The organism is Citrobacter sp. Cy070, from assembly GCF_030332245.1.
GTDB lineage: Bacteria > Pseudomonadota > Gammaproteobacteria > Enterobacterales > Enterobacteriaceae > Citrobacter > Citrobacter youngae.
In genome coordinates this window covers 57672-114226 of the sequence record NZ_JAOWIG010000073.1, presented here as the reverse complement: position 1 = coordinate 114226, position 56555 = coordinate 57672, and the positions used below count along the sequence as shown (strand labels likewise).

The following is a 56555-nucleotide window of genomic DNA, read 5'->3' as shown; positions in this document are numbered from 1 at the left end:
GGTCTTTTTAGGTTCCGGAACGGTGGCGAAATCGCCAATCCCGCCGAATATGATGGGCTTCAATAAAGACCTGAAAGATTACGCTTACGACCCGCAGAAAGCGAAAGAGCTGCTGAAGAAAGCGGGGCTGGAAAACGGTTTTGAAGCGACACTGTGGTCTATACCGGTGCAGCGCCCCTATAACCCGAACTCTCGTCGTATTGCTGAGATGATTCAAAGCGACTGGGCAAAAGTTGGTGTGAAGGCGAAAATCGTCTCCTGGGAATGGGGGGAATATCTCTCCGGGATGCGTAAAGGCGAGCACGATACTGCGTTGTTTGGCTGGATGTCAGATAACGGTGACCCGGATAACTTTGCCGATGTTCTGCTGGGTTGTGACAGCATTAAAACCGGATCAAACGCCGCGCGCTGGTGTGATAAAGAGTATAATTCGCTGGTTCAAAAGGCGAAACTGGTGAGCAAACCGCAAGAGCGCGCCGCACTTTACCAGCAGTCGCAGGAAATTTTCTATCAGCAGGCCCCGTGGATTGCGCTGGCGAATGGCAAAACCTTCTATGCCACACGCAGCAACGTCAGCGGATACAGCGTTAGCCTGATGGGCAGTGATTTTTCAAAGGCGAAATTAAATTAATGAGTTAAGGAGGGAGTATGTCGCATCTGGATGAGGTCAGCGCACGTGTTGATGCCGCCATTGAAGAGAGCGTCATTACGCATATGAATGAATTGCTGATTGAGTTGAGCGATGATGTTGCGTTGAGCCGGGAAGATCGTTATACCCAGCAACAACGTTTGCGTACGGCAATTGCACATCATGGGCGCCAGCATAAAGAAGATATGGAAGCGCGTCGTGAGCAGTTGACCAAAGGCGGCTCTATTCTTTGATATTTCCTTGCCGGATAGCGGTGTTCACACCTTATCCGGCGTTCTGTAGGCCTGATAAGCGAAGCGCCATCAGGCAATTAAAACGAACGTCTTGCCACCAGCCAGGCACCCACAACCAGCAATATCGCACCGCATACCGGACCCACCAGCGCGCGAAGCGGTACACCCTGGCTACGCAGAATATCCAGCACCAGACCGCCAATAAGCTGGCTGGCGACCAGCACCGCGATGGTGGTGGCAGCGCCTACGTTTTGGTATCCGCTGATACTGGCAAAAACAAAGAACGATCCCAGTAAACCCGGGATTAATGTCCACCAGCGCACGCTGGAAACCAGTTCGCCAAATCCCGCCGCACCTTGTTTAAACCACAGTATGCTGACAAACAAGACGATCCCGACCAGTGAGTTAAGCAACATAGCAATAAGGATTGTCGAGGACGTCTGGGTAATGCGTACCATCAAAGTGTTTTGCACCACCAGACCAATACCTGCGGCAATCAGAAAGGAGAGGGTCAGCGTCTGGTTCATCCACGCGCATCCGGTTCGCAGCGGTCGTCTAACTGTAGCTGCATAAAAGTCAGATCCAGCCAACGACCAAATTTAGTCCCGACCTGGGGCATCTGCGCGGTAATATTGAAACCCAGCGTGCTATGCAGGTGGAGCGATGCCTGATTGTGCGACTCAATTCCTGCCACCATGACATGCTTGCCACACGCGCGCGCTTCTTCAATGAGTCTGCTGAGCAGCCTGCGCCCCAGTCCTTTTCCCTGATGTTCCGGGTGCACGTACACTGAATGTTCGACGGTATGACGGAAACCGTCAAAGTTGCGCCAGTCGCCAAAAGAGGCGTACCCCGTGACGACGCCATTCTCTTCACTTACCAGTACCGGATACCCCATCAGTTGGCGAGCCTCATACCAGGAGATGCGGTTTTCGGCATCGACCGTTTGATCGTTCCAGATAGCGGCCGTATGCAGTACGGCGTGATTGTAGATTTCTGCGATGGCGGCGCAGTCGTCTTTGCTGGCAAATCGAATTGACATGTTGAACCTCAGGGGTTGTTCACTATAGTATTACAATATGAATACTATTGAAGACAGCATAAATCAAAGGATCAGTGCAAGAATTCGCATTGAGCGGGAATCTCGCGGCTGGTCGCTGACGGAACTTGCCGAACGAGCAGGGGTCTCGCGGGCGATGATCCATAAAATAGAACGTGGAGAGAGCAGTCCAACGGCGACGCTACTGGGACGGCTTTCCGGTGCGTTTGGTATCAGCATGTCGACGCTGATTGCCCGAGCCGAAATGCAGGAGGGTAAACTGCTGCGTTTCGCCGACCAGCCGGTCTGGCACGATCCGCAAAGCCATTATTTGCGCCGCCACGTATCTCCGCGCAGCGATCTGCCTATCGATCTGGTGCAAATCGAATTACCGGCCGGCAGTGATATCCCGATGCCCGCCTCTTCCTACGTGCAGGCCCGACAGCTTCTCTGGTTGCAGCAGGGCGAATTGGTGTTTGTTGAAGGTGATACACGCCATGAAATGAAGGCAGGGGACTGCCTGGAGCTGGGGCCGCCAAATGACTGTCGGTTTATCAATGAAACCGCGCAGTCCTGCGTTTATCTGGTTGTGCGGTTAAACCACGCTGGCAATTAATGTGAAAGCATCACAGAGATAGCGCGTCTACTATTGATGGATTCATGCCAAAAGCTGAGGAGAACATCAATGGGTCAACAAATGCAACGCAATCGTCGCTGGGTTCTGGCGTCACGCCCGCATGGCGCACCGGTGCCCGGTAACTTCCGTCTGGAAGAAGAGGCCATCACCCCCCCCGGTGACGGAGAGGTGTTACTGCGTAACGTCTACCTCTCACTCGATCCCTATATGCGTGGGCGTATGAGTGACGAACCGTCTTATTCGCCCCCGGTTGAGATTGGCGCAGTGATGGTGGGCGGCACGGTCAGTCGGGTCGAGGCATCGAATCATTCGGATTTTAAACCCGGTGAATGGGTGTTGAGCTATAGCGGCTGGCAGGACTTCGCCATCTCAAAGGGTTCTGATTTGGTAAAGTTAGGCGATCATCCTGAGCATCCTTCCTGGGCGCTTGGTCTGCTGGGTATGCCGGGCTTTACGGCATATATGGGGCTGCTGGATATTGGCCAGCCCAAAGCCGGTGAGACACTGGTTGTTGCTGCGGCAACCGGACCTGTTGGCGCAACCGTGGGCCAGATCGGTAAACTGAAGGGCTGTCGGGTCGTTGGGGTAGCTGGTGGGGCAGAGAAATGTCGCCATGCTACTGACGTGTTGGGCTTTGATATTTGCCTCGATCATCATGCCCCCGATTTCGCACTCCAACTGGCACAAGCCTGTCCGCAGGGTATCGATATCTATTATGAAAACGTCGGCGGTAAAGTTTTTGATGCCGTTTTGCCGTTACTCAACACCTCCGCGCGTATTCCGCTGTGTGGTCTGGTGAGTGGTTATAACGCCACATCACTGCCGACGGGCCCAGACCGTTTACCGTTGCTTATGGCCACGTTACTGAAAAAACGTATTCGCTTGCAGGGCTTTATCATTGGTCAGGATTATGGTCACCGCATTCATGAATTTCAGCGAGAAATGGGGCGCTGGGTCCAGGAAGGCAAGATCCACTATCGCGAGCAGGTCACTGAGGGGCTGGAAAATGCACCGGAGACCTTTATCGGTCTGCTGACCGGTAAAAACTTTGGCAAGGTCGTAATTCGGCTTGCTGAAGAGTGATACGGAGGGGTTAAAGACGGTAACAGCCGGATGGCGTCAACGCCGCCATCCGGCAAGCGTTGTAGAGCCAATCTGTCTGAATATTGATTTCGCCGCAAGCGAGTATTCATGGAGAAAATAAGCAGGTTTTCACCGAATGTGAATAAACACTCCACTTTGCGATAAATAATGATTACTATTCTCATTCTTAAAAAGGCAAAACCATGATTTTGCTCATTGAAGCTATGTGAAGCAGTAACAACTGAATTTATCAAAGGGAGTCGTCATGTCTTTACGTCATCTGTTTTCACCGCGCCTGCGTGGTTCTTTACTGTTAGGTTCACTGCTGGTTGCATCATCATTTAGCACGCAGGCTGCGGAAGAACTGCTGCGCAAAGGCGTAGGTAAAGGCGCCTACGAAATGGCGTACAGCCAGCAGGAAAACGCACTGTGGCTGGCCACCTCGCAGAGTCGTAAGCTGGATAAAGGTGGGATAGTTTACCGTCTTGATCCGGTGACGCTTGAAGTGACTCAGGTTATTCATAACGATCTCAAACCGTTTGGCGCGACCATCAATAACGCGACGCAAACGCTGTGGTTTGGTAATACCGTGAATAGCGCGGTGACGGCGATTGATGCGAAAACCGGTGAGGTGAAAGGACGTCTGGTACTGGATGCGCGTAAACGTTCTGAAGATGTCCGTCCGCTGCAGCCTCGTGAACTGGTCGCCGATGACGCCACCAACAAGGTATACATCAGCGGAATAGGTAAGGAGAGCGTGATTTGGGTCGTGGACGGTGAGACTGTCAAACTTCAGGACACGATTCAAAATACCGGTAAAATGAGCACTGCACTGGCCGTCGACAGCAAGGCTAAACGCCTGTATACCGCCAATGCCGATGGCGAATTCATTACCATCGATACCGCCTCCAACAAAATTCTCAGCCGCAAAAAACTGCTGGACGATGGCAAAGAGCACTTCTTCATTAACCTGAGCCTGGATACGGCAGGTCATCGTGCGTTTGTCACTGACTCTAAAGCAGCGGAAGTGCTGGTTATCGATACCCGTAACGGCAACGTGCTGGCAAAAGTTGCCGCGCCGGAATCCCTGGCCGTACTGTTCAACCCGGTGCGTAACGAAGCTTACGTGACCCACCGTCAGGCCGGTAAAGTCAGCGTGATCGACGCGAAAAGCTATAAAGTGGTTAAAACCTTCGATACCCCGACGTTCCCAAACAGCCTGGCGCTCTCCGCCGATGGTAAAACCCTGTACGTTAGCGTGAAACAGAAATCCACACGCGAGCAGGAAGCGACTCAACCGGACGATGTTATTCGTATCGCCCTGTAATTATTCGGAGGGGGCAACCCCTCCTGTCATTTCTCTATACTCCACGATACGCCTCGTTACACCCCATCGGTAGCCTGACAAACTTCAGAGACTTACACTACGCCCTCAACGGCTAACTGAATAACACGGGAATACCATGAAAAAGCCATTAATCTGTCTTTGTGCGGGCGTAATGCTGTTTACGCTGGCAGGGTGCACCACCGATTACGTCATGACGACGAAAAGCGGACAAACGATTACCACCCGGGGCAAACCAAAACTGGATAAAGATACGGGAATGACCAGCTATACCGATCAGGACGGGAATGCGCGGGAAATTAACAGCAATGATGTTGCTCAGCTAATTGAAGCAAACTAAGTCGCTCAAACGGGTAGGCCAGAAATCTGACCTACCTTAAAGCGTTATGGCGCGGTACGGTGGATTTCCGCGACGCGTTTACGTACACCAAACCAGCCAACGACCAGCAGAATGGCAATCAGCGGTAATGAGGCGATAGTGTAAGTCCCGTTCGGATAGTCAAATGCCATCAGCACCAGCACAGCCAGTAAAAACAACAGTGTTAACCAGGACGTAAACGGCGCACCTGGCAGTTTGAAGTGAACGTCTGCCGCTTTACCATCTTTAATGGCCCGACGCAGACGCATCTGGCACACCATAATGAATGCCCACGATGCAATGATGCCCAGCGAGGCAAAGTTAAGCACGATCTCGAATACCTGCGAAGGCACCAGATAGTTGAGGAAAACCCCGACGACGTACACGACAAGCGTGGCAAGTATGCCAGCATAAGGTACGTGTTGACGGCTCATTTTGGCCATAAATTTGGGCGCGGAACCGCCCATCGACATTGAGCGCAAAATACGACCAGTGCAATACAAACCCGAGTTGAGGCTGGAAAGCGCAGCGGTAAGCACCACGATATTCATAATACTGCCAATATAGGGAACGCCGAGTTTGGAAAAGAAGGTAACAAACGGGCTTTGACCTGCCTGATAGGCATTCCACGGCAGCAGCATGACCAGTAACACCACTGAACCCACATAGAACAGGCCAATTCGCCAGATAACGCTGTTAATCGCTTTTGGCACCATCGTTTGCGGATCTTTGCACTCACCCGCCGCAGTGCCTACCAGTTCAATGGAAGCAAATGCAAAGACGACGCCCTGTACCAGTACCAGCGCTGGCAGCAGGCCATGCGGGAAAAAACCACCGTTGTCGGTGATCAGATGAAAACCCGTGGCGTTACCATCGAGCGGTTTTCCCGTGCCTAAAAAGACAGTCCCGACGACCAGGAAGATAACGATAGCCAGCACTTTGACCAGTGCAAACCAGAACTCCATCTCCGCAAACCACTTTACGCCGATCATGTTCATGGTGCCGACAATGGCCAATGCGCCGAGGGCAAACACCCATTGCGGTACGTCACCAAATGCGCCCCAGTAGTGCATATACAAGGCCACGGCCGTGATATCCACGATTCCGGTCATCGCCCAGTTGATGAAGTACATCCAGCCAGCCACATAGGCCGCTTTCTCACCTAAAAATTCGCGGGCATAAGAGACAAAGCTGCCGCTGGAAGGGCGGTGTAAAACCAGTTCACCGAGTGCACGCAGAATGAAGAATGAAAAAATACCGCAGACCAGATAGACCAGTGCTAAAGCGGGGCCGGCCATTTGCAAACGTGCGCCAGCCCCTAAAAATAACCCGGTACCAATAGCACCGCCAATGGCGATCATTTGTACCTGCCGGTTACCCATCGCTTTGTGATACCCCTCTTCGTGAGCATTCAACCAGCGTCGTTTCGCCGCGTGTTGTTCCGCGGCTTGCGTGTTGTGTGTGTTCATTACGTTTCCTGTTAACCTGACTAATTTACAAAATCCTTTTTGCCGCAGCAGTTGCGGCGAAAACAGCGTTACCCTTCATTGTGTTACCGCGGGAAACTGTCGGCCGAGCATCCTACATTCAATTGAGAAGTGACGCAAAGCCTGGACACGGGGAAGTGGGGTTTTTCTGTGGCCTGAATCGACGGGATGTGGACTCGATTCAGTAAAAACAGAGGCGGTGGGAAAATGCGAAGGAATGCGCTCATCCTGATCGTCAGCAGAATGAGCGCTGTTTGCCTTATACCGACACGCCAAAGACCTGCACGGCCTGCTGCAATCGCGATGAGCGCTGCGTTAAATCGGTAGTTGCGTCAGTGACACGCTCCACCATCTCGGCATTATTGTGCGTCATGGTACCAACACGCGAAATGGAATCATTAATCAGATCCAACGCCTGGGTTTGCTCCCGCGTTGCCAGACTAATGTCTTTAATCATCATCGACATCTGTAACACATCGCTGATCATTCCGGTGAGATGCGTTTCTGTTTGTTCAACCATTTTTACGCCGGTATTGACGTTAGCGACGTTCTTCTCGATAAGCTGTTTAATCTCTTTTGCCGCTGATGCAGAGTGTTGCGCAAGATTGCGCACCTCCGCGGCCACGACGGCAAAACCGCGCCCGGATTCTCCGGCACGCGCCGCCTCAACGGCCGCGTTGAGCGCCAGAATATTAGTCTGGAAGGCAATGCTATCAATTACGCCAATGATATCGACAATCTGACCATTATCACGAGAGATCGCCTGCATCATGGCGATAGTTTGTTTCATAATATCGCCGCCTTCAGCGGCATTGGTGCTGGTTTGGTCGGCCATCGTCATGGTATGTGCCGCCGTTTCTGCAGTTTGCTGCACTGCACTACCAATTTCTTCAATGGCGGCAGCGGTTTGCTGAAGGTCTGCGGATGTTTCTTCAGAACGCGTATGCAGCGCGATACCTTCTTTAGAAACGCGTTGGCTGATGGCCTGAATTCCGGATATTTGCGTACTAACGTCATCAACCAGTGAATTTAGATTAAGTCCGGATTGATTAACCAGTCGCATTAACATGCCGATTTCATCTACGCGATTTAAATGGCAGTTATCGGGTTTTCGTCCGGATACGACTTTCTTCATTTGAGTCAATAGTGTATTAACTGGCTGACAAATTTGGCACTTAAGGTAAATGGCAAATAACAGAAATAACGCCAGTAAACCGCCGGATTGAATAAAGTGATTTACGGGAGCGAAGATTAATAACAAAGAGAGCAGGGCAACGACTCCCAAAGCATAATTGACGCGTTGACTAATGCTCAACCATTTAAACATTGAAGTCCATGCCAATATGCCACGGCGAATGATAATACCCTTAAAAAGACGGAACCCGCTAAGTTGTTGATTATTTATTTTTTCATACAACTGCTCACTCTGAGATATTTCGTTTCGCGAAGGAACAGTACGCACTGAGATGTAACCCGTTAACTTTTCATTGTGCCAAACGGGCGTGACGTTGGCACGTACCCAGTAGTGGTCACCGTTTTGACGCCGGTTTTTCACCATTCCCGTCCAGCTGTCACCTTGCTGCAACGTGTACCACATGTCAGCAAACGCGGCTGGCGGCATATCCGGATGGCGAATAATATTATGTGGTTCACCCATTAATTGACTTTCGTTAAAACCACTGGCATCGATAAACGCGGAGTTTGCATAGGTAATATGACTCTCTTTATCTGTCGTCGATAGCAGCGTCGCTTTACCGTTAAGTGTGTGCTCAATTTGTGTAACGGGCATGTTACTTTTCATAAAGGCCCCATGATGGTATGTATAATTCATACAAAGATCCCCGTAATAATGCCAGGGGATATTAAAAAGCTGTTTTAAACCATTTTAATAAGAAACGCTGCATTCTCTACTAATCATCAGTTCTGTGAAAGTATTTAAAATAAAAAAATTAATGCGTGGAACCTATGTCTCTTTCATAAAAATGAAACAATCAATACAAGCGCATAACACAGACAGGTGTTTAGTCTGACTTAAATTAAATTCATTACTGAACGCATGCGTAAAAATAAATCAAACGAAAAAGGATGTTGTCGTCTTTCCAGTATCAATAAAAAACCTATTATATTTTGTAGTATGCAAATACAAGCCATTTTTTCTGCAGAGTGCCGCGTCCAAAACCGGAAGTTTGGTTCCTGTTGGTATGAACGTTATCCCTGATCGCTGCGGGGTTGGTTATCTGTTTTTTAGCTGAGCAAATGTGAATTAAATGTTTCTATATGGTTATTTTATAATTTAATAATACTGACATGTTAACAAATATAGGTCTGCAACATGTCATACCGCCTGAGTATTCTGGATAAAAGCCCCATCGGAGAAGGTGAAACTGCCTCAACCGCACTGACCCGTACGCTGCGCCTGGCACAACGCGCAGAAGAGTGGGGGTACCATCGTTTCTGGATCGCGGAACACCATAATACGCCACAGCTTGCCAGCCCATCACCGGAGCTGGTGATCGCCTGGATACTGGGACAAACCCAGCGCATTCGCGTGGGTTCCGGTGGCGTCATGCTACAACACTATAGCCCCTACAAAGTTGCGGAAAACTTTAATCTTCTGGCCTCACTGGCGCCGGGACGTGTCGATCTTGGGATTGGAAAAGCGCCAGGCGGCTTACCGCTGTCAACGCAGGCACTGCAGTTGGGTCTTCATCAGGAAGAAAAAGGCAGTTTTGCCGACCAGCTTGCTCAACTGAACGCCTGGCTGGCGCTGACCGGGACAGAAAGCGGGCAGACAGTATTCCCGACACCGCTCCCGCCTGCGCCGCCGCAAAGATTTGTGCTGGGCGCGAGCGTAGAAAGTGCACGCCTGGCGGCAGAGTCTGACTGGAACTTTATTTTCGCGGCGCACCTGAACGGCGATAAAGCGTTACTGCATGAGGTGCTGAGCTTCTGGCAGGCCAACAGTTCACGTCCAACGATTGTCGCCGTACAGGTTATTGTGGCTGACAGCAGTGATATGGCTGCGCAACTGGCGGAAGATGTACAAATCTGGGGCGTCGAGTTGGAGGATGGGCAACGTGTCACCGTCGCCAGCGAAGAGCAGGCGCTGGCTTTCGCCGCGCAGGCGGGCAGCGCACCGCGAACAATCGCCCGGCGTGAGCAGGCGTTACTGCGCGGGAGTGCCCAGGAGGTGGTGGCAACACTGCGCTCATTGCAGGTGCAATACGGTATTGATGAATTCATTATCGATACGCCGGTGGCCGAAGGTCAGGCGCGCCTGACATCGTTACGCCTGCTGGCGCAAGCCCATAGCACGATGGAGGTTGTCTGATGTCACTAGCCTCACAGCTTATCGACTGGCGTCGCGAGCTACATCAGCACCCGGAGCTGTCTCTCCAGGAAGTGGCGACAAGCGCGCGTATTCGTGACTGGTTGCATGCTGCAGATGTCACTTTATTGCCATTCAATTTGAAAACCGGAGTGGTTGCCGAAATTGGTCAGGGAGAAGATGTCATCGCTCTGCGGGCGGATATCGATGCGTTACCGATAGAAGAAAGCACCGACGTTCCGTTTCGCTCTGTCACGCCGGGGGTGATGCATGCCTGCGGGCATGACGTCCATACCAGCGTCATGCTTGGTGCAGCACTGCTGCTTAAGCAGGAGGAAAACACACTACCCGGACGCGTGCGCATTTTGTTTCAGCCGGCAGAAGAAAATTTTGGTGGAGCTAAAACGCTGATCCGCGCCGGAGCGCTGCAAAACGTAGCGGCTATTTTCGGTATGCACAATGAGCCCGGTTTGCCGGTGGGCGAATTTGCCACACGCGGCGGTGCGTTCTATGCCAATGTCGATCGCTTTGTGCTGCGTATTACCGGAAAAGGTGCGCATGCGGCACGCCCACACGAGGGAAAAGATGCCATCCTCCTCGCCAGTCAACTGGTGACGGTATTACAAAGTGTCGCCAGCCGTGAGGTCAATACGCTGGATTCGGTGGTGCTTAGCGTCACCCGAATTCAGGGGGGAAATACATGGAACGTACTACCGGAATCCGTTGAGCTGGAAGGGACGCTTCGGACACATCGCGCAGAGGTGCAACAACAGGTTAAATCGCGGGTCAGTGATATTGTCGCTGGGTTTGCCCACGCCTTTGGCGCACAGATCGATGTTATCTGGCACGCGGGGCCCACGGCCCTGGTCAATGACGCGCACTGGGCCGATATTGCGACCAAAGTAGCCAGACAATCCGGTTACACAACGCATCATGCCGACCTGCATATGGGCGGGGAGGATTTTGCCGTTTATTTGCAAAATACACCTGGTGCGTTTGTTAGCATCGGTAGTGCCAGTGAATACGGATTACATCATCCGGGATTTAATCCGGATGAACGGTTAATTGAACCTGCCGCACACTACTTTGCACATTTAGCAAAAACGGCATTCGCACACCTTTAATTTACCTGTTGGGTAGGGGTTACTATGGCTGAAAATCGGCAATTACGTCTGGGCACTATTTTGCATGGCGCCTCCGGGAATATGTCAGCATGGCGTCATCCGGCAGCACGTGCTGATGCCAGTATTAATTTTGATTTTGTCAAAGAGACGGCGCTTATTGCGGAGAAAGGGAAACTTGATTTTATTTTTGTCGCTGACGGTCTGTATATTAATGAAAAATCTATTCCACATTTCTTAAATCGCTTTGAGCCGCTGACGGTATTATCTGCGCTGGCAAGCGTCACCCGTCATCTTGGTCTGGTGGGCACGGTTTCAACCTCTTATAGCGAGCCGTTTACTACTGCGCGACAGTTTGCCAGTCTGGACCATCTTAGCCAGGGCAGGGCCGGATGGAATGTGGTGACATCCCCGCTGGAAGGTTCGGCTAAAAACTATTCTCGCGCTCAGCATCCTGAGCATGCCCAGCGTTATCGTATTGCCGATGAATATTTACAGGTAGTGAAAGGACTGTGGGATTCCTGGGAAGACGATGCTTTTACCCGTGATAAAACAAGCGGGGAATTTTTTAATCCTCATAAACTGCACACGCTAAACCATCATGGAGATTATTTCCAGGTCGTCGGGCCATTAAATATTGGGCGTACGCCGCAAGGCCGTCCGATTATTTTTCAGGCAGGCGCATCACACGATGGGAAAAAATTAGCGGCGCAGCATGCGGACGCTATTTTCACCCATCAGGAATCGCTGTCTGAAGCCAAAGCATTTTATCAGGATGTCAAAAGTCGGCTTGAAGCCGTCGGACGTCATGTCGATGAGCTGCATATTTTCCAGGGCGTCAGCATTATTGTTGGCGACAGTGACGCTGACGTAGAGCAACAGTACCAGGCGACCGCTGCACTGGTGTCGATCACCGACGCGCTGAATTACCTGGGACGCTATTTTGAACATCACGATTTTAGCCAGTACCCGCTGGACGCACCGTTCCCGGATCTTGGCCCCCTCGGGGAAAACAGTTTTCGCAGTACCACTGACGAGATCAAGCGCAATGCGCGGGAACGGGGATTAACCCTGCGTCAGGTGGCGCTGGAAGCTGCCAGTCCACGTCCACGTTTTAGCGGAACGCCGGCACAGGTTGCTGATGGTCTGCAGCAGTGGTTCGAGGAGAAAGCCGCAGACGGTTTCATCATTCAGGGGGGAACGCCAGATACCTTCCCACGGTTTGTCGAACAGGTTATTCCCGTGCTTCAGGCGCGCGGTTTATTTCGCCACGACTACCCCGGCACGACGCTGCGCGCAAGTCTGGGGCTGGCAACACCTGCAAATCAATTCACACAATAAGAGAAAAACGCTATGCAGAAAAAATCACTACTTCTTGCGCTGTCACTGACTTTCAGCGCGACAGTCTGGGCAAATGACGTCACCATCAACGGTACCGGCGTAAGTCTGGAAGCTAATAAAACACCGATTAACACGGCCAAAAATCCACAGGCGATCGCGCAGTTACCCGCCAACCTGCATCTGGCTGTACCAGGTAAATTCACGGTCGCTATCGCCGGACTGAGCCAGCCGCCGCTGACTGTATTTGCCGATGATAATAAAACGCTCATCGGCAGTGAGGCCGATATCGCTCGCCTGGTTGCCGATAGCCTGGGGCTGGAGCTGAATGTCGTACCCACGTCATGGGAAGACTGGCCGCTGGGCGTAGCTTCCGGCAAATATGATGCCGCGATCAGCAATATTACCGTCACCAAAGCACGCAAAGAAAAATTCGATTTTGCGACGTATCGGAAAGATTCCCTTGGCTTTTACGTCAAAACCGGCAGCAAGCTGAAGAAAATAGAGCAGGCGGAAGATATTGCCGGTCTGCGTATCATCGTCGGCTCAGGGACGAACCAGGAAGCCATTCTGTTGGCGTGGAACGAAGAGAATCTGAAGAAAGGATTAAAACCGTTTACGCCGGTGTATACCAAAGATGATGCTGCTCAGACGTTAGCTCTACAGTCAGGTCGTGCAGATGCTTACTTTGGTCCGAATGTCATTGGGGCCTGGAAAGCTGCCCTCAACGGCAAAACGCAACTGGTGGGCAGCGTTGATGGCGGTTGGCCAAAAGCCGCACATATTGCCGTCACGCTGAAAAAAGATAGCGGTCTGGTGCTGACGGTGCAAACAGCTCTCAACGGTGTGATCGGCAATGGCGACTATGACAAGGTGCTGAACCGCTGGGGGGAAGGGGTAGAACGTATCCCACAATCTGAAGTTAACCCGGCCGGTTTAGGCGACTAAGGAGGTCAATGTGAGCGATCAATTCCGCGTTGTCTCGCCCGAAGCCATTGAGCTACAGCCGATCCTCAGCGGACTGTTTGGTGAGTACGCCGCCCGCTATGGTGATTATTTTTCTCGTGATGCTGAAGTGGAGCTAACCGAATGGTATCTGGCTCCACAGGGGATCTTTGTGGTGCTGGAGCGCGACGGCGAAATTATCGCCACCGGGGCTTATAAACCCTATGACAAAGACACCGCTGAAATTAAGCGTATCTGGACTAAAAGCAGCCTGCGTAAGCAGGGGCTGGCAGCGTACGTGGTGCAGGAACTGGAGCGCCGGGCATTACTGGCGGGATATAGCCGTATCTATCTGACCACGGGCTTTCGCCAGCCAGAGGCCGTCCGACTTTATTTGAGTCAGGGATACGATCCACAGTTCGATACCACTCGTAACCCAGAAGAGTACAGCCAGCCGCCCTTTGATGGGAGGCTGCGCTTCACCAAACTGTTGACTATCGCAGGTCAGGCCAAAATTGCCTGAGGAGAGAAGATGAAAACGACTGCAACCATCAAAGTCGTCCCGGCACGTTACCCGATGCGCACCGTAGGGGCGATTATTGCCCTGTTTGTGCTGGCGGCGATTATTCAGTCTGTCGCGTTTAATCCGCGCTGGGAATGGGGTGTGTTTGCCCGCTGGTTCTTCGACCCGGTTATCTTGTCTGGACTTGGGCAAACGCTGTTGTTGACGCTCATTGGGACATTACTGAGCGTGGTATTTGGTGGGTTGCTGGCGCTGGCCAGACTCTCATCATCCTGGCTGCTAAACAGCCTGGCGTGGGGATACATCTGGTTGTTTCGTTCACTCCCGTTGATTGTGGTGTTGATCATTTTGTACAACTTCTCCTATTTGTACGACACGCTGGCGATCGGCATACCCTTCACTGCTATCCAGTGGGGCAGCTTTGAGACTATTAATGTCCTTGGACAGTTTTCCACTGCAGTTGTTGGCCTGACGCTGGTGCAAAGTGCTTATACCGCAGAAATTATTCGCGGCGGGTTTCTTGGGGTTGATCATGGTCAGTACGAAGCCGCAGCTGCGCTGGGATTACCTGCCTGGCGCCGCACGCTGCGCATAATCCTGCCACAGGCGTTACGCACCATTTTGCCCGCCGGGTTCAATGAAATTATCAGCCTGGCGAAAGGTACGGCGATGGTTTACGTGCTGGCGATGCCGGAACTGTTCTACACCATCCAGATGATCTACAACCGCACCCAGGAAGTGATTCCGCTGCTGATGGTTGGAGCCGTGTGGTATCTGGCGATCACCAGCGTTTTGTCATTAATTCAGCATCTGGTTGAACGCGCGCTGGCACGCAGTGAAAGACGATCCGCTATTAACACCGCCAGGGTGAGTCGCTCGGCTAAACGTCGTCGCCAGGTTCCACAGCAGGAGGCTATCCATGTCCCACTCGCCTGAAGGTCATATTTCCATTACCGGCGTCAGCAAATATTTTGGTCGCCATAAGGCGCTGGATAACGTATCGCTGGAGATCCCACCCGGTACGGTCACGGTCATTCTTGGGCCTTCCGGTTCAGGTAAATCAACGCTATTGCGGGCGATTAATCATCTGGAGCGTGTCGATGAGGGGTTTATTCAGATTGACGGTGATTATATTGGCTATCGCCTTCAGGGAGACCGGTTGTATGAACTAAAAGAGGCAGAAATCCTGCGCCAGCGCATTAATGTGGGCTACGTATTTCAGAACTTTAACCTGTTCCCGCATTTAACGGTGCTGGAGAACCTGATTGAAGCGCCAATAGCCCACGGGCTGGCATCGCGTAAAGCCGCTACCGAACGGGCATTAACTCTGCTTGATGCGGTTGGGCTGCGAAATAAAGCCGATGCCTGGTCGCGTCACTTGTCCGGCGGACAGCAGCAGCGAATCGCCATTGCCCGCGCGCTGGCGTTAAATCCGAGCGTGATGTTGTTTGATGAGCCGACGTCCGCACTCGATCCTGAACTGGTGGGCGAAGTGCTGGATGTGATTAAGTCACTGGCACAGTCGGGAACCACGCTGGTGGTGGTGACGCATGAAATCGGTTTTGCCCGGGAGGTGGCCGATCAGGTGGTATTTATGGTTGACGGCAAAATCGTCGAGCAGGGTAGCAGCGAACAGGTGCTAAATTATCCGCGCCACACGCGCACGCAGCAGTTTTTGTCGAAAGTTCTGTAAATACGCGGAAAAAATGTTGCGGCACAAGGCTGTGCCGCACAGCGATTACAGGGTAACGACGATTTTGCCTACCTGACCGTTGGCCTCCATATACTGGTGGGCCTTAGCGATGTCATCAAACGCAAAGGTTTTATCAATCAGTGGCTTGAGTTGCCCCGATTGCAATCCTTCAAAGATGAAACGTTTAGCTCGTGCCAGTTTTTCAGCATCAGTGGTGATTTCGAAAAGCTCATAGCCGCGGAAGGTCAGATGACGGCCAAGGATCTCAATCACCGGGATCGACAGATCGCGACCGTCCAGCGAACCGTACTGGAAAAATAACCCTCCGGCGGGCATCACCTGGGCAATTTTTGCCACGCCAGGGCCACCGACCGGATCGAACACCACGCGGGTTCCTTTGCCGTCAGTGATCCGGTTAATCTCCACCACCAGATCCTGCTCCTGGCTGGCGATAACCTCTGCCGCGCCAAGTTGCAGTAGCTGAGCACGTTTCTCACTGGTGCGCGTCATCGCAATCGGTTTTGCTCCCCGCATGTTAGCAATCTGAATTGCCGCCAGTCCGACGCTGCTGGAAGCAGCATTGATCAGCACGTTATCACCAGGCCCGATATTGGCATATTCGACCAGCGCGCCAAAAGCCGTCACATACATCATCCAACTGGCGGCGGCCTCGGCAAAGCTCAGGTTTTCAGGATGTTTGACGACCGCATGAACAGGCGCATTGACGATTTCGCCATACATACCGTACTCATGAAAGCTGAATGCCGGAATGACGCTCACGCTATCGCCTGGTGCGAACTCGTGCACATTGTCACCGACGGCTTCAACAATGCCGGAGGCTTCATAGCCCAGGCGAGCAGGAAAATTGGGTTGGTAAATATACTGTCCGGTACGGTACATAATTTCCGCCCGGTTAATACCTATTGCGCGAACGCGGATCTGAACATCGTTTGCAAGCGGAGCCGGGGTCTGAATATCCTGAATATTCAGCACATCAGCGCCACCTGTTTGATTGAAAACCACGACTTTAGACATAGCGGACCTCGGTAAATTGTTCTGACTTGAGTCCGCACAATGTATCGGTTCCGGTGGGGGCGAAAAACCGCCGTTATGGAACTTCACTATTACTCAGATTGTAATAATCCCTGCAGGCGCGGTTTTTGCTCGTTAAAAAGCGCACTCAGCCAGTCAATAAACACCCGCACGCGCGGGGCAAGATGACGTCTGTCCGGGTAGAGCACGGAAACGGGTTTAGCTTCCCCCGCATAGTCACCCAGCACCTCAACGAGCTGGCCCGACTCGAGGTAGGGTGCCAGTACGGCGTGAACCCCGTGTATGATCCCCAATCCTGATAAACAACCTGTTAGCAGAATGTCGGAGTTGTCTACGCTCATTCGGCTTGCTGGTATGATAGATACCGTTTTCCCTTCGTTGATGAAGGACCACTCCAGCGCGTCACGATGACGTTCGCTAAAGAAGTTGAGTGCCTGATGCTGAGCCAAATCATCCGGTGTCTGTGGGATGCCCCGTATAGCCAGATAATCTGCGGACGCACAGGTCACCATTTTTACCTCGCCAAGTCGTCGGGATATCAGCGAGGAGTCCTGCAACTCGCCAATGCGGATCATGCAGTCGATCCCCTCCGCAAGCAGATCAATTTTGCGGTCAGTGGAGGTGAGTACAATCTCAATGTCCGGATAGCGTGACTGAAAGTTGCTTAGCGCAGGGACTATAATCGAGTGAGCCAACGACAGTGGAGCATTGATCCTGAGCTTTCCACGTGGAGGCCGTGTCGGTGAGAAAGAGGCCATGATGTCATCCACGTCACCAAGCAGTACTTTGGTTCGTTGGTAAAATGCGTCACCTTCTTCGGTCAGGGTAACCTTCCGCGTCGTTCGGTTCAGGAGTTTCGTCCCCAGATCGTCCTCAAGATGCTGAATTGCTTTCGTCACCGCGGGGCGGTGCAGGTGCAGCACATCGGCAGCTTTGGCGAATCCACCTTGCTCAACAACCTGTACAAAAATGTTCATATATTCAAACATACTGGAACGCATCTCTTACTCTCCTGGTGTTCGCTCTGGCACGGATATTGTTATTATGAGAGTAATAATGATGACTGCATAGACACGCGAATGCTGCTCTACACTTAGGGTTTTAACATTGAGGGTTGCAGCATGATTAAGGTCTATGGGGTGCCGGGCTGGGGATCGGCCATCAGTGAAGTGATGCTCACACTGGCGGAGATCCCTTACACGTTTATTAATGTGGACGGCTTTGACAGTGACGGGGCTTCGCGGGAGTTGCTAAAAAAAATGAATCCACTGTGTCAGATTCCAACGCTCAGGCTGGAAAATGGCAGTGTGATGACGGAAACGGCGGCTATTGCGCTGATGATTCTTGATCGCAGGCCCGATCTGGCCCCGCCTGTCGGACATGTGGAACGTCAACAATTTCAGCGCCTGCTGATATGGCTGGTGGCAAATGTCTATCCCACGTTTACTTATGCTGATTATCCCGAACGCTGGACGCCAGATGCTCCGGCGCAGTTGAAAAAGAACTGTATTGAGTACCGTAAATCGCTTTATATGTGGCTGAACGACCAGCTAAGCGCCGAACCGTACGCGTTTGGCGATCAGCTCACGTTGCTGGACGTTTATATTGCCGTTATGCGCACCTGGGGGCCTGGACATGACTGGTTCCAGGATAATACGCCTAATATTAGCGCCATCGCGGACGCGGTTTGTCAAATCCCGCGGCTGCGTACTGTCCTGAAAAGCAATAAGATTATTTGAATAAAAAAACGCTGTTCCGCAGGAGTGCAAATCCCGGAACAGCGGGCGAACTATCATCGCCATAAGTTTAAATTACGCGACAGAAGGGGTCAGCGTAATACGATCCAATGGACCCACGATAAACAGATAAGAAATCAGGCCAATCAGCCCCATCGAACCGACGTACAGAATGGCGTAATCAAAAGACTGGGTATTCGCCAGAATGACGCCGATCACCAGCGGCGTAATGATACTTGCCATATTGCCGCACATATTGAATACGCCGCCTGCAATGCCAAGCACTTCTTTTGGCGAGGTATCGCTGAGAACGCACCATCCCAGATTGCCAAAGCCTTTGGCGAAAAACGCCAGGCTCATCGCGGCGATAACCACAAATTCTGACGAGGTGTAATTCGCGATAACGATGACGCAGGAAAGTAGCATTCCGCAGATCACCGGCAGCTTACGGGCAATTGTCAAGCTGTAGCCGCGCTTTAGTAGCCAGTCGGAGAACACGCCGCCTAATAATCCACCGATAAAACCGGCAATGGCAGGGATACTGGCGACAAATCCCACTTTGAGGATCGACATTCCTTTAGCCTGATACAGATAGGTAGGAAACCAGGTCAGGAAGAACCAGGTAATTGACGTCACGCAGAACTGTCCGATATAAACGCCAATCCATCACACCGCCGGGATGAAAAAGGTGATTCTTAATGCGGCCATTCCGGTTGTGGAGATCTGGGATTTAACGCCAACCCCCATTGATATGCTGGTCGGGTTTTCGCACGAAAAAGTCGGTCAGGCGGTAGCAGACTACTTGCTGAAAAAAGGTTATCGCCGTCCTGGTTTGCTATGGACAGCCGATCGCCGGGCCGGCCAGCGTAAACAAGGACTGTGCGATGCGCTGAGACGTCATGGTATTGCGGCTGACGCACAGATAGATGTCCCGCTTCCGGCCTCTCTGGCATTGGGGCGCAGTGGATTAGCTCAGCTATTGGCTGAAGGTGCGTTCGATGTCATTGTCTGTAGCTCAGATACCTTAGCCCAGGGGGCGATTATGGAAGCCGAAAGCCGTGGTTTACGCGTGCCGCAGGAGCTAGCGGTAATCGGTTTTGGCGATCTTGATTTTGCCGCCAGTAACCGGCCTGCTATCACCACAATCAGCGTCGACCGACGGGCCATTGGACAACGCGCTGCCTCGCTGCTTGCCGATCGTATCGAACAAATTCCACGTGAAGACGATATTATTGATGTCGGATTTCGCCTGGTTGAACGAGAGTCCGCATAAGTTACCTGCATCCCAAAACAATAAGGAATCTGCTATGCCGCACGTCGATATCAAATGCTTTCCTCGCGCCCTTACCAACGAACAAAAAACCGCGCTGGCGGCGGATATTACCGAGGTCATTATTCGTCATTTGCAAAGCAAAGACAGCTCGGTCAGCGTGGCGCTGAATGAAATTGAGCCCGAGGCGTGGCAGGGCGTGTGGAATGCGGAAATCGCACCGCAGATGGACACATTGATTAAAAAACCCGGCTACAGCATGTGAACGAGAACGGGCGATTATTGCGCCCGTATTATTCAGCCGCTGTTATACGTTTCCCGCTGGTGACAAACGTTCCGGCGCCAAGGTGGTGCAAGGTATTGAGTTTGCCATCATCAAACTGCCAGCGTCCTTGCACAAATACCCGCTCATCGGCAGCGGCAGAAACCACTTCGCCAAACAAGGTATCATATTTGTCCTGAGCCGCTGTGGCAGGAAGCAGGCGGCATTCCATCCAGGCGAGACACTTGGCTTCTATTAGCGGTAATCCCAATACCGGACCGTTGACCACCGGAATACCGTAGCAGTTGAACTTATCTTCTATTCGACCGGAAACACTCCCCACGGCATAGGTCCAGTTGGTCGCGGCAACCCCTGGAATAACAATACCAAATTGCCCGCTACGCTCGATCAGTTCGCGTGACCAGGCGGTCTTGTCGACAACAATGGCCACCCTCGGCGGATCAAATTCCACGGGCATTGACCACGCGGCCGCCATCACATTACGCCGTTCTGTATTCGCGTCACGACTGGTTATCAAAATGGTGGGGCCGTGATTAAGCAGTCGGCTGGCGTGTTGTAATTCAACCGGACGAAAATGACTCATAGTGACTCCTCGGCAGAATAAAAATGACATCACAATAAACATAGATAGTAACGGGATTAGCGATTTTGTCGCCTCACCGGGGTGAACAGCGCACAAAAGCGACGGCGTAAAATTAAAAATGCGTTATAAGTACAACATTCAACAAACAGGAATCCCGTATGACGCCTTTTTTAAACGCTTATTTTGCCCGTATTGGCTGGTCAGATGCGCCCAACGCCGACATTGAAACGTTGAGAGCGCTACACTTACTGCATAACGGTGCCATACCCTTTGAAAATCTTGATGTGCTGCTGCCGCGTGAAATACAGCTTGACGATCTGTCCCTGGAAGAGAAGTTGGTCACTGCCCGCCGCGGTGGCTATTGCTTTGAACAAAATGGTGTATTTGAACGGGCGCTACGCGACATCGGTTTTACCGTACGCAGTTTGCTGGGACGCGTGGTATTGGCTAATCCGTCAAGTCTGCCGCCGCGCACGCATCGCCTGTTACTGGTTGAATTACAGGGTGAACAGTGGATCGCTGACGTTGGCTTCGGCGGGCAAACGCTAACGGCGCCGATTCGTCTGCAGGCTGATCTTGAACAGCAAACGCCGCACGGCGACTATCGGTTGATTCAGGAGGGGGAAGACTGGATATTGCAGTTCCGCCATCATGATCACTGGCAGTCAATGTACCGATTCGATCTGGTGGTGCAACATCACAGCGATTATCTGATGGGTAACTTCTGGTCCGCGCACTGGCCGCAGTCGCATTTCCGCCACCATCTGCTGATGTGTCGTCATTTACCTGACGGCGGCAAGCTGACGTTGACCAATTTCCACTTTACCCATTATCAGGACGGTCACGCGATAGAGCAGATTAATCTGCCTGACGTCGCCAGCCTGTATACGCTGTTGCAGGAACGGTTTGGACTGGGCGTGGATGACGCGAAGCATGGGTTTACCCTGGATGAGCTGGCGACAGTAATGGCGGCGTTTGATACACATCCGGAGGCGGGAAAATAGGGGCATCAGAATTAATGCCGGATGCGGCGTAATCGCCTTATCCGGCCTACCTGAAGATTTAAAAATCGATCGCCCATTCGGCGTGAAACAGGATCACAGCAGAGCCGGAAATCGTTACTTTCTCAGGCTGGTTATCACGGATAGTCACCGTCACATCAACAATACCGTCACGCCCGAGCGCGCGACCCTGGTGGCCCTGAACATGCAACGTTTTGCCATCATGAGCCATCAGGTTATGGTGTACCAGCCACGCGCCCATTGGACCATTCGCGTTGCCGGTGACCGGATCTTCCACAATACCAATAGCTGGCGAGAACATGCGGCCATCGGTGGCGTTTTCGTCCTTGCGAATTTGAAAAGGGAAGAACCCGTTACAGCCAATTTGCTGGCTGATAGCGGTCAGGGCAGGCAAATCAGGGGAAAGGGCGTCGATGTCCACCTCAGGCTTCAGCGCAATCATCACTTTAGAGTGTCCGGTGGTGGCAACCTGAATGGGTAATCCGGGCAACATATCGTCTTCGCTCAGGTGCAGCGCATCGATTATTGCGGCACGTACAGCACCTTCCAGCGGAGCTTCGAATCCAGGTACGCCTTGTTCAAGGCTGATGTGATAGTCATTGTCACTCGCTTCAATATCGATCCGATGACGACCGGCGAGCGAGGTTTGCCAGACGGTGCTGTTGCCCAGGCCCAGCACGTTGGCGCGCACATAATGTGCGGCGACGGTAGCGTGTCCACAGATAGGAACTTCGACCGTCGGCGTGAAATAACGAATGCGAACATCGCTGTCGTCACTGGTCAGTAGAAAAGCCGTTTCCGAATGGCGCAGCTCGCGAGCAATGAGCTGCATCTGGGCGTCACTCAGTCCGTCAGCATGCAACACCACACCCGCTGAATTGCCGCGAAAGGGTACTGAGGTAAAGGCATCGACGTGATAAACCTGTGGTTTCATTAGCGTTCTCCTGGAATGGAGAAGCATCATAACGTACAAGAAGCGGGATAGCGATGTTGCCCGGTAAGCGCACGCGCTACCGGGCAGCAGAGGAAATTAGCGGCGCGAACGCACTATCTGATAACGGCGGGTAAAGTACTCAAACGGCGCACTCCACACGTGGACCAGTCGGGTGAACGGGAACAGCAGGAAAATGGTCATCCCCAGCACCAGATGCACACGGAAAATCCACGCCACGCCATCCAGATGCGCAGACGCACCGCCCTGGAAGGTCACCACCGACTGCGCCCAACCCACCAGTTTCAGCATTTCACTGCCGTCTGGATGTTGCGCAGAGAACGGGATGGTGGTTAAGCCGAGGATACACTGAATCAACAGAACGCAGAGGATCAGAATATCGGCGGTAGAAGATGTCGCACGAATACGCGGGTTGGTCAGACGGCGCACCAGCAGGCCCGCGCCACCTACCAGTGTCAGCACGCCACAAAGCCCGCCGGCAATCATCGCCATCTGCTGTTTTACCGCAATCGGCAGGAACCAGGCGTACATCCAGTGCGGCGTTAACATGCCAAACAGGTGACCGAAAAAGATCCCCAGAATGCCGATGTGGAACAGGTTTGACCACAACACCATACCGCGTTTGTCCAGCATCTGGCTGGAAGAGGCGCGCCATGTGTATTGCCCGTAGTCGTAGCGTAGCCAACTGCCGAGGATAAACACCGTACCGCACAGGTACGGATAGATATCGTAAAAAAAGACGTTCAGGTACTGTATCATTTCGGGCCTCCCGCGCTGACGTCGACATACTGAGGTGCCACGTCCTGGCTAAAGCGTCGTTGATAGTTTTGTAACGGTGAACTGTCACAGGCGGTGGCGTTATCCTCAATAAACTTCACCTGTTCCTCTTCCCAGACTGCATCCAGCGCCTGTCGGGTATCGTCGCGCGTTTCCGCGCCAACCTGCTTAGTGACACTGTCACTCGAAAGAGGGCTTCCGGCAAGCTGCAACAGGGCATCAAACAGTTGATACCACGGTGTATCGCGCTGTTTTAAGCGCCCGCCAAGCAACGCCAGAATCGGTGCGACGTTCTGCAGTCCTTCTTTGGCCTCCGCTTCCGGTAACACGCTTAAGTACTCAAGATATAACGGCAGGTGATCCGGCAGTTCACGACAGTTAAGCTGCAGCCCGACCTTTTCATACTGCGCCAACAGATCGACCATCGCCTGACCACGGTCGCGGGACTCGGCGTGCACGTGTTCAAACAACAGCAGAGAGGTGGCCCGGCCCCGGTCAAAGATTTCGCACCATTCAGCTTGTTTATCCAGTAACGGCGCATTGAGCAGTTCCTGGCTAAAATCGCTCAGCATTGGAGCATCGCTGGCCACAAGCGCCAGCGCGTCGTCTTTACACTCCCATAGCAGCTCGTCGGGGTATTCCATCAGCAGACCGATAACCTTGAGGATTTGCATTATTGACCCTCCGCTTTATCGCGTACTTCGGTGATATCGATAGCGTCAATGCGGCTACTGTTAAACAGATTGAACTTAGTGTCCGAGCCGTGACAGCCGTCGCCGAAGGTAAAGCCGCAGCCGTTTTTCTCCGGGAAGGCATCACGCGCCATTTCACGATGGCTGGTTGGGATCACAAAGCGGTCTTCATAGTTGGCGATGGCCAGATAGCGGTACATCTCCTCAACCTGTTCAACGCTCAGACCCACTTCCTCAATCGCGCGAGTATCCGTAACACCTTCTACGGTTTGCGAACGCATATAGTGGCGCATCGCCATCATCCGTTTCAGGGCGCGCAGTACCGGGCCGGTATCGCCCGCGCTAAGCATATTGGCGAGGTACTGTACCGGAATGCGCAGCGACTCAACCGCAGGCAAAATGTTGCCATTGTGCGGCAGTCCGCCCGCGTCGGCGACTGACTGAATCGGTGACAACGGCGGCACGTACCAGACCATCGGCAGGGTGCGGTATTCCGGATGCAGTGGTAGCGCCAGCTTCCAGTCCATCGCCATTTTGTAAACCGGTGAACGTTGGGCCGCTTCGATGACGTTGTGCGGAATACCCTGTTTAAGCGCTTCTTCAATCACCGCCGGATCGTGCGGGTTAAGGAACACATCGCACTGACGCTCGTAGAGATCGGTTTCATGCTCGGTGCTCGCTGCTTCCTCGATACGGTCGGCGTCGTACAGCAATACCCCGAGATAACGGATACGCCCAACGCAGGTTTCTGAACACACCGTCGGCTGGCCGGACTCAATACGCGGGTAGCAGAAAATACACTTCTCTGACTTACCGCTCTTCCAGTTAAAGTAGATTTTTTTGTACGGACAACCGCTGATGCACAAGCGCCAACCGCGACATTTGTCCTGGTCGATCAGCACAATGCCGTCTTCTTCACGCTTGTAGATAGCACCGCTCGGGCAGGTGGCGACACAGCTTGGATTCAGACAGTGCTCGCACAGGCGCGGTAAATACATCATGAAGGTGTTTTCGAACTGTCCGTACATTTCCTTTTGCATCTTCTCGAAGTTACGGTCGCGGGCCCGTTTTGAGAATTCACCGCCAAGCAGTTCTTCCCAGTTGGGGCCCCAGATAATCTTGTCCATCCGTTTCCCATCAATCAGCGAGCGCGGGCGCGCGGTGGGCTGATTCTTGCTCTCCGGCGCGCTATGCAGATGCTGATAATCGTAGGTAAACGGCTCATAGTAGTCATCGATTTGCGGGATCACCGGGTTGGCGAAAATTTTGGTGATCACCCCCATCTTGCCACCCAGACGCGGTCTGATCTTGCCGTTGACATCGCGAACCCAGCCGCCTTGCCACTCTTCCTGATCTTCCCAGTTTTTCGGGTAACCAATGCCCGGCTTGGTCTCGACATTGTTAAACCACGCATATTCCATCCCTTCACGCCCGGTCCAGACGTTTTTACAGGTGACGGAGCAGGTGTGGCAGCCGATGCACTTATCCAGATTCAGAACCATGCCTACCTGTGAGCGTATTTTCATTTTTTCGCCTCCTGTACCTGATCGCGACCTTCATCATCCAGCCAGTTAATGTTTTTCATTTTTCTAATCATGATGAACTCATCGCGGTTAGAGCCGACCGTCCCGTAATAGTTGAAGCTGTATGCCAGTTGCGCATAGCCGCCGATCATGTGCGTGGGTTTCGGGCAGACGCGGGTGACCGAGTTGTGGATCCCGCCACGCATCCCGGTGACTTCGGAGCCGGGGATGTTCATGATTCGCTCCTGAGCGTGATACATCATGGTCATTCCCGGCGGCACGCGTTGACTCACCACTGCACGCGCGGTGAGCGCGCCGTTGGCATTGAAAGCTTCGATCCAGTCGTTGTCTTCAATACCTAACTCCTTAGCATCAGTTTCACTGATCCAGACAATCGGCCCGCCACGCGACAACGTCAGCATCAGCAGGTTTTCACTGTAGGTAGAGTGGATGCCCCATTTCTGGTGCGGCGTCAGGAAGTTGAGTGCTTTCTCCGGGAAGCTGTTAGGCGGAACCTCGCGCATTTCACTGACGCTGCGGGTATCGATAGGCGGACGATACGCCACCAGGCTTTCACCGAACGCTCGCATCCACGCGTGATCCTGATACAGCTGCTGGCGACCGGACAGGGTACGCCATGGGATCAACTCGTGGACGTTGGTATAGCCTGCGTTATAGGAGACATGTTCGCTTTCAAGGCCGGACCAGGTCGGACTGGAGATGATTTTGCGCGGCTGCGCCTGGATATCGCGAAAACGAATCTTTTCGTCTTCTTTGTTCAACGCCAGATGCGTATGGTCGCGACCGGTCATCGCACCCAGCGCTTCCCAGGCTTTCACCGCCACCTGACCGTTGGTTTCCGGCGCCAGGGCGAGGATCACCTCAGAAGCATCCAGTGCGGTGTCGATCAGCGGGCGGCCTTTCGCCGGGCCTTCGCGTTTGGTGTAGTTCAGCTTGCCGAGGAAATCGACCTCCGCCTGGGTATTCCACGCAATACCTTTCCCGCCGTTGCCGAGTTTGTCCATGAGTGGTCCGAGCGAAGTGAAACGTTCCCAGGTGGCGGGGTAGTCACGTTCCACAACGGCAATATTCGGCGCTGTTTTACCCGGCAGGAGATCGCATTCGCCTTTGCGCCAGTCCAGAATGTCAAACGGCTGCGCCAACTCTGCCGGGGAGTCGTGTTGCAGCGGTTGCAATACAACATCCGTCTCTTGCCCAAGGTGCCCCACACATACCTCGGAGAACACTTTGGCGATGCCTTTATAAATTTCCCAGTCGCTTTTTGACTCCCAGGCAGGATCGACTGCAGCCGACAGCGGGTGAATAAACGGATGCATATCCGAGGTGTTCATATCGTCTTTTTCATACCAGGTAGCCGTTGGCAAAACGATATCGGAGAACAAACAGGTGCTGGACATACGGAAATCGAGCGTCACCAGCAGATCGAGCTTGCCCTCAATCGCCGCCGACTGCCATTCAACCTCTTCAGGTTTAATACCGTCGCTTGAACCGAGCGCTTCTCCCTGGATCCCGCTTTCGGTACCCAGAAGATATTTGAGCATGTATTCATGCCCTTTACCTGAGGAACCGAGCAGGTTAGAGCGCCAGACGAAGAGGTTGCGTGGGTGGTTTTTGCCGCTATCCGGCTGCTCGCAGGCAAAACGAATATCACCCGATTTCAGCGCTTGCGCGGTGTATTCCACCGGAGACATCCCCGCTTGTTCTGCCTTTGCCTTGACAGTGAGTGGGTTGAGATTTAGCTGCGGCGCGGACGGCAGCCAGCCCATCCTTTCTGCACGCACGTTAAAATCAATTAAATGCCCGCTAAACTTCGACGCATCGGCTAGCGGAGAGAGGAGTTCTTGCGCGGTGAGTTTTTCATAACGCCACTGACTGGAGTGGTTGTAGAAAAACGAAGTGCTGTTCATCTGACGCGGTGGGCGGTTCCAGTCCAGCGCAAAGGCCAGCGGCAACCAACCGGTTTGCGGACGCAGCTTCTCCTGACCCACATAGTGTGCCCAGCCGCCGCCGCTTTGCCCTACACAACCACAGAACACCAGGATGTTAATCATCCCACGGTAGTTCATGTCCATGTGGTACCAGTGGTTCACACCAGCACCAAGGATGATCATCGAACGCCCGTGGGTTTTGTGTGCGGTGTCGGCAAACTCACGGGCGATTTGTTCAATATGACGGCTCGGAACACCGGTAATTTGTTCGCCCCAGGCCGGTGTGTAGGCTTTAACTTCGCTGTAATCTTTCGCGCTATGGATATCATCCAGTCCGCGGTCCAGACCATAATTTGCCAGTACCAGGTCATAGACGCTGACCACCGGACAAACGCTGCCATCCGCGAGGGTGAGACGTTTTACCGGCAATTGTCGAATCAGCACCGGCTCCTGCTTCACGCTGCGAAAATGTGGGTTTTCGTTGCCGCCGAAATAGGGGAATGCCACGCCGGTCACGTCATCATGCTGACCAAGCAGCGAGAGGGAAAGCTCTGTTTCAGCGCCAGCCGCCAGCGATTCGAGATTCCATTTGCCTTTTTCGCCCCAGCGAAAACCAATCGAACCGTTCGGGACAACCAGTTCGCCTGCGCGGTTGAAAGCCACCGTTTTCCACTCCGGATTGTTGCTTTCGCCCAGGCCATCAACCAGGTCTGAAGCGCGCATCATGCGTCCAGGTACGTAGCTGCCATCTTCGCGGGCATCCAGCAGCACCAGCATTGGCATGTCGGTATAGCGGCGACAGTAATTGAGGAAGTAATCGCTGGGATTGTCGAGGTGGAACTCTTTCAGGATGACGTGGCCCATTGCCATCGCCAGCGCGCTGTCAGTACCTTGTTTGGGTGCCAGCCACTGGTCACAGAGTTTGGCTACTTCCGAGTAATCCGGCGTAATGGCAATCGTCTTGGTGCCTTTGTAGCGTACTTCCGTGAAGAAGTGGGCGTCCGGGGTACGGGTCTGTGGCACGTTAGACCCCCAGGCGATGATATAGCTGGAGTTATACCAGTCGGCTGACTCCGGAACGTCGGTCTGCTCACCCCAGGTCATGGGTGACGCAGGCGGTAAATCGCAGTACCAATCATAGAAGCTCAGGCAGGTTCCGCCCAGAAGTGAGAGATAGCGCGTACCCGCCGCGTAGGAAACCATCGACATGGCGGGAATGGGCGAGAATCCGGCCACGCGGTCCGGGCCATAGGTTTTTACCGTCCAGACGTTGGCAGCAGCAATCAGTTGATTAAGCTCTTTCCAGTTGGAACGGATAAACCCGCCGCGCCCGCGCACCTGTTTGTAGCTCTGGCACTTCTGCGGGTCGTTCATGATCGATTCCCAGGCAAGCACCGGATCGGGCTGGCGGGACAGGGCGTCACGCCACAGCTCGATGAGACGTTTACGCACCAGCGGATATTTCAGGCGGTTGGCGCTGTACAGATACCAGGAATAGCTGGCACCACGCGGGCAGCCACGTGGCTCATGATTTGGCAGGTCAGGACGGGTTCGCGGGTAGTCAGTTTGCTGTGTTTCCCAGGTCACCAGTCCGTTTTTAACGTAGATTTTCCAGCTGCATGAACCGGTACAGTTCACGCCGTGGGTAGAGCGCACAATTTTGTCGAACTGCCAGCGCTGACGATAGCTGTCTTCCCAGTCCCGGTTGGTGTGCATCACTTGCCCGTGCCCCTCGGCAAATGTCTCACCCTTTTGTTTAAAGTAGCGAAAGCGATCTAACAGTTTACTCATGACATAACTCCTGCTTCGAATAACGTTGCCTGCACAGGCCAAAAGATGACTATTTTTTTTGTGATTTCCGGCCGTATACCAGCCAGGTCACCAGCACGCAGACGATGTAGAACACAAGGAATATTTTCATGGCACCTACCGGAGACCCGGTCAGCGCCAGCGATGAACCAAACGCTTTCGGGATAAAGAAGCCCCCGACAGCGCCAATTGCGGAGATAAAACCCAGTGCGGCTGCGGTATCGGTTACCGCCTCACGCTGGGCCTGTTCTTCAGTACCACCGTGCAGCTTCACCCGGTAAATGGTGATTTTGCGAAAGATCACCGCAATCATCTGGAAGGTCGAACCGCTGCCCAGTCCTGCGGTCAGGAACAAGCCCATAAACACCAGATAGAAGGCAACAAAACTTCCTTCTCCGGAGCCGGGAAGGGTAAGAAACAGCAGGGCGCTAAACAGCGCCATAAAGATGAAGTTGATTAACGTGACGCGCACGCCGCCGAACTTGTCAGAGATCACGCCGCCAGCCGAACGCGCAAGCGCGCCGATGAACGGGCCGAAGAACGCCAGTTGCAGAATATTCACGTCAGGGAATTGTGTTTTCGCCAGCATGGCAAAGCCGGCCGAGAAACCGATAAATGAACCGAAGGTGGCGAGATACAGCAGGCTTAGCAGCCACAGATGAAAGCGTTTGAGGACCGGTAGTTGAGCGGCGATTGAGGCCTTCGAACTGGCGATGTCATTCATTCCCACGCCCGCAGCCAGCGTTGAGAGCAGCAGCAGCGGAACCCAAATCCATGCGGCGTTTGCCAGTGACAGTAAAGAACCGTCAGGCTGCGGCACGCCTTGTACCCCTAAAAAGGTAAATAGGGGCAGGAAAATGACTAACGGCGCGATTAACTGCATCACGCTGACACCAAGGTTACCGAGCCCGCCATTCACGCCCAGCGCACTGCCTTGCTTCGCTTTCGGGAAGAAAAAGCTGATATTACCCATGCTGGAGGCAAAGTTAGCGCCAGCAAAACCACACATCAGCGCAATAATAATAAATACGCCAAACGGAGTAGCGGTATTTTGCACGGCAAATCCGAGCCAAAGGCAGGGAATGACCAGAATAATGGTGCTAAAAATGGTCCAACGGCGTCCACCAAATATAGGTACCATAAAGGAGTAGGGGACTCGCAATATTGCGCCTGAAAGAGAAGGCAATGCGGTTAATAAAAACAGTTGGTCGGTGGTGAAATTAAAACCAATTTTATTCAAATTGACGGCTACAGCACTGAACAACATCCAGACACAGAACGCCAGCAACAGACAACTCACTGATATCCATAGGTTTCTTCGGGCAATGTGCTTACCTTTATTTTCCCAAAAGGCGGGGTTCTCCGGTTTCCAGTCAGTTAAAAGATAACGATTATTTTTCTCATTTGATGCTGACATATTATTCTCCATGCACATGCCGTTCATGAAAAAGAAATAAACGCATACAGCGCCGCGCGAGTTCTTTTAGAAACTATTGAAAAGTTTTGGGAATATTGACTGAAAGAATAGATAAAAAAGCGCAATAACGCGGCGCGTCAGAGGAATAACACGTTGCTTAAGTGTTACTAATTGTAAATTGAAAAGGTGTATTGTTAATTCATTTATAACATCAAATAAATAACTCCAGTGTTATCATGCGATCCAGGTGGCGCTCGAACGCTGGATCGGCCATTTCCTCAATGCCTAATACATAGATACCATCCAGACCGCATACCAACGCAATTAAACGCCAGGCCACATCGGCGGCATCTGGGGTGGATGAAAACTCACCGGCCTTCTGTCCCTGAGTGATAATATTCGCGGTTTCCTCGTGCCACATCCGCATGGTCAGCAGGTAAGCGCTTTTGATTTCCGGATCTTTATCCGCCAGAACTTGTGCTTCACGCCACAGTTTTATATAGGGTTCGAACCCGCCATCTTCGCTGCCCAGCATGGCATGCAGCCGTTCACGGAAGCTGGCGTTTGCACTGACCAGTTCGGCATCAAGTAGGGTACGGATCAGGCGGACAAAGGCCTGGGATTTGAGTTCGCCGGCAGAGGCGAAATGGTGATGTAGTTGGCCCGTCGCGACGTGTGCTTCAGCTGCAATGCGTCGCACCGTCATGGCGGTAAATCCTTCCTCAAGCGCGACACGCATGGCCGCCTGCAGAATAACTTCCCGACGTTCATCCCGATTCATATAGCTCATGCTTCCTCCCTATATTCACATTATTGCCAGTTTAACAAAAAGTTGGACATACGTTCAATTTTCCGTAGGATCGCTAAAGCTGGACATGTGTCCAGTTTCAGTTTTGTAGGGAGTTTTATGTTTCGTCAGTGGTTAACGTTAGTGATTATTGTGCTGGTCTACATCCCTGTTGCGATTGATGCAACGGTGCTGCACGTTGCCGCGCCCACGCTGAGTATGACGCTGGGTGCCAGTGGTAACGAGCTGCTGTGGATCATTGATATCTATTCTCTGGTAATGGCCGGTATGGTGTTACCGATGGGGGCGTTGGGCGATCGCATCGGTTTTAAGCGCTTGCTGATACTGGGGGGTGGGCTATTTGGTCTGGCTTCGCTGGCTGCCGCGTTTGCTCACAGTGCCGGCTGGCTAATCGCAACCCGGGCCGTGTTGGCTATTGGTGCGGCGATGATCGTTCCGGCGACGCTGGCAGGTATTCGCGCCACCTTTGCCGAACAACGTCATCGTAATATGGCGCTCGGCGTTTGGGCTGCCGTCGGTTCAGGCGGTGCAGCATTTGGTCCCTTAGTCGGTGGTATGTTGCTGGAGCATTTCTACTGGGGCTCAGTGTTCTTAATCAATGTGCCCATTGTTCTGGTGGTGATGACATTGACCGCACGTTACGTGCCGCGCCAGACTGGACGCCGCGATCAGTCGTTAAATTTTGGCCATGCGATTATGTTGATCGTGGCGATTTTACTGCTGGTTTACAGTGCTAAAACGGCGCTAAAAGGGCATATGGCGACCGGGGTTATCGTATTGACGCTGTTAACAGGAGCAGTGCTGCTGTGGAAATTTGTTCGTATTCAGCTCGCGGCCTCACGTCCGATGATTGATATGCGGTTGTTCACCCATCGCATTATCTTAAGCGGCGTGGTAATGGCGATGACTGCGATGATCACCCTGGTGGGATTTGAGCTGTTGATGGCCCAGGAATTACAGTTTGTTCACGGCTTAACGCCGTATCAGGCGGGACTGTTTATGCTACCCGTCATGCTGGCGAGTGGCTTCAGCGGCCCGATTGCCGGTATGTTGGTTTCACGGCTGGGATTGCGCTGCGTGGCAACGGCAGGTATGGCGTTGAGTGCGGTCAGTTTCTACGGTCTGGCAATGACGGATTTCAGCACTCAGCAGATCCAGGCCTGGATATTAATGGCGTTACTGGGGTTCAGTGCCGCCAGTGCGCTACTGGCCTCAACGGCGGCCATTATGGCGGCAGCCCCGGCTGAAAAAGCCGCTGCGGCGGGGGCTATCGAAACCATGGCCTATGAATTGGGGGCCGGTCTTGGGATCGCGATTTTTGGTCTCTTGCTAAGCCGTAGTTTTTCCGCATCGATTCTACCGCCTGCCGGCCTCAGTGCGCAGGATCTGGAACGTGCTTCATCGTCAATGGGTGAAGCGGTGCAATTAGCACATTCTCTTTCGCCGTCTCTTAGCGACGCGTTGCTTGCAGCTGCCAGAGAAGCATTTACCTGGTCGCACAGCGTGGCATTGAGCAGCGCTGGCAGCATGCTTATCGTATTAGCGGTAGGGATGTGGTTCAGCCTGGCAAAAGTGAACCATCAATAACTAGTGAGCTAAATGACAGGGGTAATCCATCGCTTCGACTTCTTTTCCACTCAGGCGAGCGTATTGCCCCGTCAACCGCCAGAACGCAGGCTGTGTTTCGGTATAGATTTCAGCCGCCAGAATCAGACGGCGGCGATCCACCTCATTCAGCTCCAGCAATGTCCACGGAATAAAGTAGCGGTCGCTATCGGTCAGCGTAAACCACAAGGGGCATCCACAGCCGGAACAGAAGAAACGTTCTCCGCGCGTTGATGAGGGAAAGTGCGAAGGTTCTGCTGAATCAGGGGAAAGTAGTGGATGACCGCTGGCTTCCAGATACATGGCGACACCACCGGACCATTTCTGGCACAGCGTGCAGTGGCAGGCATAGACATCAAGCATTTCGACGTTTACGGTAAAATGACTCTGTCCGCAAAGACAACGACCAGTGAACGTCTGCACGGCATACTCCTTATGACCGAGTCTACATCAAGAGAAAAAGCCAGCCCTGGATGGACTGGCTTTGTATTCAACTTACAACAAAATTAGAACTGGTAGTTCAGACCAACTGCCACGATGTTGTCAGTGCTAACACGTGCGTCAGAAGTGAATTTGTTGTCGTCCAGCAGGTTGATTTTGTAATCAACGAAGGTAGACATGTTTTTGTTGAAGTAGTAGGTCGCACCCAGATCAACGTATTCAACCAGATCCTGGTCGCCGTAAACACCCAGATCTTTACCTTTGGATTTCAGGTAAGCGATGGACGGACGCAGACCGAAGTCGAACTGGTACTGAGCAACAACTTCAAAGTTCTGCGCTTTGTTAGCAATACCGTCTACTTTACCGAACTTGGTCATGTTGCGGGTTTCAGAGTAGGTAGTTGCCAGGTAGATGTTGTTCGCATCATATTTCAGGCCAGCAGCCCATACTTCTGCGTTTTTACCGGAAGCGTAGAATTCGTTGTTGCCATTACGCATCTGGTCATCAGTACGGTCAGATTTCGCATAGGTCGCACCGATGCCGAAGCCTTCGTATTCATAAGTAGAAGACAGACCGAAACCGTCACCGTTCGCTTCAACGTCGCTGCTACGGTCGTTTTTGCCCTGATACTGAGCAGCAAAGTTCAGACCTTCAACCAGACCGAAGAAGTCAGTGTTACGGTAAGTTGCAACGCCGGTAGCACGCTGAGTCATGAAGACGTCAGTCTGGGTCCAGGTATCACCGCCGAATTCCGGCAGGACGTCAGTCCATGCGCCGATGTCGTAGGCTACGCCGTAGTTACGACCGTAGTCGAAAGAACCGTATTCAGCGAATTTCAGGCCAGCGAATGCCAGACGGGTTTTGTCTGCTTCGGAACCTTGATCTTCAGAACGGTTGCCTTTGAATTCATATTCCCACTGGCCGAAACCAACCAGTTGGTCGTTGATCTGAGTTTCGCCTTTGAAGCCCAGACGCGCGTAAGTTTTGTCACCATCGCTGCTGGTATCGTCAGAGAAGTAATGCTGAGCGTGAACTTTACCGTACAGATCCAGTTTGTTACCGTCTTTGTTATAAATCTCAGCTGCGTTTACCGCACCCGCTGCCAACAGGGTAGTCACTGCCACTGCAACTAATTTAAGTTTCATTCTAAATAATCCTTATAATTTTTTCTTGGTGTGTTTCCTAAACCATTGCTAAACGAGGCCGTTCATCAATGACGAACTATTTTTAAATGACGATGTGGTATTAGTTCAATAATAAGTTTCATAATATTGCGGAATATTTGAATTTGTGTGATCTAGATCTACATAATACAGCTGATTATATTAATATTAATATGTGACCTTTTGTTGGGATATATTTTCGGCGGGGACTATTGTGCTGGTTATGGTTTACTAATCGTTAGTAACCTATGTAAAATATATACAACCGGAGGGTTATAGGTAAACATATAATATTTTCGGCTGTTGATTAATTACCAGTTACTTAACATTTAATTAAACAAATAAAAACATAATACACAAGCGAAATGTACAATTATTATCCGTTAACTGACCAGAGTGTAGCCGGGTTCTATCTCTATGCCAGAAACCCGGCCTGATTTCTATATCCGACGTGTTGCCAGCCAGCACAGTAGTGAGCCAGCACAGACCATCAGTGCGCCTTGCCAGAACGAGAACGACAGCGGGGCGCTGAGCAATACAGCAGCCAGGGCAGAAGAAAGCACTGGGGTGAAATAAGACCCTACTGCCATGACAGTGACATTTCCGTGTAAAATTCCGATATTCCAGGCCGCATAGGCAAATCCTAGCGTTAATGCAGCCGTGAACATCTTAATGGTCACCGGTGTGCTGAAAACCATTTCTGGTTGTGGCGTCATAAAATAGTAGGCCCACAAACTTGCCGCCGTCAGTAAAACAAAAACGGTGATACCGTTAAACCCTTTCGCAAATTTATTAGTGACAGTGCAATACGTTGCCCAGATAAAAGCGCCCAAGAATGCGAGAAAATAACTCAGCGGGCTACTGGCAATGTTGCTGATAATTTCACCTGGATTTAGACCGTTCTCGCCACCTAAAACCCAGCAGACTCCGGTCAATGCGAGAATTAATCCAGGAATAATCATCCAGTTTGTTTTTTGACCATTAAATAATATAGCAAACAAAATCGTCAGACTTGGCCAGAGATAATTGACCATTCCTACTTCTATTGTCTGGTGTCGGGTAGCGGCATAGCCTAATGCCAACGCCAGGCAAATTTCATAGCTGACAAAAAGCACGCTACCGGCGATTAAATAACGAACAGGTATTTTTCTAATATTTGGAAATCCGACGGTAAATATCAGCAGCAGGCCGCTTAGCGAGAAGATCATCGCTGCGCCGCCCGCTGGCCCGAGACCTTCGCTTACCCCACGAATCAACCCCACCATCGTGCTCCACAGCACAATGGCGATGAGCCCGATTAACGTTGCTTTTTGTTTTGTCATGCTGTTTGTCTGTCCGTCGTCCTGGCAAAAATGAAGCTGAAATTTATAGCACTTTTACGTCAGCACGGCCTAACTAATTAGCTTTTAGCTAACCCCTTGTGGGTATACAGGTTACACAAACTGCACTATTTAGTAGCGGAACCGTTTCGTTATTGATTTGACGCAAAAAAAATATGGATATAGCTGTTAGTTTCGTCGCGAAGTTGTACATGTCATCTTTCAGACTGCCGCGCTGGCGCAAGGTGAAAGATGTCTTGTACGAACCCCTGTAAAAAAGAGGAAAGCAATGGACGTCAGCCGCAGACAATTCTTTAAAATCTGCGCGGGCGGTATGGCGGGAACAACAGTGGCCGCACTGGGTTTTGCACCCAAAATGGCACTGGCTCAGGCGCGAAACTACAAACTGTTACGCGCAAAAGAGATCCGAAACACCTGCACATACTGTTCCGTAGGTTGCGGGCTATTAATGTATAGCCTTGGTGATGGAGCAAAAAACGCCAAAGAGTCGATTTATCATATCGAAGGGGATCCGGATCATCCGGTGAGCCGTGGGGCACTTTGTCCTAAGGGCGCAGGATTACTGGATTACGTGCACAGCGAAAGCCGTTTACGCTACCCGGAATATCGCGCTCCCGGTTCCGACAAATGGCAACGCATCAGTTGGGATGAAGCTTTCTCCCGCATCGCAAAACTGATGAAAGCAGACCGTGACGCCAACTTTATTGAGAAGAATGAGCAGGGCGTGACGGTAAACCGCTGGCTTTCAACCGGGATGCTGTGTGCATCTGCGGCGAGTAATGAAACCGGCATGCTGACGCAAAAATTCGTGCGCTCACTCGGCATGCTGGCGGTAGACAACCAGGCACGCGTCTGACACGGACCAACGGTAGCAAGTCTTGCTCCAACATTTGGTCGCGGTGCGATGACCAACCACTGGGTTGATATCAAAAACGCTAACGTCGTAATGGTGATGGGCGGTAACGCCGCTGAAGCACATCCGGTGGGATTCCGCTGGGCGATGGAAGCTAAAAACAACAATGATGCTACGCTGATTGTTGTCGATCCCCGTTTTACCCGTACAGCGTCGGTGGCGGATATCTATGCGCCGATTCGCTCCGGCACGGACATTACGTTCCTTTCCGGCGTATTGCTGTATCTGATTGAAAATAACAAAATCAATGCTGAATACGTTAAGCACTACACCAACGCCAGCCTGCTGGTGCGGGATGATTTTGCTTTTGAAGACGGTTTGTTCAGCGGTTACGACGCCAAAAAACGTCAATATGATAAGTCGTCCTGGAACTACCAGTTCGATGAAAATGGCTACGCAAAACGCGATGAAACCTTAAGCCATCCCCGTTGCGTGTGGAACCTGCTCAAACAGCACGTTTCCCGTTATACGCCGGATGTGGTGGAAAACATCTGCGGTACGCCGAAAGCCGACTTCCTGAAAGTGTGTGAAGTTCTGGCCTCCACCAGTGCTGCCGATCGTACCACGACCTTCCTGTACGCGCTGGGCTGGACACAACATACCGTTGGGGCGCAGAACATCCGCACCATGGCGATGATCCAGTTGCTGCTCGGTAACATGGGGATGGCCGGTGGCGGCGTAAACGCATTACGCGGTCACTCCAACATTCAGGGCTTAACCGACTTGGGTCTGTTATCAACCAGCCTGCCCGGTTATCTGACGCTGCCGTCAGAAAAGCAGACTGATCTGCAAACCTATCTGGCCGCCAATACACCCAAAGCGACGCTGGCCTCCCAGGTGAACTACTGGGGCAACTATCCGAAGTTCTTCGTCAGTTTGATGAAATCTTTCTACGGCGATGCGGCACAGAAAGAAAACGACTGGGGCTTTGAATGGCTGCCGAAGTGGGATCAGTCCTACGACGTCATCAAATATTTCAACATGATGGATAGCGGGAAAGTTACCGGCTACATCTGTCAGGGCTTTAACCCGGTTGCGTCCTTCCCGGACAAAAACAAAGTAGTACAGAGCCTCAGCAAACTGAAGTATCTGGTGGTTATTGATCCTCTGGTCACAGAAACGTCCACATTCTGGCAAAACCACGGCGAATCCAACGATGTCGATCCGGCGTCGATTCAGACTGAAGTTTTCCGTCTGCCATCCACCTGCTTTGCAGAAGAAGACGGCTCGATTGCTAACTCTGGCCGTTGGCTGCAGTGGCACTGGAAAGGTCAGGATGCACCAGGTGAAGCGCGTAATGACGGCGAAATTCTGGCCGGTATTTACCATCGTCTGCGCGACATGTATCGCACCGAAGGCGGTAAAGCTGTAGAGCCTGTGCTGAAAATGAGCTGGAACTATAAGGTGCCGGACGAACCGCATTCCGAGGAAGTGGCCAAAGAGAACAACGGCTATGCGCTGGAATATCTCTATGATGCGAATGGCGTGCTGGTGGCGAAAAAAGGTCAGTTGCTCAACAGCTTTGCGCTCCTGCGTGACGACGGTACAACGTCATCCTCCTGCTGGATTTATACCGGTAGCTGGACCGAGCAGGGCAACCAGATGGCTAACCGCGATAACGCCGACCCATCAGGTCTGGGTAATACGCTGGGTTGGGCATGGGCATGGCCACTGAACCGTCGAGTACTGTACAACCGCGCTTCGGCAGACCCGCAGGGTAAACCGTGGGATCCGAAACGGATGTTGATCCAGTGGAACGGTACTAAGTGGACCGGAAACGATATCCCTGACTTCAACAACGCCGCACCGGGTAGTGGCACCAATCCGTTTATCATGCAGCCGGAAGGGCTGGGGCGTCTGTTTGCTATCGATAAGCTGGCGGAAGGGCCGTTCCCGGAACACTACGAGCCGATGGAAACGCCGCTGGGTACGAACCCGCTGCACCCGAACGTGATCTCCAACCCGGCAGCGCGTCTGTACGAAGCGGATGCCTTGCGTATGGGGACGAAGCAGGACTTCCCATACGTCGGAACCACCTATCGTCTGACCGAGCATTTCCACACCTGGACCAAACACGCACTGTTAAATGCGATTGCCCAGCCAGAGCAGTTTGTGGAAATCAGCGAAACGCTGGCGTCAGCAAAAGGTATCGGCAACGGCGACTACGTGAAAGTCAGCAGCAAGCGTGGATTTATTCGCGCAGTTGCGGTGGTCACCCGTCGTCTGCAAACCCTGAACGTCAACGGTCAGAAGGTTGAAACCGTAGGGATCCCGATCCACTGGGGCTTTGAAGGAGTCGCGCGTAAAGGCTTTATTGCCAACACCCTGACGCCGAACGTCGGTGATGCAAACTCGCAAACGCCGGAATACAAAGCGTTTTTAGTTAACATCGAGAAGGCGTAAGGGGGCGAATATATGTCTATGGAAACGCAGGACATCATCAAAAGGTCCGCAACAAACTCCATCACGCCGCCACCTCAGGCCCGTGATTACAAAGCCGAAGTCGCAAAGTTGATCGACGTTTCCACCTGTATAGGCTGTAAAGCCTGTCAGGTAGCCTGCTCAGAGTGGAACGATATCCGCGATGAAGTGGGTCATTGCGTCGGGGTGTATGACAACCCCGCCGATCTCAGCGCCAAGTCCTGGACGGTGATGCGGTTTACCGAAACCGAACAGAACGGCAAGCTGGAATGGTTGATTCGTAAAGACGGCTGTATGCACTGTGAAGATCCGGGCTGCCTGAAGGCATGCCCGTCTGCCGGAGCAATCATCCAGTACGCGAACGGGATTGTTGATTTCCAGTCAGAGCATTGCATTGGTTGCGGGTACTGTATTGCCGGGTGTCCATTTAATATTCCGCGCCTCAATAAAGAGGATAACCGCGTGTATAAATGTACGCTGTGTGTGGATCGCGTCAGCGTTGGGCAAGAACCTGCCTGCGTGAAGACCTGTCCAACCGGGGCAATACATTTCGGCACTAAGCAGGAAATGCTGGAAATGGGCGAGCAGCGTGTGGCAAAACTGAAAGCACGTGGTTATGAACATGCCGGTCTCTACAACCCGGAAGGTGTGGGAGGCACGCACGTCATGTACGTTCTACATCATGCCAACCAGCCGGAGCTGTATCACGGTCTGCCGAAAGAGCCTAAGATCGATACCTCTATCAATCTGTGGAAAGGGGCTCTGAAACCGCTGGCTGCTGCCGGATTTATCGCTACCTTCGCCGGGCTGATTTACCACTACATTGGCATCGGCCCGAATAAGGAAGTGGACGACGACGAGGAGGATCATCATGAGTAAGTCGAAAATGATTGTGCGCACGAAGTTTATCGACCGCGCCTGTCACTGGACGGTGGTGATCTGCTTCTTCCTGGTGGCGCTGTCGGGGATTTCGTTCTTCTTCCCGACTCTGCAATGGCTGACGCAAACCTTCGGTACGCCGCAGATGGGGCGTATTCTGCACCCCTTCTTTGGTTTGCTGATCTTCGTTGCGCTGATGTTCATGTTTGTGCGCTTTGTGCACCACAACATCCCGGATAAGAAAGACATCCCGTGGCTGAAAAACATTGTGGAAGTGCTGAAGGGCAATGAACACAAAGTGGCGGATGTGGGCAAATACAACGCCGGACAGAAAATGATGTTCTGGTCGATCATGAGCATGATTTTTGTGCTGCTGGTCACGGGCGTTATTATCTGGCGTCCATACTTTGCGCAGTTCTTCCCGATGCAGGTAGTGCGTTACAGCCTGCTGATCCACGCTGCGGCGGGCATTATTCTGATGCACGCTATCCTCATCCATATGTATATGGCATTTTGGGTGAAAGGATCAATTAAAGGCATGGTTGAAGGGAAAGTGAGCCGTCGCTGGGCGAAGAAGCATCACCCGCGCTGGTATCGCGATGTTGAAAAGCTGGAAGCAAAGAAAGAGAGTGAAGAAGGGGTTAAGTAAACCTGATGCTTTCTGACAACAATGGCGCTGCGGATGTAGCGCCATTTTTTTGCCAAAAAAACGTCATGTTTCTGTCATCTGCTGAACGTAAGGTGTTGTCTTTCCAATAAGAGAAGAGTTAAAAGACAATGCTTCTGGTGAAAAAATTACTCGCAGTCAGCGTATTTCTCTGTGCGTCCGCTCAGGCGCAGAATATCCTCGAATTTCCGCAACCGGAGAATAACCCGGAAGAGTTTTATGCCGTGACTGAAATCCCGGCAGGCGGGATCATAAAATATGAAACCGACGCCAAAACCGGCTTTATCATTGCCGATCGTTTCCAGTCGATGCCGGTTGCCTATCCGGCAAACTATGGCTCATTGACCCAGTCCCTGGCAGGTGACGGTGACCCGCTGGATGTGATTTTCTATACCCGGGCACCGCTGGCCCCGGGAACGCTGATCAAGTTGCGCGCGATTGGCGTGCTGAAGATGATTGATGGCGGGGAAAAGGACGATAAAATTGTCGCCGTGCCGGCCGGCAAAATTGACCCCACCTATGACGACATCAAAGAGTTGAGCGATTTGCCAAAGATCGAAGTGCAACGACTGGAGTCGTTTTTCCGCGTGTACAAAGAGTTGCCGGAAGGGCGTAAGAAAGTAGAGTTAAATGGCTTTAACGATGCGGCCACCGCGAAACAAGAGATCAAGCAGGCATGGGATGCCTGGAAAGAAAAACAGCCGAAACAGTAAATGAAATGCCGGATGGCGTTAGCGTATCCGGCATTCACTTTTATCACTGCGCTGCCAGCTTACGCAGGCGTGAAATATCCACGTTTTTTTTGGCCTCTGCCAGGCTCCAGGCATTTTGTAGGTTTAACCACATTTCGGGTGAACTGCCAATCACCACGGAGAGTTTAATCGCCATCTCAGGCGTTAGTGCCGCTTTCCCGGTTAATAGCCGACTTGCCGTTGAAGGTGCAATCTCCATCGCTCTGGCAAACTCGCGCAGGCTGACAGTGAGTTCGTCCAGCGCTTCCTGAATGATATCCCCAGGACGGGGGTGATTTGCCATCTTCATCAATGATAGTCCTCGTAGTCCAGTATGTACGCGTCGCCATTGACGAATTCAAACGTAATACGCCAGTTACCTGAAACAGAAATTGCCCATCTGCCGTCACGCTCGCCCACCAAAGGATGTAGCTGATAACCGGGCATATTGATATCTGTAACCTTGTTTGCTGCATCAATAACGGCAAGTCTATGTCGTAATCGTCGGACATGTTTTGCCATAACGCCTGATGTTCGTCCATGAAGAAACAAATCGCGCAATCCCTTGTGTCTGAAGTTCATGATCATCCGTATCATCCTTGTTCCTTCAAGAGGAACACTACCATTAATGTTCCTTTAAGCGCAACACCAGGATTGCGCTATTCAAAATTGTGCGGCGAATGCGCAGAAAGAGAAAGGGAGAAGGGGCATATCTGGAAAGCGCCATGCAAGAATTGCCAGATGGCAGGCCTACACGCGCATTTTGCTAATGTAGGCCGGATAGGCTTGCGCCATCCGGCAATAAAGATTACTCCAGTTGTGAATTCAGACGCTCAATCTCTTTACGCCATTGCGCCTGCAACAGCGGCTTTTGATGTTTCGGCTTGCGGGCGAGATCGTCGGCCAGACGTTGCTCCAGCTCGAGGAGTTGTTCCAGCAATTCATCGCTGTCACCGCGTATTTCGGCCCTCGCTTCGACCACCGTTTTGGGAACGCTCATCTCCTCAGACGTTTCCCGAATACGATCGTTGATCGCGTCCAGATCGTGCCATTCGCTAAGTTCGCCATTATCGATAAACCAGAACCTATTACAGCTTTGGCTGATAAGCTGACGGTCATGGCTGACCAGCAGCACGCCGCCGCTGAAACTTTGTAGCGTCTGCGCTAGCGCTTCTTTACCTTCCATATCCAGATGGTTGGTTGGTTCATCGAGCATCAGCAGGCTGTAGCGCGCAAGCGTAAGCCCGACAAACAGTAGCCTCGAACGCTCTCCACCGCTTAAGGTATTGATCCGCTGCTGATGGCGGACCCACGGGAAGCCCGCGCTAATCAGCGCCATCTTGCGAACATCAGGCTGCGGAGCAAACGGTTCGAGCGCATCAAACAACGTGTCGTCATCTGTGAGCTGGTGTAGCGTCTGATCGTAATACCCCAGTGTGACGCGAGAGTGCAACATCAGTGAACGCGATGCCATTTGCGACTGATATTGCTGCCAGATAAGCCGTAGCAGCGATGATTTCCCGCAACCGTTACGCCCGACAATCGCCACGCGATCGCCGCTTTTTAACCGGATACCGGCAATGGAAAACAGTGTATCTGCGTCGGGAGCAGGGGCTACAGACAGATTGGTCATCTCCAGCAAACGATCTGCACGCAGGGCATCACCCTGCAATGTTAGTGTCCACTGACTTCCTGCCGTAACTTCTGTCTGCACCTCTTTCAGGCGCTGCACCTGTTTTTCCATCTGCTTGGCCTTGCGGGAGAGATCTTCGTTGTCGTAGACCCGCCCCCAGGTTGCCAGCCGTTTGCTGCTGGCGGTAACCCGGTCTATCTCTTTTTGCTCAGCCTTGTGGCGCAGAGCATCGCTGACGTCTCTTTCTGCCAGCGCCTGACGTGCCGCGCTACAGGGCAGATCAAAGGCATGGAGAGTGCGATCGCGCAGGATCCACGTTCCGTGAGTCACCGCATCCAGCAACTGCGGGTCGTGGGAAACCACCACAAAACTGCCAGACCAGTTCTGTAAGAACTGCTCCAGCCATAGCAATGTCGGCAAATCAAGGTGGTTGCCAGGTTCGTCCAGTAGCATCAGGTCAGGGTTTCGCATTAGCGCACGCGCCAGCAGCAGGCGTGTGTGCTGTCCACCGCTCAGAGTTTGCGCAGTGAGATGCAAATTTTCCGGCGTAAAGCCCATTTCGGCAAGCAGTGCTTCAACCCGCCATTGTTGAGCCGCACGCTCATGCTCAGGAAGTTGAGCGAGAACGGCCTCCTGCAGCGTAAGCGGCAGTATATCGTCCGGCAAGTGCTGCTCCACACGGGCGAGGTGGCAGTGATTCGCCTGCGCGATTGCGCCACTGGTGGGGGCGATGGTGCCATCAAGCAGTTTTAACAGCGTGCTTTTTCCGCAGCCGTTGTAGCCGATTAGCCCAATGCGGTCGCCTTTTTTGAGGGTAAATGAGAGATCGTCGAACAGGGTGCCGAATGCCGTATCAACGTGTAAGGATTGTGCGGTTAGTAATGTGCTCATTGTTGCTTACTCAAGAGTTACAGGCGTAAAAACGCCTCGTCAAACATCGCTGACGATAACCCGGTAAGCCCGAGAGAAGGGGATTTAGATGTTAGCTTCGCTCAAGCAGAAGTTATCGCAGCACGATACCGATAACGCTTGAGCACTGGCGATCGCCAAAAGCATGTGAAACGATGAAACGTTCACAGTACAGCATAAGTATCCTCCTTTTATATTTCCGAATGTTAATCGATGGTGAAAGTGTAAACGCAAGCTACTGGATTGCGCAAGTGTTGAACACCCGGCGGCAGAGCACCGCCGGGCAAAGTGTCAAATAGAAGTACGACGGTAGTCGCGATATTCCGCCTGCCAGAAATTCTCGTCGATTGCCTGTTGCAGCGCTTCAGCGGAGGTTTTCACCGCCACGCCTTGCTGCTGGGCCATTTTACCGACGGCAAAGGCAATGGCACGAGAAACCGTCTGAATATCTTTCAGTTCTGGTAGCACCAGCCCTTCACCGTTGAGTACCAGCGGTGAGTACTGCGCCAGCGTTTCGCTGGCCGACATCAGCATTTCATCGGTGATGCGTTTGGCGCCAGAGGCTATCACGCCAAGGCCGATACCCGGGAAGATGTACGCGTTATTACACTGGGCAATCGGGTAGATTTTATCTTTCCAGGCGACCGGGGCGAACGGGCTACCGGTCGCAACCAGCGCGTTACCTTCGGTCCAGGCGATAATATCCTGCGGCGTGGCTTCAACGCGTGAGGTCGGGTTAGACAGCGGCATAACGATCGGACGCGGACAATGCTTGTGCATTTCGCGAATGATCTCTTCAGTAAACAGGCCAACCTGTCCGGAAACCCCGATCAGGATGTCAGGTTTAACGTTGCGGACCACGTCAAGCAACGACAGCACATCTTCTTGTGTATCCCAGTGCTGCAGATTTTCGCGTTTTTGCACCAGTTTGGTCTGGAAGGAGAGCAGGTTCGGCATTTTATCGGTTAACAGGCCGAAGCGATCGACCATGAACACGCGTTGACGCGCGGCTTCTTCGCTTAAACCTTCACGCTGGATTTGCGCGATGATCTGCTCGGCAATCCCGCAACCGGCGGAACCCGCCCCAAGGAAAACAATGTTCTGCTCGCTCAACTGGCTGCCGGCTGCACGGCTGGCCGCAATCAGCGTACCGACGGTAACCGCTGCGGTGCCCTGAATATCGTCGTTGAATGAGCAAATTTCATCGCGATAACGGGTCAGGAGCGGCATGGCGTTTTTCTGCGCGAAATCTTCAAACTGCAACAGCACATCAGGCCAGCGATGCTTCACGGCCTGGATGAATTCATCAACAAATTCGTAGTATTCATCATCAGTAATGCGCGGATTACGCCACCCCATGTACAGCGGATCGTTCAGCAATTGCTGGTTGTTGGTCCCGACGTCAAGTACCACCGGCAGGGTGTAAGCCGGACTAATCCCGCCACACGCGGTATACAGCGACAGCTTACCGATTGGAATCCCCATCCCGCCGATCCCCTGATCGCCAAGACCCAAAATACGCTCCCCATCGGTGACGACGATAACCTTGATATTGTGGTTCGGGACGTTTTGCAGAATATCGTCCATGTTGTGACGGTTCTGATACGAGATAAACACGCCGCGGGCGCGACGATAGATCTCAGAGAAACGCTCACAGGCCGCGCCTACCGTTGGGGTGTAGATAACCGGCATCATCTCATCAAGATGATTATGCACCAGTCGATAGAACAGGGTTTCGTTGGTATCCTGGATGTTGCGCAGGTAAATATGTTTATCGATTTCGGTTTTGAATCCCTGATATTGGATCCAGGCACGTTCAGCCTGTTCTTCAATCGTCTCGACCACTTCCGGCAGTAACCCCAGCAGGTTGAAGTTACGGCGTTCTTCCACACTGAAAGCACTCCCTTTATTCAGTAAAGGGAATTCCAGCAGTACCGGGCCAGCGTAAGGGATGTAAAGGGAACGCAGTTTTTTAGTTTCGTTTTCCATGTCACTCACTCTTTTTTGAATAACCGTCCCTGGCACTCTTTATGATCGTATAGGGCCTGTCCGCCAGGGAAACGGGCGAAGTATAAAGCATTGTGAATGGGTTAAGGGGTTTTATAAGCAAAAACACCACTGCGGTTGCAATGGTGTTTATCTCGTTAATCAGTATGTCGTGCGGGAAACTATTTGCTGTCAGCGCGGCGTTTTCTTCCGGTAGGATTGTTGACCACGCTGGATTTGTCGCCTTCGGTCACGACTTTACGTTGATTGGAGATTTTGTGGTCCAGTCCAAGAATATGACGGGCCTGACGGTTCGATTTCATTCTAACTCCTTAATCCTGTTACTGGTTTCAAGGGCGAGCCCGCGTAAGAACGGACGAAATACAACCTGACAAAAAGCCGATGAGTAAACTAACGGCTCTCTGGATGGTCGGTCATTTTATCTGAAAGGTCAATGCTTAAGCAGGAAATGCAGAACTTTCCATTATGGTCATGCATTTTCCCATGAGGCCTATACTTGTTACTCCGATGACAACACAGGAGAGCGGTAATGACTATCCATAAGAAAGGTCAGGCCCACTGGGAAGGCGACATTAAACGCGGTAAAGGGACCGTGTCGACCGAAAGTGGCGTACTTAACCAGCAACCGTATGGATTTAATACACGTTTTGAAGGCGTCAAAGGCACTAACCCTGAAGAGTTGATTGGCGCAGCACATGCTGCCTGCTTCTCGATGGCACTGTCGTTGATGCTGGGCGAAGCAGGTTTTACGCCAGATGCCATTGATACAACTGCCGATGTTTCTCTGGATAAAGTGGATGCCGGGTTTGCTATCACCAAAGTGGCGTTACACAGCCAGGTGAGCGTTCCGGGGATAGACGCCGCTACGTTTGACGGCATTATTCAGAAAGCGAAAGCCGGATGCCCGGTGTCGCAGGTTCTGAAAGCGGAAATTACGCTGGATTATCAATTGAAATCTTAGTAATGGCGTGCCGGATGCGACCACGTCTTATCCGGCACCCGAGGGTATTACTGCGCCACCCAGCCGCCATCCATATTCCACGCTACGCCGCGCACCTGCGCTGCGCCGTCTGAGCACAGAAATAGCGCCAGCTCACCCAACTGTTCCGGCGTGACAAATTCGCGTGACGGCTGCTTTTCCGCCAGCAGAGCGTCACGCGCCGCAGTGGGCTCTGCACCATCAGCAATACGTTTGTCGATCTGCTGTTGGACCAGCGGGGTCAACACCCAGCCAGGACACAGTGCATTGCAGGTGATTCCCGTCTGCGCGGTTTCAAGCGCAATGGTTTTGGTTAAACCCACCACGCCATGCTTCGCTGCCACATAAGCAGATTTGTCTTTTGAGGCCACCAGACCATGAACAGAGGCGATATTGATGATGCGTCCCCAGTTACGCGTACGCATGCCGGGAAGCGCCAGGCGCGTGGTATGAAAAACAGAAGAGAGGTTAATGGCGATAATCGCGTTCCACTTATCAACCGGAAAAGTCTCTACCGGTGAAACGTGCTGGATCCCGGCATTGTTGACCAGAATATCCACACCACCGAATTCGCTTTCGGCATAACGCATCATGTCGGCAATTTGCGCTTCATCGCTTAAGTCCGCACCATGATAGCCTGGCGTTTTGCCATATTGCGCAACGGCATCTTTGGCGGCATCGACATCACCAAATCCGTTAAGGATCAGCGTCGCGCCCGCCTGCGCCAGTACCTGCGCGATGCCTAATCCGATACCGCTGGTAGAGCCGGTAACCAGGGCAACTTTTCCCGTTAAGTTCATGATGATTCTCCTTAAACAATACCGGTGGTGTAGAAAACGCCGATCACAAACAGCACGGCCAGGCTTTTGATTACGGTGATGGCAAAAATCCCGCCGTACGCCTGACGATGGCTGAGGCCGGTAATCGCCAGCAGGGTAATGACCGCGCCGTTATGTGGCAGAGTGTCCATGCCGCCGCTTGCCATCGATGCGACGCGGTGGAAGACTTCAAGTGGAATATTGGCGGCATGGGCGGCAGCAATGAACGTATCAGACATCGCCGCGAGCGCAATACTCATCCCGCCGGATGCCGAGCCGGTGATCCCGGCAAGCGTGGTAATGCTGATCGCTTCATTGAGCAACGGATCGGGAATCGCAGCCAGCGCTTTTGACAACACCAGAAATCCCGGCAGGGCGGCGATAACCGCGCCAAAACCGTATTCTGATGCGGTATTCATCGCGGCCAGGATAGCGCCGCCAACCGCCGTTCGGCTGCCTTCCGCCAGGCGACCTTTGATATTGCGATAGCCGAACACCACCACCAGCAGGATCCCCGATATCAATGCCGCTTCTACCGCCCAAATAGCCGTAATTTTCCCCACTTCAGTGGTAATAGGTTTGGCAAGCCCCGGGAGTTCCAATTGATGCGTTGCGCCATACCACTGCGGGATCCAGCGGGTAAACAGCAGGTTAAACACACCCACCAGGATCAGCGGAGAAATAGCAATAATCGGGTTTGGCAGGTTAATGTTATCCGGCGTCTCCGGCTCGTTTAACAGCTCAGTGCCATAGCCTTCATTTTTAGCCTGCGCTTTCCGACGCTGGCGCTCGAGGTACATCAGGCCAACAAAGATAATAAAGAGCGAGCCAATCAGCCCCAGCCACGGCGCGGCCCAGGCGTTAGTCCCAAAGAAGCTGGTTGGAATGATGTTCTGGATCTGCGGCGTCCCCGGCAGGGCATCCATCGTGAAAGAGAATGCCCCCAGCGCCACGGTTGCCGGGATCAGGCGCTTCGGAATATTACTTTGACGGAACAGTTCAGCCGCGAACGGATACACCGCAAAGGCCACTACGAACAGCGACACACCGCCGTAGGTCAGGAGAGCACATACCAGCACAATCACCGGAATGGCGTGACGACGTCCGAGAATGTTGATGGCAGCAGCAACGATTGAACGGGAAAAACCGGATAACTCGATTAACTTGCCAAACACCGCTCCCAGCAGGAACACCGGGAAGTAAAGCTTTACAAAACCGACCATTTTTTCCATAAACAGACCGGTGAAGGCGGGGCCGACGGCGCTCGGTTCCGTAAGCAGAACAGCACCTAATGCCGCGATGGGGGCAAACAGGATAACGCTGTATCCGCGATAGGCTGCCAGCATCAGCAAGCCCAGCGCTGCCAGGGCGATTAATACACTCATCATGACTCCTTATTATTATAGTGGGGTACAGAAAGAGACGTTATGGCTTCAGGGCAAAGCGCAGTTGATGTTCACGGCGTTGCTGGATGTATTCCTTGCGCGAATCATCCCAGCGATAAAAGCCCTGACCACTGCGCAAGCCGGTGTCGCCGTTGGCAACCTTGTCAGCAACAAGTGACATCATGTCGCTGCCGGTGGCCAGCTCCGGGAGCAGATGGCGGCAAATATCCTGCACGGTGGACAGTCCTGTCATATCAGCCGCCTCCAGCGGACCGACCATCGCATAGCGACGCCCGAGGGAGGCGCGCATCACCTGATCCACCACTTCCGCGCTGGCGATCCCGCTTTTGACGATATGTAGCGCTTCACGCAGCAGTGCGAATTGCAAACGGTTACCGACAAACCCCGGTGCGGCGCGATCGAGCACCACCGCTTCCAGTTGCATCGAGAGCAACAGACGTTGCAACTCGCTGAGATATTCCGGTTTCGTTGCTGAACCCGGCACAATTTCAACCAGCGGAATAAAGTGGGGGGGATGCCAGAAATGGGCAATCAGCAACCGTTCGGGGTGGGTGAGTTTTTCTGCCAGCGCATCCGGCGGCAGGCCACTGGTATTACTGGCGATCACCGCATCTGGGGCGATTAATGCTTCCAGTTGTGCATACAGTGCGTGTTTGAGCTCGAGTCGTTCCGGGATCGCTTCAATCAGTAATTGCGCGGTGGCGATATCCTGCAGCGAAGTCGTACCGTGCAAGCGACTCAGAACCGACGCTTTTTCCTCTGCGTGAAACTGGTCAGTCGCGATCAGCTCATCGAGAATGCTCCCGGCAACGGCGTTAATTTCAGCAATCCGGTCGCTATCGGTATCAAATAGCCAGATATTATGGCCAAAACGGGCAAAATGGGTGGCAATGCCGACGCCCATTAAACCCGCGCCCAGGACGCTAAAGTGATTATTTTGCATGCTGTTCTCCTGTTGAACGCTCTACCGCCAGCGCGACGCCCTGACCGCCGCCTACGCACAGCGTAGCCAGCCCTTTGGTCGCGTTACTGCGCGCCATTTCATGTAACAGGGTCACCAGAATGCGGCAGCCAGAGGCGCCAATCGGATGACCCAGCGCAATCGCACCGCCGTTTACGTTCACCCGGTCGCTGTCCCAGTTCAGGGATTCGCCAACCGCCAGCGCCTGTGCGGCGAAGGCTTCGTTGGCTTCAATGAGATCGACATCATTCAACGTCCAGCCCGCTCGCTTCAGGCACTGGAGTGACGCCTCTACCGGCCCAATGCCCATAATGGCCGGGTCGACACCGGAAACGGCGTAACCCGCCACCCGGGCAAGAACCGGCAGATTAAGTTCTGTTGCTTTGGCGGCGCTCATCAGCATCACCGCCGCCGCGCCGTCGTTGATTGATGAGGCGTTCCCGGCGGTCACTGTGCCATTACCAGGACGAAAAGCCGGTTTCAGTTGTGCCAGTTTCTCCGCCTGAGTATCCGGGCGCGATTGTTCATCACGCTCAACCAAACGTGGTGGTTTTCTCCCTTGTGGAACACTGACCGGCGTGATTTCTGCATTGAATCGACCGGCTTCAATTGCCGCCGCGGCTTTCTGCTGAGACTGCAGCGCAAAGGCATCCTGCTGCTCGCGACTGATAACGAATTTATCCGCCAGATTTTCCGCAGTAATGCCCATGTGGTAGTCGTTAAACGCATCCCACAACCCGTCGTGTACCACGCTGTCTTTCAGACTGGCATGCCCCAGACGCAGACCCGAGCGTGCGCCGTCGAGAAAATAGGGCGCATTGCTCATGCTTTCCTGGCCTCCGGCAATGATGATGTCCGCATCACCGCAGCGGATAGCCTGCACCGCCTGTTGCACCGCTTTCAGACCTGAACCACATACCAGATTGATGGTTAGCGCAGGGACCGTCACCGGCAAGCCAGCCCGTAATGCTGTCTGTCTGGCCGGATTCTGGCCGCTGCCCGCCGTCAGAACCTGCCCCAGGATCACCTCGTCAATTTGCTCCGGCGCGACGGCGGTTTTTTCCAACAGAGAGCGGATCACCACTGCCCCAAGTTCCACGGCACTGAGCGGTGCCAGCGCCCCGTGGAAACTGCCAATGGGTGTGCGCGTTGCGGCGACAATAACAACATCCTGCATGGTCAGCTCCTCAGCTAAATTGCATTTCGGGGACGTTTTCGGGAACGATCAGCTTGCCGGCTGTTCTGGCGACAATCTCATCCACGCTGATGCCCGGCGCACGTTCGCGCAGAATGAACGCGCCATCGGCGATCTCCAGCAACGCCAGGTCGGTAAGCACGCGTTTAATGCAGGCCACGCCGGTTAATGGCAGGGTGCAGGCGGGGAGCAGCTTGGACTCACCGTTTTTGGACGCATGCGTCATCACCACAATGATGTTTTCAGCCCCGGCCACCAGGTCCATCGCGCCACCCATGCCTTTCACCATTTTTCCGGGGATCATCCATGAGGCGATATTGCCGTTAACATCCACTTCAAACGCGCCGAGCACCGTCAGGTCAACGTGACCGCCGCGGATCATGGCGAAAGATTGCGCCGAGTCGAAGATCGCCGCGCCTTTGCGCGCCGTCACGGTCTGTTTACCGGCGTTGATCATGTCAGCATCAATTTCGTCTTCGATCGGAAACGGGCCCATCCCCAGCAGACCGTTCTCCGACTGGAGCATCACGTCCATCCCATCGGGAATATAATTGGCCACTAAAGTTGGAATACCGATCCCAAGGTTGACGTAATAACCGTCGCGCAGTTCCCGGGCGACACGCATCGCCATTTGTTCACGTGTTAACATGGTCAGGCTCCTTTCTGGCGCAGGGTGCGTTGTTCAATGCGTTTTTCAAACTGCCCCTGAATGATGCGGTTTACGAAAATTCCCGGGGTATGAATTGCGGCGGGGTCCAGCTCGCCGGGAGGGACAATTTCTTCGACTTCCACGACGGTAATACGCCCGGCGGCGGCCATCAGTGGATTAAAATTCTGTGCGGTGTGGCGATAAATAACGTTGCCGTACCAGTCGGCTTTCCAGCCTTTGACCAGCGCAAAATCACCGGTAATCGCCTGTTCCATAATGTAAGGACGGCCGTCAAATTCACGTACCTCTTTGCCTTCGGCAACGGGTGTACCGTATCCTGTGGCGGTGAAAAACGCCGGGATCCCTGCGCCGCCGGCACGTAACTGCTCAGCCAGCGTGCCCTGTGGGGTCAGAATGGCTTCCAGTTCACCGCTCAGTACCTGCTTTTCAAACAGCGCATTTTCGCCAACATAGGACGCTACCACTTTACGTACCTGACGTGTTTCCAGCAGCACACCGAGGCCAAAACCATCCACGCCGCAGTTGTTTGAAACGACGGTCAGTCCCTGAACCTCCCGACGGCGTACTTCGGCAATCAGGTTTTCAGGAATACCGCATAAGCCAAAACCGCCCGCCAGCAGCGTCATATTGTCGGTCAGCCCTGCCAGCGCCTCTTGATACGTGGCGACACGTTTATCCAGTCCAGCCATACACTTGTCCCTCCAGTTGTCCTTGCCGACATCATTGGGGGTGAAAAATGATTTGTTAATTTTAAATTTGTGACTCACTCATTGGGTTTTTTTATCAATTTAATGTTAATTAAAGGTATTCAATAGGTTAAAGGAATGCGAAATGGGAATGAGCATCAAACAGTTACGCGCGTTTTTAGCGGTAGCTCACACTCTGAATTTTGCTCATGCCAGTGAAAGACTGAATATGTCGCAGCCCGCATTAAGCCTGGCGATTAAAGGACTTGAGGACTCGCTGGGCGGGGCGTTACTGTTGAGAACCACCCGCAAAGTGACCCTGACGCAGGAAGGAGAAACGCTGCTGAATATGGGGCGACAACTGCTGGCGGACTGGGAGAATACGGAAGAAGCAATGCGCCAGCGCTTTACACTGCAACGCGGTAAAATCTCCATTGCTGCCATGCCTTCGTTTGCGGCTAACGTCCTGCCACAGGTACTGAAAACCTTTCGGGATTGCTATTCCGGTATTAACGTGACGGTTCACGATGTGATCAACGAACAGGTCATTGAAATGGTGAGTGAAGGGCGGGTGGAGATGGGGATCGCCTTCGAGCCTGATTATTCAGGGCAACTACACTTCACGCCGCTCGGTGTCGATCGTTTTGTGGCGATCGTCCCGCCAACATCCAGGCTGGCGGGGCGAGAGCGTATTGCGTGGCGCGAACTGCTGACGCTGGATTTTATTACGCTGCAACGCCCATCTGCCGTGCGCCTGATGCTGGAAGAACAACTGGTGCAAAGCGGACATACGCTGGACGTGGCGCTGGAAAGCCATCAACTGGTGACCGTTGGCCGTATGGTGGCAAGCGGATTAGGCGGCAGCGCAGTCCCCGCACTGTGTCGAACACAAATGACGGAACTTGGCGCAACCTGTATAGAGCTTGACGGTCCCGTGATCCAGCGGCGGATCGGGGTGCTGCGTTCGGCACACCATAAATTATCAACCGCGTCGGGAATGCTGGTGGACGCGCTGAAAAAGGCGTATCTCGCCTGAAAATGCGTAGTCAGCAGATGTCAATGGCCCGCCAACAACGAACTTCGCGTCCGGTTTCATTTTTCAGTAATGTCTGTTTTTTTTCACATCCGTGGGTTGCCAGCGGGCATCTGTCGCGGAAAAAACAGCCTTGCGGTAGTGTCCTGTTGCCGGGGAGTTCGGTTTTACGCAGGACCAGGTCTTCAGCCAGCGGCGTACCCGTTTTAGGCACCGAATCCAGCAACAGACGGGTGTAAGGATGCGCCGGATGCGAGAGAACCTGTTGCGCATCGCCCAGCTCAACAATTTGCCCAAGGTACATCACCGCCACGCGGTCGCTCATATGCCGTACGACCGATACGTTATGCGATATCAGCACAAAAGTCAGATTCCGGCGTGCCTGCAATGCAACCAGCAGATTGAGGATTTGCGCCTGTACCGAAATATCCAGTGCCGACGTCGGCTCATCAAGGACGATCACATCCGGCTCCGATGACAGCGCGCGGGCGATGGCAATACGCTGACGCTGTCCGCCAGAAAAGGCATGCGGCAGGCGATCGAGGTATTCCGGACGAATCCCTACCTGGCGAGCCAAATCCTCGGCCAGGGCGCGGCGTTCGCGTTCAGGGCTACGCTTTTGGATCCATACCGGTTCAGTGATTATTCGCCATACCGGCAAGCGCGGATCCAGGGATGAAAGCGGGTCCTGAAAGACCATCTGCATACCGTTATGCTGTTTGCCACCGCCGCAAGAATAGTGCCCCTGGCTCGGTTTGAGCATCCCCATCAGCAGTTGTGCCAGCGTACTTTTACCGCAGCCGGATTCGCCAACAATCCCCAGCGTTTCCCCCTGGCGGATTTGTAAATCCAGACCGTTGAGTGCATGCACCCGCTCTGTTACTTTGCCGAGCCAGTTTTTTCGCGCGGGGAAGTTAATATGAACATCCTGCAGGTCCAGTAAAATATCAGACATGTGTCGTCTCCAGTTGTGGGTACCAGCAGGCGGATTGTTGATCCGCACCGCCCTGGCTGCATAAATCAGGTGTTTCTTCACAGCGAGGCCCCGCGGCAAAGCAGCGATCGCGGAACGCACATCCGACGGGTAAACAGGTTAAATTCGGTACGGTACCCGGAATCGCGGGGAGCAAAGCACGCGGTTCACCGTGCTCAGGCGCACACTTCAGGAGGCCAATAGAGTAGGGATGTGTGGGGTGCTGAATAACGGTTTGCGTCGGGCCGCTTTCAATCACGCTCCCGGCATACATAACGTATAACCGGTCACACAATTGCGAGACGACGGCCATATCATGGCTGATAAACAACACGGCGGTACCGCTGGCCCGCGCTTTACGCTTCAGTAAGCGCAGCACCTGAAGCTGTACCGTGACATCCAGCGCGGTGGTGGGTTCATCGGCAATGATCAGGTCTGGCTCACAGGAAAACGCGAGCGCAATCATCACGCGCTGACGCATCCCCCCAGAAAGCTCAAACGGGAAGCGGGACATTACTTCCGGGGCATCCGGGATTTGCATTTCTTCCAGTAACGCAATGGCTTTCTGCCGGGCATCCGTGCGGCTCAATGCCTGATGGTGACGGATGACCTCCACCATTTGCTGGCCGATTCGTCGTGTTGGATTCAACGCCGTCATCGGCTCCTGGAAAATCATCGCCACGCGCTGGCCGCGCCACTGGCGCATTTTTTTTTCGCTGGCAGTTAAAACATCTTCACCCAACAGCGTAACGCGCCCCTGATGGATACGATAGCTTCCTTCGGGTAACAGACGCATGGCGAGCATGGCCGTGACGGATTTCCCTGAGCCAGACTCACCAACCACGCCGACAATTTCACCCCGGTTGATATGCAGCGACACATGATTCAGCGCATGCACATCCGCTTTATAACCGGGGAAGCTCAGATGTAAATTCTCGATCTCCAGGACAGGTTGTGTCATGACTGTTTTCCTCCGGCTTTCGGATCCAGCAGATCGCGAATACCATCACCAAAGAGATTAAAGCCCACGGCGGTAATCAGAATGGCGGCACCAGGAAATGCGCAATACCACCACTGGTCAAGCACGTAGTTTCTACCAATTGCCACCATTGCGCCCCATTCAGCGCTGGGTTGTTGGGCGCCGAGGCCAATAAATCCGAGCGTGGCGGCCATCAGGATCGCACTGCCAATATCCAGTGATGCCTGCACAATCAGCGGGGGAAGTGAATTGCGTAAAATATGCCAGCTGATCAGATGCCAGCGTGATGCGCCATAGGTTCGCGCGGCCTGTACATAAGTAAACTGACGAACGACCAACGTTTGACCGCGGGCGAGGCGTACATAGAAAGGAATACGCACAATCGCAATCGCCAGCATGGCGTTGAACAGGCTTGGCCCTAATGCAGCGGCCAGTGCCATTGTCAGTACCAGCGAAGGAATGGACAGCATAACATCCATCATACGCATGATGA

General features: G+C 52.9%; 54 protein-coding genes and 2 pseudogenes (2 of these 56 cut by a window edge). 24 read left to right on the top strand and 32 right to left on the bottom strand.

Going from position 1 to position 56555, the window contains the following annotated elements; translation table 11 throughout:
• Together OGY19_RS14155 and OGY19_RS14150 are read left to right on the top strand one after the other, a co-directional pair.
• Window positions 1-631: the 3' portion of an ABC transporter substrate-binding protein gene (locus OGY19_RS14155; protein ID WP_286596668.1), read on the top strand. 968 nt of this gene lie to the left of the window's left edge; 631 of the gene's 1599 nt are visible here — the last part of the coding sequence; its start codon lies off the left edge, out of view; the stop codon is at window positions 629-631.
• A gap of 17 nt (window positions 632-648) precedes the next feature.
• Entirely contained in the window at window positions 649-882 is a 234-nt protein-coding gene (locus OGY19_RS14150; protein ID WP_048211611.1) for a YdcY family protein, read from the top strand.
• Between the two features lie 77 nt (window positions 883-959).
• Here the strand turns inward: OGY19_RS14150 and OGY19_RS14145 are convergent, their stop codons facing one another.
• Together OGY19_RS14145 and OGY19_RS14140 are read right to left on the bottom strand one after the other, a co-directional pair.
• On the bottom strand, window positions 960-1409 hold the full coding sequence (locus tag OGY19_RS14145) for a DMT family transporter (RefSeq protein WP_048211612.1): 450 nt from the start codon (window positions 1407-1409) through the stop codon (window positions 960-962).
• Window positions 1406-1924 (bottom strand): GNAT family N-acetyltransferase, encoded by a 519-nt coding sequence (locus OGY19_RS14140; protein WP_115602023.1) that lies wholly within the window; start codon window positions 1922-1924, stop codon window positions 1406-1408. Before OGY19_RS14140 ends, OGY19_RS14145 begins: the two co-directional genes overlap by 4 nt.
• 37 nt (window positions 1925-1961) lie before the next feature.
• Here OGY19_RS14140 and OGY19_RS14135 point away from each other — a divergent pair, with 37 nt between their 5' ends.
• The 4 genes from OGY19_RS14135 to OGY19_RS14120 all read left to right on the top strand — a co-directional run bounded on the left by OGY19_RS14135 (window position 1962) and on the right by OGY19_RS14120 (window position 5326).
• Window positions 1962-2537 (top strand): helix-turn-helix domain-containing protein, encoded by a 576-nt coding sequence (locus tag OGY19_RS14135; RefSeq protein ID WP_048211614.1) that lies wholly within the window; start codon window positions 1962-1964, stop codon window positions 2535-2537.
• Between the two features lie 69 nt (window positions 2538-2606).
• Window positions 2607-3641 carry an NADPH-dependent curcumin/dihydrocurcumin reductase gene (curA, locus tag OGY19_RS14130; RefSeq protein WP_101742165.1) on the top strand — a complete coding sequence of 345 codons (1035 nt, stop codon included), beginning with the start codon at window positions 2607-2609 and terminating at the stop codon, window positions 3639-3641.
• A 265-nt stretch (window positions 3642-3906) separates the two neighbouring features.
• On the top strand, window positions 3907-4968 hold the full coding sequence (yncE, locus tag OGY19_RS14125) for a 7-bladed beta-propeller protein YncE (protein ID WP_048211616.1): 1062 nt from the start codon (window positions 3907-3909) through the stop codon (window positions 4966-4968).
• Between the two features lie 136 nt (window positions 4969-5104).
• Window positions 5105-5326, top strand: coding sequence for a YgdI/YgdR family lipoprotein (locus tag OGY19_RS14120; protein WP_101742167.1), 222 nt, complete (start codon window positions 5105-5107; stop codon window positions 5324-5326).
• A 44-nt stretch (window positions 5327-5370) separates the two neighbouring features.
• Here the strand turns inward: OGY19_RS14120 and ansP are convergent, their stop codons facing one another.
• On the bottom strand, window positions 5371-6813 hold the full coding sequence (ansP, locus tag OGY19_RS14115; RefSeq protein ID WP_048211617.1) for an L-asparagine permease: 1443 nt from the start codon (window positions 6811-6813) through the stop codon (window positions 5371-5373).
• 277 nt (window positions 6814-7090) lie between these two features.
• Complete coding sequence (locus OGY19_RS14110) at window positions 7091-8632, bottom strand: methyl-accepting chemotaxis protein (RefSeq protein WP_115602025.1); 1542 nt, start codon at window positions 8630-8632, stop codon at window positions 7091-7093.
• A 531-nt stretch (window positions 8633-9163) separates the two neighbouring features.
• Here OGY19_RS14110 and OGY19_RS14105 point away from each other — a divergent pair.
• From OGY19_RS14105 to OGY19_RS14080, 7 genes are read left to right on the top strand one after another with little or no spacing between them, the layout of a single operon-like run.
• On the top strand, window positions 9164-10162 hold the full coding sequence (locus OGY19_RS14105) for an MsnO8 family LLM class oxidoreductase (protein ID WP_115602026.1): 999 nt from the start codon (window positions 9164-9166) through the stop codon (window positions 10160-10162).
• Window positions 10162-11283, top strand: coding sequence for an amidohydrolase (locus OGY19_RS14100; protein ID WP_115602027.1), 1122 nt, complete (start codon window positions 10162-10164; stop codon window positions 11281-11283). Before OGY19_RS14105 ends, OGY19_RS14100 begins: the two co-directional genes overlap by 1 nt.
• Window positions 11284-11307: 24 nt before the next feature.
• Window positions 11308-12621 (top strand): LLM class flavin-dependent oxidoreductase, encoded by a 1314-nt coding sequence (locus tag OGY19_RS24595; protein WP_115602028.1) that lies wholly within the window; start codon window positions 11308-11310, stop codon window positions 12619-12621.
• 12 nt (window positions 12622-12633) lie between these two features.
• The gene (locus OGY19_RS24590) at window positions 12634-13566 is read left to right on the top strand and encodes an ABC transporter substrate-binding protein (protein ID WP_502873221.1); all 933 of its coding nucleotides are present in this window, start codon (window positions 12634-12636) and stop codon (window positions 13564-13566) included.
• A gap of 10 nt (window positions 13567-13576) precedes the next feature.
• Complete coding sequence (locus tag OGY19_RS14090) at window positions 13577-14086, top strand: GNAT family N-acetyltransferase (protein ID WP_061067926.1); 510 nt, start codon at window positions 13577-13579, stop codon at window positions 14084-14086.
• A 9-nt stretch (window positions 14087-14095) separates the two neighbouring features.
• Window positions 14096-15022 carry an amino acid ABC transporter permease gene (locus OGY19_RS14085; RefSeq protein ID WP_115602029.1) on the top strand — a complete coding sequence of 309 codons (927 nt, stop codon included), beginning with the start codon at window positions 14096-14098 and terminating at the stop codon, window positions 15020-15022.
• A complete protein-coding gene (locus OGY19_RS14080) occupies window positions 15006-15779 on the top strand; it encodes an amino acid ABC transporter ATP-binding protein (RefSeq protein WP_115602030.1) in 774 nt (257 codons plus the stop codon). Before OGY19_RS14085 ends, OGY19_RS14080 begins: the two co-directional genes overlap by 17 nt.
• A 45-nt stretch (window positions 15780-15824) precedes the next feature.
• On the opposite strand, the gene OGY19_RS14075 is transcribed toward OGY19_RS14080, so the two are convergent.
• Both OGY19_RS14075 and OGY19_RS14070 read right to left on the bottom strand, forming a co-directional pair.
• Complete coding sequence (locus OGY19_RS14075; protein ID WP_115602031.1) at window positions 15825-16814, bottom strand: zinc-dependent alcohol dehydrogenase family protein; 990 nt, start codon at window positions 16812-16814, stop codon at window positions 15825-15827.
• Window positions 16815-16903: 89 nt separating this feature from the next.
• Window positions 16904-17833, bottom strand: coding sequence for a LysR family transcriptional regulator (locus tag OGY19_RS14070; protein WP_286596660.1), 930 nt, complete (start codon window positions 17831-17833; stop codon window positions 16904-16906).
• 120 nt (window positions 17834-17953) lie between these two features.
• On the opposite strand from OGY19_RS14070, the gene OGY19_RS14065 reads away from it, so the two are divergent.
• Entirely contained in the window at window positions 17954-18571 is a 618-nt protein-coding gene (locus OGY19_RS14065) for a glutathione S-transferase family protein (RefSeq protein ID WP_115602033.1), read from the top strand.
• Between the two features lie 72 nt (window positions 18572-18643).
• Here the strand turns inward: OGY19_RS14065 and OGY19_RS14060 are convergent.
• Window positions 18644-19231: pseudogene (locus OGY19_RS14060) on the bottom strand (MFS transporter); the annotation flags it as partial.
• Here OGY19_RS14060 and OGY19_RS14055 point away from each other — a divergent pair.
• Window positions 19224-19841, top strand: a pseudogene (locus OGY19_RS14055) (substrate-binding domain-containing protein); the annotation flags it as partial. The pseudogenes OGY19_RS14060 and OGY19_RS14055 overlap by 8 nt on opposite strands.
• Before the next feature lie 34 nt (window positions 19842-19875).
• Complete coding sequence (gene pptA, locus OGY19_RS14050; RefSeq protein ID WP_061067919.1) at window positions 19876-20103, top strand: tautomerase PptA; 228 nt, start codon at window positions 19876-19878, stop codon at window positions 20101-20103.
• A 28-nt stretch (window positions 20104-20131) separates the two neighbouring features.
• On the opposite strand, the gene OGY19_RS14045 is transcribed toward pptA, so the two are convergent.
• Window positions 20132-20704 (bottom strand): flavin reductase family protein, encoded by a 573-nt coding sequence (locus OGY19_RS14045; protein WP_005126787.1) that lies wholly within the window; start codon window positions 20702-20704, stop codon window positions 20132-20134.
• 158 nt (window positions 20705-20862) lie between these two features.
• Here OGY19_RS14045 and nhoA point away from each other — a divergent pair, with 158 nt between their 5' ends.
• On the top strand, window positions 20863-21708 hold the full coding sequence (gene nhoA, locus OGY19_RS14040) for an N-hydroxyarylamine O-acetyltransferase (protein ID WP_115602034.1): 846 nt from the start codon (window positions 20863-20865) through the stop codon (window positions 21706-21708).
• 58 nt (window positions 21709-21766) lie between these two features.
• Here nhoA and OGY19_RS14035 read toward each other — a convergent pair whose 3' ends face one another.
• From OGY19_RS14035 to OGY19_RS14005, 7 genes are all read right to left on the bottom strand, one after another.
• Window positions 21767-22660, bottom strand: coding sequence for a PhzF family isomerase (locus OGY19_RS14035; protein ID WP_115602035.1), 894 nt, complete (start codon window positions 22658-22660; stop codon window positions 21767-21769).
• Between the two features lie 96 nt (window positions 22661-22756).
• On the bottom strand, window positions 22757-23437 hold the full coding sequence (narI, locus tag OGY19_RS14030; protein WP_003020109.1) for a respiratory nitrate reductase subunit gamma: 681 nt from the start codon (window positions 23435-23437) through the stop codon (window positions 22757-22759).
• The gene (gene narW / locus OGY19_RS14025; RefSeq protein ID WP_003836210.1) at window positions 23434-24129 is read right to left on the bottom strand and encodes a nitrate reductase molybdenum cofactor assembly chaperone; all 696 of its coding nucleotides are present in this window, start codon (window positions 24127-24129) and stop codon (window positions 23434-23436) included. Before narW ends, narI begins: the two co-directional genes overlap by 4 nt.
• Window positions 24129-25673 carry a nitrate reductase subunit beta gene (gene narH, locus OGY19_RS14020; protein WP_061067913.1) on the bottom strand — a complete coding sequence of 515 codons (1545 nt, stop codon included), beginning with the start codon at window positions 25671-25673 and terminating at the stop codon, window positions 24129-24131. The genes narW and narH overlap by 1 nt, the downstream gene beginning before the upstream one ends.
• On the bottom strand, window positions 25670-29410 hold the full coding sequence (locus tag OGY19_RS14015) for a nitrate reductase subunit alpha (protein ID WP_115602037.1): 3741 nt from the start codon (window positions 29408-29410) through the stop codon (window positions 25670-25672). The genes narH and OGY19_RS14015 overlap by 4 nt, the downstream gene beginning before the upstream one ends.
• 49 nt (window positions 29411-29459) lie before the next feature.
• Window positions 29460-30845 (bottom strand): NarK family nitrate/nitrite MFS transporter, encoded by a 1386-nt coding sequence (locus OGY19_RS14010; protein ID WP_115602038.1) that lies wholly within the window; start codon window positions 30843-30845, stop codon window positions 29460-29462.
• Window positions 30846-31056: 211 nt separating this feature from the next.
• Window positions 31057-31635, bottom strand: a complete 579-nt coding sequence (locus OGY19_RS14005; RefSeq protein WP_115602039.1) for a TetR family transcriptional regulator — start codon at window positions 31633-31635, stop codon at window positions 31057-31059.
• Window positions 31636-31752: 117 nt separating this feature from the next.
• Between OGY19_RS14005 and OGY19_RS14000 the strand changes: the two genes are divergently transcribed.
• Window positions 31753-33240 (top strand): MFS transporter, encoded by a 1488-nt coding sequence (locus OGY19_RS14000; protein ID WP_061067910.1) that lies wholly within the window; start codon window positions 31753-31755, stop codon window positions 33238-33240.
• Here the strand turns inward: OGY19_RS14000 and OGY19_RS13995 are convergent, their stop codons facing one another.
• The 3 genes from OGY19_RS13995 to yddG form a co-directional block, all read right to left on the bottom strand.
• Entirely contained in the window at window positions 33241-33621 is a 381-nt protein-coding gene (locus tag OGY19_RS13995) for a GFA family protein (RefSeq protein WP_086523677.1), read from the bottom strand.
• Between the two features lie 143 nt (window positions 33622-33764).
• The gene (gene ompD / locus OGY19_RS13990) at window positions 33765-34844 is read right to left on the bottom strand and encodes a porin OmpD (protein WP_115602040.1); all 1080 of its coding nucleotides are present in this window, start codon (window positions 34842-34844) and stop codon (window positions 33765-33767) included.
• 458 nt (window positions 34845-35302) lie between these two features.
• A complete protein-coding gene (gene yddG / locus OGY19_RS13985) occupies window positions 35303-36184 on the bottom strand; it encodes an aromatic amino acid efflux DMT transporter YddG (RefSeq protein ID WP_115602041.1) in 882 nt (293 codons plus the stop codon).
• A 286-nt stretch (window positions 36185-36470) separates the two neighbouring features.
• Between yddG and fdnG the strand changes: the two genes are divergently transcribed.
• From fdnG to OGY19_RS13965, 4 genes are all read left to right on the top strand, one after another.
• Window positions 36471-39518, top strand: a complete 3048-nt coding sequence (gene fdnG, locus OGY19_RS13980) for a formate dehydrogenase-N subunit alpha (RefSeq protein WP_286596659.1) — start codon at window positions 36471-36473, stop codon at window positions 39516-39518.
• Between the two features lie 12 nt (window positions 39519-39530).
• The gene (gene fdnH / locus OGY19_RS13975; protein ID WP_048211646.1) at window positions 39531-40415 is read left to right on the top strand and encodes a formate dehydrogenase N subunit beta; all 885 of its coding nucleotides are present in this window, start codon (window positions 39531-39533) and stop codon (window positions 40413-40415) included.
• The gene (gene fdnI / locus OGY19_RS13970) at window positions 40408-41064 is read left to right on the top strand and encodes a formate dehydrogenase-N subunit gamma (RefSeq protein WP_115602042.1); all 657 of its coding nucleotides are present in this window, start codon (window positions 40408-40410) and stop codon (window positions 41062-41064) included. The genes fdnH and fdnI overlap by 8 nt, the downstream gene beginning before the upstream one ends.
• 128 nt (window positions 41065-41192) lie before the next feature.
• The gene (locus OGY19_RS13965) at window positions 41193-41795 is read left to right on the top strand and encodes an inorganic diphosphatase (protein WP_115602043.1); all 603 of its coding nucleotides are present in this window, start codon (window positions 41193-41195) and stop codon (window positions 41793-41795) included.
• Window positions 41796-41838: 43 nt separating this feature from the next.
• Here OGY19_RS13965 and OGY19_RS13960 read toward each other — a convergent pair whose 3' ends face one another.
• From OGY19_RS13960 to sra, 5 genes are all read right to left on the bottom strand, one after another.
• Window positions 41839-42123 (bottom strand): HigA family addiction module antitoxin, encoded by a 285-nt coding sequence (locus tag OGY19_RS13960; RefSeq protein WP_048211649.1) that lies wholly within the window; start codon window positions 42121-42123, stop codon window positions 41839-41841.
• A complete protein-coding gene (locus OGY19_RS13955) occupies window positions 42123-42401 on the bottom strand; it encodes a type II toxin-antitoxin system RelE/ParE family toxin (protein WP_048212587.1) in 279 nt (92 codons plus the stop codon). Before OGY19_RS13955 ends, OGY19_RS13960 begins: the two co-directional genes overlap by 1 nt.
• 220 nt (window positions 42402-42621) lie before the next feature.
• On the bottom strand, window positions 42622-44337 hold the full coding sequence (locus OGY19_RS13950; protein ID WP_115602044.1) for an ABC-F family ATP-binding cassette domain-containing protein: 1716 nt from the start codon (window positions 44335-44337) through the stop codon (window positions 42622-42624).
• A 309-nt stretch (window positions 44338-44646) separates the two neighbouring features.
• Window positions 44647-46344 carry a malate dehydrogenase gene (gene maeA / locus OGY19_RS13945; protein WP_048211651.1) on the bottom strand — a complete coding sequence of 566 codons (1698 nt, stop codon included), beginning with the start codon at window positions 46342-46344 and terminating at the stop codon, window positions 44647-44649.
• 179 nt (window positions 46345-46523) lie between these two features.
• Complete coding sequence (gene sra, locus OGY19_RS13940; protein WP_005126806.1) at window positions 46524-46664, bottom strand: stationary-phase-induced ribosome-associated protein; 141 nt, start codon at window positions 46662-46664, stop codon at window positions 46524-46526.
• Window positions 46665-46891: 227 nt separating this feature from the next.
• Between sra and osmC the strand changes: the two genes are divergently transcribed.
• Window positions 46892-47323, top strand: a complete 432-nt coding sequence (gene osmC / locus OGY19_RS13935; protein WP_048211652.1) for a peroxiredoxin OsmC — start codon at window positions 46892-46894, stop codon at window positions 47321-47323.
• Between the two features lie 47 nt (window positions 47324-47370).
• Here osmC and OGY19_RS13930 read toward each other — a convergent pair whose 3' ends face one another.
• The 6 genes from OGY19_RS13930 to OGY19_RS13905 are packed head-to-tail and all read right to left on the bottom strand — an operon-like array spanning window position 47371 to window position 53080.
• Complete coding sequence (locus tag OGY19_RS13930; protein ID WP_115602045.1) at window positions 47371-48141, bottom strand: 3-hydroxybutyrate dehydrogenase; 771 nt, start codon at window positions 48139-48141, stop codon at window positions 47371-47373.
• A gap of 11 nt (window positions 48142-48152) precedes the next feature.
• Entirely contained in the window at window positions 48153-49547 is a 1395-nt protein-coding gene (locus OGY19_RS13925; protein WP_197081310.1) for a GntP family permease, read from the bottom strand.
• Between the two features lie 37 nt (window positions 49548-49584).
• Window positions 49585-50508: a 3-hydroxyacyl-CoA dehydrogenase family protein gene (locus OGY19_RS13920; RefSeq protein ID WP_061067904.1), complete on the bottom strand. Its 924-nt coding sequence runs from the start codon at window positions 50506-50508 to the stop codon at window positions 49585-49587.
• Window positions 50498-51703, bottom strand: coding sequence for an acetyl-CoA C-acetyltransferase (locus tag OGY19_RS13915; protein WP_115602046.1), 1206 nt, complete (start codon window positions 51701-51703; stop codon window positions 50498-50500). The genes OGY19_RS13920 and OGY19_RS13915 overlap by 11 nt, the downstream gene beginning before the upstream one ends.
• A 10-nt stretch (window positions 51704-51713) precedes the next feature.
• Entirely contained in the window at window positions 51714-52370 is a 657-nt protein-coding gene (locus OGY19_RS13910) for a CoA transferase subunit B (protein ID WP_048211657.1), read from the bottom strand.
• Between the two features lie 2 nt (window positions 52371-52372).
• A complete protein-coding gene (locus tag OGY19_RS13905; RefSeq protein WP_048211658.1) occupies window positions 52373-53080 on the bottom strand; it encodes a CoA transferase subunit A in 708 nt (235 codons plus the stop codon).
• A gap of 142 nt (window positions 53081-53222) precedes the next feature.
• Between OGY19_RS13905 and OGY19_RS13900 the strand changes: the two genes are divergently transcribed.
• Entirely contained in the window at window positions 53223-54113 is an 891-nt protein-coding gene (locus tag OGY19_RS13900) for a LysR family transcriptional regulator (protein ID WP_115602047.1), read from the top strand.
• Between the two features lie 10 nt (window positions 54114-54123).
• Here the strand turns inward: OGY19_RS13900 and OGY19_RS13895 are convergent, their stop codons facing one another.
• The 3 genes in view from OGY19_RS13895 to ddpC are tightly spaced (each overlapping or abutting the next) and all read right to left on the bottom strand, a layout consistent with a single transcriptional unit that may run on beyond the window.
• Window positions 54124-55065 (bottom strand): ABC transporter ATP-binding protein, encoded by a 942-nt coding sequence (locus OGY19_RS13895; RefSeq protein ID WP_061067900.1) that lies wholly within the window; start codon window positions 55063-55065, stop codon window positions 54124-54126.
• The gene (locus OGY19_RS13890) at window positions 55058-56044 is read right to left on the bottom strand and encodes an ABC transporter ATP-binding protein (protein WP_115602048.1); all 987 of its coding nucleotides are present in this window, start codon (window positions 56042-56044) and stop codon (window positions 55058-55060) included. Before OGY19_RS13890 ends, OGY19_RS13895 begins: the two co-directional genes overlap by 8 nt.
• On the bottom strand, window positions 56041-56555 hold the 3' portion of the coding sequence (gene ddpC, locus OGY19_RS13885) for a D,D-dipeptide ABC transporter permease (protein WP_115602049.1). 382 nt of this gene lie beyond the right edge of the window; only the last 515 of its 897 coding nucleotides appear in the window; its start codon lies beyond the right edge, outside the window — the gene reads right to left on this strand; it ends in the stop codon at window positions 56041-56043. The genes OGY19_RS13890 and ddpC overlap by 4 nt, the downstream gene beginning before the upstream one ends.

What these genes read in the sequence shown, in the direction of transcription:
- OGY19_RS14150 (WP_048211611.1), top strand. Translation starts at nt 649, where the DNA reads ATGTCGCATCTGGATGAGGTCAGCGCACGTGTTGATGCCGCCATTGAA.
- OGY19_RS14145 (WP_048211612.1), bottom strand. Translation starts at nt 1,409, where the DNA reads ATGAACCAGACGCTGACCCTCTCCTTTCTGATTGCCGCAGGTATTGGT.
- OGY19_RS14140 (WP_115602023.1), bottom strand. Translation starts at nt 1,924, where the DNA reads ATGTCAATTCGATTTGCCAGCAAAGACGACTGCGCCGCCATCGCAGAA.
- OGY19_RS14135 (WP_048211614.1), top strand. Translation starts at nt 1,962, where the DNA reads ATGAATACTATTGAAGACAGCATAAATCAAAGGATCAGTGCAAGAATT.
- curA (WP_101742165.1), top strand. Translation starts at nt 2,607, where the DNA reads ATGGGTCAACAAATGCAACGCAATCGTCGCTGGGTTCTGGCGTCACGC.
- yncE (WP_048211616.1), top strand. Translation starts at nt 3,907, where the DNA reads ATGTCTTTACGTCATCTGTTTTCACCGCGCCTGCGTGGTTCTTTACTG.
- OGY19_RS14120 (WP_101742167.1), top strand. Translation starts at nt 5,105, where the DNA reads ATGAAAAAGCCATTAATCTGTCTTTGTGCGGGCGTAATGCTGTTTACG.
- ansP (WP_048211617.1), bottom strand. Translation starts at nt 6,813, where the DNA reads ATGAACACACACAACACGCAAGCCGCGGAACAACACGCGGCGAAACGA.
- OGY19_RS14110 (WP_115602025.1), bottom strand. Translation starts at nt 8,632, where the DNA reads ATGAAAAGTAACATGCCCGTTACACAAATTGAGCACACACTTAACGGT.
- OGY19_RS14105 (WP_115602026.1), top strand. Translation starts at nt 9,164, where the DNA reads ATGTCATACCGCCTGAGTATTCTGGATAAAAGCCCCATCGGAGAAGGT.
- OGY19_RS14100 (WP_115602027.1), top strand. Translation starts at nt 10,162, where the DNA reads ATGTCACTAGCCTCACAGCTTATCGACTGGCGTCGCGAGCTACATCAG.
- OGY19_RS24595 (WP_115602028.1), top strand. Translation starts at nt 11,308, where the DNA reads ATGGCTGAAAATCGGCAATTACGTCTGGGCACTATTTTGCATGGCGCC.
- OGY19_RS24590 (WP_502873221.1), top strand. Translation starts at nt 12,634, where the DNA reads ATGCAGAAAAAATCACTACTTCTTGCGCTGTCACTGACTTTCAGCGCG.
- OGY19_RS14085 (WP_115602029.1), top strand. Translation starts at nt 14,096, where the DNA reads ATGAAAACGACTGCAACCATCAAAGTCGTCCCGGCACGTTACCCGATG.
- OGY19_RS14080 (WP_115602030.1), top strand. Translation starts at nt 15,006, where the DNA reads ATGTCCCACTCGCCTGAAGGTCATATTTCCATTACCGGCGTCAGCAAA.
- OGY19_RS14075 (WP_115602031.1), bottom strand. Translation starts at nt 16,814, where the DNA reads ATGTCTAAAGTCGTGGTTTTCAATCAAACAGGTGGCGCTGATGTGCTG.
- OGY19_RS14070 (WP_286596660.1), bottom strand. Translation starts at nt 17,833, where the DNA reads ATGCGTTCCAGTATGTTTGAATATATGAACATTTTTGTACAGGTTGTT.
- OGY19_RS14065 (WP_115602033.1), top strand. Translation starts at nt 17,954, where the DNA reads ATGATTAAGGTCTATGGGGTGCCGGGCTGGGGATCGGCCATCAGTGAA.
- pptA (WP_061067919.1), top strand. Translation starts at nt 19,876, where the DNA reads ATGCCGCACGTCGATATCAAATGCTTTCCTCGCGCCCTTACCAACGAA.
- OGY19_RS14045 (WP_005126787.1), bottom strand. Translation starts at nt 20,704, where the DNA reads ATGAGTCATTTTCGTCCGGTTGAATTACAACACGCCAGCCGACTGCTT.
- nhoA (WP_115602034.1), top strand. Translation starts at nt 20,863, where the DNA reads ATGACGCCTTTTTTAAACGCTTATTTTGCCCGTATTGGCTGGTCAGAT.
- OGY19_RS14035 (WP_115602035.1), bottom strand. Translation starts at nt 22,660, where the DNA reads ATGAAACCACAGGTTTATCACGTCGATGCCTTTACCTCAGTACCCTTT.
- narI (WP_003020109.1), bottom strand. Translation starts at nt 23,437, where the DNA reads ATGATACAGTACCTGAACGTCTTTTTTTACGATATCTATCCGTACCTG.
- narW (WP_003836210.1), bottom strand. Translation starts at nt 24,129, where the DNA reads ATGCAAATCCTCAAGGTTATCGGTCTGCTGATGGAATACCCCGACGAG.
- narH (WP_061067913.1), bottom strand. Translation starts at nt 25,673, where the DNA reads ATGAAAATACGCTCACAGGTAGGCATGGTTCTGAATCTGGATAAGTGC.
- OGY19_RS14015 (WP_115602037.1), bottom strand. Translation starts at nt 29,410, where the DNA reads ATGAGTAAACTGTTAGATCGCTTTCGCTACTTTAAACAAAAGGGTGAG.
- OGY19_RS14010 (WP_115602038.1), bottom strand. Translation starts at nt 30,845, where the DNA reads ATGTCAGCATCAAATGAGAAAAATAATCGTTATCTTTTAACTGACTGG.
- OGY19_RS14005 (WP_115602039.1), bottom strand. Translation starts at nt 31,635, where the DNA reads ATGAGCTATATGAATCGGGATGAACGTCGGGAAGTTATTCTGCAGGCG.
- OGY19_RS14000 (WP_061067910.1), top strand. Translation starts at nt 31,753, where the DNA reads ATGTTTCGTCAGTGGTTAACGTTAGTGATTATTGTGCTGGTCTACATC.
- OGY19_RS13995 (WP_086523677.1), bottom strand. Translation starts at nt 33,621, where the DNA reads ATGCTTGATGTCTATGCCTGCCACTGCACGCTGTGCCAGAAATGGTCC.
- ompD (WP_115602040.1), bottom strand. Translation starts at nt 34,844, where the DNA reads ATGAAACTTAAATTAGTTGCAGTGGCAGTGACTACCCTGTTGGCAGCG.
- yddG (WP_115602041.1), bottom strand. Translation starts at nt 36,184, where the DNA reads ATGACAAAACAAAAAGCAACGTTAATCGGGCTCATCGCCATTGTGCTG.
- fdnH (WP_048211646.1), top strand. Translation starts at nt 39,531, where the DNA reads ATGTCTATGGAAACGCAGGACATCATCAAAAGGTCCGCAACAAACTCC.
- fdnI (WP_115602042.1), top strand. Translation starts at nt 40,408, where the DNA reads ATGAGTAAGTCGAAAATGATTGTGCGCACGAAGTTTATCGACCGCGCC.
- OGY19_RS13965 (WP_115602043.1), top strand. Translation starts at nt 41,193, where the DNA reads ATGCTTCTGGTGAAAAAATTACTCGCAGTCAGCGTATTTCTCTGTGCG.
- OGY19_RS13960 (WP_048211649.1), bottom strand. Translation starts at nt 42,123, where the DNA reads ATGAAGATGGCAAATCACCCCCGTCCTGGGGATATCATTCAGGAAGCG.
- OGY19_RS13955 (WP_048212587.1), bottom strand. Translation starts at nt 42,401, where the DNA reads ATGATCATGAACTTCAGACACAAGGGATTGCGCGATTTGTTTCTTCAT.
- OGY19_RS13950 (WP_115602044.1), bottom strand. Translation starts at nt 44,337, where the DNA reads ATGAGCACATTACTAACCGCACAATCCTTACACGTTGATACGGCATTC.
- maeA (WP_048211651.1), bottom strand. Translation starts at nt 46,344, where the DNA reads ATGGAAAACGAAACTAAAAAACTGCGTTCCCTTTACATCCCTTACGCT.
- sra (WP_005126806.1), bottom strand. Translation starts at nt 46,664, where the DNA reads ATGAAATCGAACCGTCAGGCCCGTCATATTCTTGGACTGGACCACAAA.
- osmC (WP_048211652.1), top strand. Translation starts at nt 46,892, where the DNA reads ATGACTATCCATAAGAAAGGTCAGGCCCACTGGGAAGGCGACATTAAA.
- OGY19_RS13930 (WP_115602045.1), bottom strand. Translation starts at nt 48,141, where the DNA reads ATGAACTTAACGGGAAAAGTTGCCCTGGTTACCGGCTCTACCAGCGGT.
- OGY19_RS13925 (WP_197081310.1), bottom strand. Translation starts at nt 49,547, where the DNA reads ATGATGAGTGTATTAATCGCCCTGGCAGCGCTGGGCTTGCTGATGCTG.
- OGY19_RS13920 (WP_061067904.1), bottom strand. Translation starts at nt 50,508, where the DNA reads ATGCAAAATAATCACTTTAGCGTCCTGGGCGCGGGTTTAATGGGCGTC.
- OGY19_RS13915 (WP_115602046.1), bottom strand. Translation starts at nt 51,703, where the DNA reads ATGCAGGATGTTGTTATTGTCGCCGCAACGCGCACACCCATTGGCAGT.
- OGY19_RS13910 (WP_048211657.1), bottom strand. Translation starts at nt 52,370, where the DNA reads ATGTTAACACGTGAACAAATGGCGATGCGTGTCGCCCGGGAACTGCGC.
- OGY19_RS13905 (WP_048211658.1), bottom strand. Translation starts at nt 53,080, where the DNA reads ATGGCTGGACTGGATAAACGTGTCGCCACGTATCAAGAGGCGCTGGCA.
- OGY19_RS13900 (WP_115602047.1), top strand. Translation starts at nt 53,223, where the DNA reads ATGGGAATGAGCATCAAACAGTTACGCGCGTTTTTAGCGGTAGCTCAC.
- OGY19_RS13895 (WP_061067900.1), bottom strand. Translation starts at nt 55,065, where the DNA reads ATGTCTGATATTTTACTGGACCTGCAGGATGTTCATATTAACTTCCCC.
- OGY19_RS13890 (WP_115602048.1), bottom strand. Translation starts at nt 56,044, where the DNA reads ATGACACAACCTGTCCTGGAGATCGAGAATTTACATCTGAGCTTCCCC.